Here is a 44198-nt window from a genome sequence, read left to right as displayed (position 1 = left end):
GAGGATTAAAAAACGTTGAAACGCAATTTTTATTAATTTCATTAGCACATAATATGATTAATTATATTAGCAAAAGAGATACAGGTAGATTAAAAAAGCACTTATTCTAACATTTTTTCATATTTATCCAAATGGGTATTTCTAATACCTTTATTTATCATGCATAAAAATTGATTAAAATAAAAGGAACCGTCTCACTCTTCCAAGTTGTGGTATTATGAGACAGCCCCATCTTTATAATATAAATTAAACTAATTCTTTAAATAACTCTTGAGCAAGCTCTACTTCTTCCATTTTTTCAGCAAAATCATCAATTATATTTTTAATTCTATCTAAAAGAGCATTATCCATATCTTCGACAAACATAAAACTTGTTAATAAAGTCTTTGCAAATGAATAATTATCACCATTTGTATCTAAAGCGTTAAATAAAAAGTCTTCAACTCTTTCAATATCCCTTACCTTACTTAGATATTCTCCAAGAAAAGCAAGATATTTCTTATCGTAGCTCTCAAGTTCTGCTAGATTTTTAAATGTAAGACTATTGGTCTCTATCATCTCAAATAAATATCTAGGTGCCTTTTCTGCAAACTGATATATTAAATCTTCTGTAATGTAATAATCTTTATCCTCTTTTTCAAGTATATATTCCCAAGCTTTAAAAGCCATTTCTGTATCTAAAATCAGTAATTCTTTTATTCCTTCATTTATTTGATCTGTATTTTTCTTTATATCCTCACTTAAAAGTTCTATACTTTGTAACACTAATCTTAATCTATTATCCACCAATATAAATCTTCTCCCCTTATTAATTTTTAATATATCCCCTAATAATTTTTCTTTAAATAATAAAGTTCTAGAAACCTTACCACATTTAAGAAAATATATTCCAAAACCTTATAATTTAATTATACTATTACTTTATATTTTTTTAAGTAACTTTGGGTAAACTCTTTGTAAATTTACAATCTTAATTTTTACTACTTATTAAATATTGATATATACTCTACAAATTCTATATAATATATTTATAATGTAATTTATTGTAAATATTTTTGAAAGGGTGATATTTATGCTTTTAATTATGGGTATTTTTTTCATTATCTGTGGACTACTTATTCATAAATTTAAACTTTACTGGCTTATAGCTGGATATAATACAATGAGTAAAGAAGAGAAAAGTAAAGTTGATATAACAGGACTTGCAAAAAGTATGGGGATTATGTTTTATTTGATAGCTGCTATTTTTATTATTTGCTCATTTTTCAAAAATCAATTCCCTAATATAGAAATTCTAGCTATGATATCAATGACTGCTGTCTTAATAATAGGAATATTCAGAGCTCAAAAATATAGTTATAATAAGCAAAAAGATAAATCAGAAAGTATTGCAACTCTATTTATTATAGGTATACCTGTATTAATTTCTATTTTTATAATTTTTAATACAATGAAACCTATAAAAATAGAATTTAAAAATGATAAAATGATTGTAGAGGGCTCCGCTATAAAATATTCTGATATAAAAGATATAAAAATTATTAATAAGTTCCCTCAAATGAGTAAATCAATGGGTTCTGGAATTGGTTCTTTTAGAAGAGGAACTTATAAAGTTAACGGGCTCGGTTCTTGCACTGTATACACTGATTCAGAAAAAGATCCTATTTTAAAAATAAAAACAAGTAATAAAACTATTCTAGTAAATTCTAAATCAAATAATATAAACGATATTTATACAAAACTTTCAAATAAAATAGATTAAAAAAGCTAAGTTATATTAAGAAATATCTTAATGTAACTTAGCCTTTTATTTTATTCATTATTTTTTTCTTCTTTTTGAGATAATTCATATTCCTTCATATATTCAGGACTAAGTGAAAATCCTAATGTGTTTCGTTCTGTATTTTCATCCTCATCCTTTTCTACATCTCTATGTTTAACATTTCCATCATCATCTACAAAAAATTCTGTTGAATCTAAATCAAATTCTTTTGTAAAGAAAAGCTTTGCCATAGCTGACATCTCCTTTCAATATCTTTTTTCTTAAAATCATACTATCATTTTTAAATAATAAAATCTACTTAAATTTTAAACTTTAGTCTCAAATAAGGTTATAGGCTATCTTAATCTCATTAAGATAGCCTACTTAATTCTAAAAATCTCTTTTTATAAGTTTTTCTGTTACTTCTAATAATATATTCTTATACTCATTATCTGGTAGTTTATTTATATTCTTAAATGCTCTTTCAGAATATTTTACTGCAAGCTTTTTAGCTTCATCAATTCCACCATTTTCTTTTACAAGATATATTATTTGTTTTATTTCTTCATCATTATAATTTTTCTTATTTAAAATGTCATTAAATGCTTTAGGATTCTTTTTATTAGCAATAATTAATGGAAGAGTATAAACTCCTTCTTTTAAATCACTTGCTGAATTTTTTCCTATTTGCTCATCTGTTCCTAAATAATCAAGAAGATCATCTATTATTTGGAATGCCATCCCTATATTATGACCTATTTCCCAAAATGTTCTACAAAGCTTTTTATCACAGCCACTTTCTGCTGCTCCTATATATAAACTTAAAGAGAATAACTCTGCTGTTTTTCCTGATATTCTTTTTAAATAATCTTTAACTGATACATTTCTATCATATCTTGAATTAAGCTGTTCTACTTCACCAAGACAAATTCTTGACATAACTTTTGTATCAACTTCGATTCCTCTTTCTATAGAAGAAGTTGTTGCAAGTATTCTAAAACATAAACAGAATAAATAGTCTCCTATATAAACCGCATAATTTTTTCCATATTTTGATTGTACAGTCTCTTTTCCCCTTCTAAGAGATGCATCATCAATAACATCATCATGTACAAGAGTTGCCATATGAAACATTTCTATAACCGCAGCAAGTGCTCTTGTTCTTTCTTCATTATAATCACCAAACTTAGAGGCTAAAACTACAAAAGCAGGTCGTAACATTTTTCCACCTGAATTTACAAGTTCTATTATACTACTTTCTATAACTTTATCCTTGCATTTAGCATTTTTCTCTATTTGTTTTTTTATTTTATCTAACTCCATGTTAATTACAGGATAATTTGTCCAAAATTTATTCATTTAATCTCCTCTATTCTCAATTTGTTTGATTTATATTTTTAATCTTATTAATATTTTAATACATTTTAGTATAAATTAATGTTAATTTTTTGATAACTTTAAACTTTATCACCAAAATTCGACTGTATTTCTTAAAAAAGGAGTTATCTCTTTCTGAGATAACTCCAAAATAATAATATTCTAAATACTTTTAATTAAGCATTAATTTTTTCTTTCTTAACACTTGATCCACCATGAATATCGTATATTGGTTCTCTTTTTCCCATCCAGAAGTTGCCGACCAATTTACTAATCCAAGGTATTACATAATAATCAAGTCCGAATGTTCTTCCTGCACCACTCATTAAAGCTACGCTACCAAAAGTAAACCATAAAATATCCCAACCAGCCATAGCTGAAAGAATAAAGTTAACTGTCATAAATGCTGAAGCTGCACTAGCAAGGAAAGTAAATAATCCTACTATTAAAGCAAGTCCAATAGCTATTTCAGTTATAACAACAATTCTTTGGAACCAAACAGCCACTTCTGGTGTTGGCATCATAAATTCCATAACATTTTCATAAATCTTTGGCATTTTTTCTAAAATTGGTGTTGGCATTGTAGCTGCTGCTCCATCAACTGCTGCTGAAGCACCTGAGACTGTATCTTGAAGCCATGTAAATGGCATTTTAATATTTCCCATCTTAGTCCAACTATCTGCTCCGATTGTTGTAAGATTACTAAATAAAGTTCCAATATAATCAAATATTCCACTTGATTTTTCAGCTGTTTCGAAAGCTTTTGTCCAAGTTTCTTCACCAATAAGCTTCTTAAGACCTTCAATCACCCATAATGAACCAATATAAATTCTTAAAGGAATAAGCCATAATCTATTTCCCTTAGATGCTAAATGTCCTCTTAAAATACTTCTTCTTTCTTTAATGCCGAAGAATTCATGTTGTAAATAATTATAAACAGCATGTACATCATTAACTTGAACTAGGTAAAACATATTTACAAAATGCTTCATAATCATTGCAAAGAATCCTGAAAGTTTTACTCCCATAAGATTTGCAACTGCATATCTTCCACCAATAGAAACCATAAATCCATGATAATTTGACTTAAATTCTACTTTTTCTTTTCCTTCAATAGAAGCTATTATATTTTTTACTGCTGTCATAGCTGTTTGTTCTGCCGCTTCTACTATTTGAGGATTTCCTTTTCCAGGTTCCTCTTCAACATATGCTATATCTCCTACAACATAAATATCTTCTTTTCCGATAGCTTGCATATATTTATTGGCAGCATATCTTCCAGCTCTAGCCTTTTCAATTTCTAAGTCTTCTAAATCTTTATTAGCTTGTACACCACAAGTCCATATTAAAGTTTCAGTATCTATACTTTTTCCATCTTTAAGCTTAATTGACTTATTTGTAACTTCAACTATTGGAGAGTCTTTAAGAACTTCAACTCCATGCTTTACCATATACTTTTCAGCCTTATCTGCTTGTTTTCTATCAAGCATATTTAAAATTGTTGACATAGCCTCAACAACTAAGATTCTGATTTCTTTTTCATCAACTCTATATTCTCTAGCAAGCTTTTCCTTCCATTCTAGAAGTTCTCCTGCCATTTCTATTCCTGTGAAGCCTGATCCTGCTACTACAAAAGTAAGCATTCTCTTTCTTCTTTTTTCATTTTTTTCATATGAAGCTTTCTTTACTCTATCTTTAATATGTTCCTTTATTCTTAAAGCATCCTCAAGTGACCATAAAGTAAATCCATTTTCTTTAACTCCAGGAACTCCAAAGAATGCTGGCTCACTACCAGTACCTATCATAAGATAATCATATTCATAACTACCATCTTTAGTTGTTACTATCTTCTTATCGCTATCTACATCTTCGATGTAATCAACTACAACATTAACTTTAGTTCTATGGAATATTCTTGAAAGTTCAATTTTAACTGATTCCTCTGGAACTCTTCCCCCAGCAACTTCATGTAGCTCAGTCATTAATGTATGATACGGATTCTTATCAATTAACGTAATTTCTACATCTTTATTTTTCTTATACTTTTTTGATAACTTCTTAGCTGCATGTACCCCTGCATAACCTGCACCTAAAATAACTATTTTAGTTGACATATAGTTTCCCTCATTTCTTAATTTTTCACCAAGTAACGTATAAATATATAATATATCCAAACAATATTTTATATGTTATAAAATTCTATGTCTACCTATTTATTTCTATGTTAAAATACATATTAAATATAAATTTTATTATATAAAATCATACTTAGATTAAGTTAAATAGCCACTTTATACAAAATAAATTTAATATTAAACCCTTCCTGTTATAAAATATCTTTATACACTATATATTTTTTAAATATCTAAATAATATTTCCAAGTAAAACGCTAATTATATAAACTGTAGAAATTATTATAAAATTCTTAATAGCAAGAACAAAAGTCTTTGATTTAATTTGCTCTTTATTGAAAAGATTTATATTTTTATTAACTAATATAAATGTTCCCAAAACTAAAATACATGTTATAGGTAATATTTTAAAAATCATTCCTAAAATTATTGCTATATATCCTAAATAATATAAAATACCATATATTCTCACTGCAGTTTGTTTTCCAATATAATATGGAAGTGTAAATCTATTAACTTCTACATCTCTTTCTAAATCACAAATATTATTAGCAAGCATTATATTTGCTATTCCAGTTATTAAAGGCAAAGCTACAATTCCAATTATTATAATAGTTAAAATATTAAAACTAGCTGTTATATTTTCTCCTTTTATATAAACACCAAAAGATTGCTCTCTAAAAATATTTATATATATAGTTATAAAAGTTATAAATCCTCCCATAAATAATCCTGAGAATATTTCACCAAGGGGCATTCTAGATATTGGTATAGGACCATAAGTATAAAAAATTCCTACAAAAAAACATAACACTCCTATTGCTAAAATAAGTAAATTAGTATTAAAAGCTAAAATTATTCCAAATACTGTTGCAATACTAAGTAAAGTAAATATAACTGTTAATGCAAGTTTTTCTGATATATTAAACACGAATAATGGATTTCCACTACCTGATTTATCTCCTAAGTGTTTTAATTCATTTTTATAATCACAATAATTATTAATAGCTGTAGTTGCCATATCAAAACATATCATTGATATAAACATAATTAATAAAAGTATTGGATTTATTTGTTTATATTTATATAAGCTATATGAGATACCAAATATGAAAGGTACAACACTAGCTATTTTTGTTGGTAATTCAACATAACTTATAAAAGCTTTTAAATTCATAAATTTAATCTCCTTTTAAAAACTCTTCTTTACATAAAATCTTCTCTAGTTCATTAGTAAGAAGAGAAATTTTTCTTTTTATTACTGCATCTATATCTTTTTTATAGCTTATAAATAAATCATATTTAAATTCATAATCACTATATTTTAAGTCTATAAATTCTCCATTTTTAAGTTCCTCTTCAACTATTATTTTAGGAACTATTGCCGCAGTATCATTGTTTTCTAAATAGTTTTTAATAGTTCTTAAAGAATTTGTTTTAAGACTTATATTTTTTATGTTATTAAGCTGAATATTTCCCCCCTCGTCTAATAAGGCGATATTTAATTTTTCTACTTTCTCTTTATCTATATTTTTTTTGCTAACTAAAATTAATCTATCAGTCCCAATATAATTTGATACAAGATCAATATCATATATCATTTCAGTTCCAATAATAATATCAGCACTATTATTTAAAAGTGAGACTTGTTGCTCTAAACTTAGATTATTACTTATATTCAAATTAAAATTCTTAAATATTTTTACTACATCCATAGTTATATTTGAAATTAAAAAGTTACCTGTAACTCCTGATGTAGCTATATTTAAATCTTTTTTCTTATCTCCTCTAAGACTTAGCTCCTCTATAAGATTTTTATGAGCTATTAATATCTGTCTTGCATATTTATATAAAATCTCTCCATCTTTAGTAAGTTCTACCCCTCTATTACTTCTTTCAAGTAGCTTTACACCAAGTTGCTGTTCAATCTTTAATAATTGATGACTAAGAGCAGGTTGAGAAATATGAGAATTATTCGCAACCTTTGATATACTCTTTAATTTTGCTACCTCAAAAAAATACTTTAAACTATCTATTTGCATATGTTTGTCCCCCTTAACTAGTAAGCTTAAAATCACTATTTATAATTTCAAAATTATCTTTTAGCCCACTTGTTTTATAAACCTTCTTATCATTAGTTATAAAAACAGCATCAACATTTTCTAATGAATCAATAAACTTTAATCCCTCCTTTATCCCCTTAGTAAATACTAAAGTTGAAAGAGCATCTGCATCTATAGATTTATCAGCTATTATAGTAACTCCTGCTATATCAGTCTCATAAGGATATCCTGTCTTAGGATTTAAGACATGATGATACTTTTCCCCATCTTTTTCTATAAATCTTTCATAAACTCCAGTAGTAACAACAGATTTATCAGCAATTTTTAAACTTGCAATTGCATCTCCTCTATCACTAAAAGGATTTTGTACACCTATTTTCCAATCATTTTCATCTGATTTTTTTCCAAGTGCATATATATTTCCACCAAGATCAATAATAGCTTTTTTTATCCCCTCTTCTTGAAGGATTTTTGTAATTTCATCAGCTGCATAACCTTTTGCTATACTACCAAGATCTAAAATCATACCTTTTTTAGTTAAATAAGCTTCTTTATTATCTAAATCAAGCTTTACATCCCTATAATTTATAAGATTCAAAGTAGAATCTATCTCACTTTTTTCAGGTACTCTAGCTTCTGGAAGCCCTATACTCCAAAGCTTCACTAATGGACCTACACTTATATCATAACCACCATCTGCTAATGCTGAATATTCTAGGCCTTTACTTATAATATTTAAACTATCTTCACTAAGTTTTACTGGTTTAATTCCTGCATTTTCATTTAATTTATCAAGTTCGGTTCCTTCTTTATTTATACTAACAAGGTTCTCTATTTCTCTAACCCTTGTAAAAGCTTTATCAAGAATTTCATCTGTTCCACCTTCATATAAACTTATTTTTATAGCAGTCCCCATAAAAAGCTCAGTCCTACTTAAAACTTCTTGTTTACTATCCTTATTACAAGATATAAACATAAAAATAGTAGATATTGAAATTAGAATAGCTATAAATCTTTTAAACATCTATTTATCCCCCTTACAATAACTTTTCCAACTTGAATTATATTACATTTAGTAAGGAGTTTGACATAAAAAGATATTATTTTACATTTTATTAACTATAAATTAAATACAAATTATAAAAAATAGATTCTTATTTCAAATTTTTTACTTATAGCTTAATATTTTAAATAATATTATTTAATAAAATAATATTATCTTATAAATTAAAACAAAATAAAAAGATGTTCTTAATCGAACATCTTTTTATATCAAAGTATAAAATTACTTAACTTCAACCATTACCTTTTCAGCTTTTCCTTCTTTAGCATTTTCTAATGCTGCTGCAAATAAACTCTTAGCCTTTGCTGATGATGATGTAGCACCTGATACTCCATCGATATCTGCTGATTGAGCTTCTTTAACTTGCTCTTCTATCTTAACTTCGTATTCTGATGGGCTTGTACCAGCTTGTTCTTTCATCATTTTGTTGTAACCTTCATCAGTTCTCTTATCACCTTTATCTGTGAATTCATTATAAGTAGCTGCTGCTATTTTTCCACCTTCTATTTTAACTGAAACTCTAGCTTTTCCACCATTTTCATCTGCATCTTTAGTTTCAGCTTCAAAAGTACCATCTTTATATTCTGCTGTTGCTTCTGTTTTTGGAGCTTCTGTAGTTGTATCTTCTTTTTCTCCTCCACATGATACCATTGCCATAGCAGCTAAAGGTAATACTAACATAGCTAATAATTTCTTTTTCATTCTTGTGTCCCCCTAAAATTTGATAAAAATTTCTTTTCACCTAAATTATATAATTCCCATTCTAATTTATACCAATAAAATATTTTTATGTTATATAATATTTTTCTATTACCAAGTTTTTTCCTTGTATTTTAAAATTAAATTATAAAAACTAAAATAAAAAAAATCGAAATTAGGAGAAAGTAATGAAAATTTTTAAAAAACTAGACATTATAATAATTCTATCTTTGATAGCTATTTCATTCATTCCATATTTAATCTTTGCAAAAAAACTTTCTCAAAACTACAATTCAACTTATGCAAATATAAAAGTAAATGGAAAGCTTTATGATAATATCCCCCTATCATCATTTAAAGGAGAAAAAACTATTGTTATTGGAGAAAAAGGTCATTCTAATACAATACTTATAAAAGATAATACTATACAAATAATTGATGCAGATTGTCCTGATAAACTTTGTATTAATCAAGGTACTATCTCAAAAGTGCATGATACATTAGTATGTCTTCCTCACAAACTTGTTATAGAAATTAAAGGAGAAGAAAGTACTGCTGATTCAAATGATGATCTGATACTTTCACATTAATATATGAGAAAAATGAAGAAAACTACAAAAATGGTTTATATGTCATTACTTATTGCAATGGCACTTATTTTATTTATTTTTGAAGCTATGATTCCTATTCCATTTATAACTCCAGGAGCAAAACTTGGACTAGCTAATCTAGTAATAATGATTGCTGTCTATACTCTTGATTCCTACAAAGAATCATTTACTGTACTTCTTATAAGAATTCTTTTATCTACATTTTTTGCAGGTAGTGCATCCACACTTATATATAGCATAAGTGGAGGTGTACTAAGTTTTATAGTTACAATAATAGTAAAAGAACTTGGCGGTAAATATGTATCTATAATAGGGGTTAGTGCTGCTGCTGCTGTTTTTCATAATATAGGACAACTTCTAGTAGCTTCATTAATACTTAATAACTTTGGTGTTATGCTATATCTTCCTATCCTATCTCTAGCTGGAATAGGTACAGGAATATTTGTTGGTATTTCTGCTAACTACCTTGTAGCTCACTTAAATAAAATTTTATACTTTAAATAAAAATAGAGCTATAATAAGCTCTATTTTTATTTATCATCTATTTTTTCTCTATACTCTTTTACTGTCATTAAATCTAAGCCATGATAAATATATGCCTCTGTTATATCTTTATCTACTAACACACTAAAATCTGCTAAAAACTCATTATCTCCAAGACCAGTTAATAAATCAAATATATAATAATCTTTACTTATCATTTCTTCATCTAAATAATTTTTCTCTTCATTAAATTTAAATTTCCTTTGTGAATAATATTCCTCTTCATCAAATTGACTATAAAGAAATTGTCTTGCTTCTTCTATCTTACTTTTTTCAAATATAATTTTGTTTTCTAATCTACTACTAACAATAGGTAATTCAGATAAATCAGTAAATTGTTTTTCATAATATACAAGCCTATCATTCTCTATCTTAATTTCTACTGTCCATTCCCTTTTAAAATTATTATTTCTTAAAACTCCAGCCCAAGTATCTTCTGAAACTTTACTAAGAGTTCCTACTCTCATATTTCCATTTTCTAAATTTGAAATAAGACCAAAGCTTGAATCAATCTTTTCTATTAATTTAAAATCTACTTCTAGCTTATTGTTTTCTAATTTTTTTATCTTTATTATATTTTTATATTCATCTTTAAACTCATAGACATAATAACCATCTATTTTTTCTAAATCACTATCTTCGTTCTTTTTAACTTTATTAAGCTTATCCTTAATATCACTTTTTTTATTAACAATTATTTCATCAGTATCTTTTATGTCAACTTCGCTATTTATAAATTCTTCATTTGCCTTTGTCCCACAAGAGCCTAGAAATATTATAGTACTTATACTTAATAATAAAATAGCTATTTTTCTCATAAAAATATCTCCTATATTAAATCCCTTATTTTAATATATTATATATTAAAACATTTGGTAATAAAAGGATATAATTAGAATAAAAAAGAGCTATTTAAAAGATAGCCCTCCTTTAATACTTATTTTAATTTTTCTAATTCTAAATTAATAATCTCTAAAGCCTTATCATAATCTTTTCTTATACTTACTTTAGCTTCAGAAATTCTAAACTCAACTATCATCTTAAGTCTTTTTAATCTATTGACTCTAGAGTTTTCACTAATTTCCTCAAATCCTTCTGGTATTCTTCCATTCATAAATGAAGATATCATAAGTTCATCTTTTTTATTAGCTAAATCATTATGTAACATTTTTAAAAGATTAATAAGATTTTCCTCTACTTTTGGATTTGTATCATCCTTTAAATTCTCCATCTTATACGTTATATAACCTATCATTCTCTTCTTTTCTGTATTTGTAGTATTCTTTGGCATTTCAGCCTTTGCACTTCTTGCGATTCTTCTTATATATGATAATGATTCTTCTTTTAATGTTGTTTCCATAAATTCTCTCCTGTATTTTTTAATTATCTTAATCTACTATACCATAAAACAAAAGGAATTATCTTTAAAGATAAACCCTTTTAATATTATTTATAAAGTTCTTTTAATAATTTTATTTCCTCTGCATGACCATCAAGTTCATTTGGTGTTTCAAGGAAGAAAGGTAAATCTCTTAGTTTTGGATGATTTATTATTCTAGCAATAGCTTCTATTCCTATATATCCTTCACCTATAGTTTCATGTCTATCCTTATGACTTTTAAATGGATTTTTACTATCATTTAAATGAATAGCTTTTAATCTATCAAGTCCAATAACTCTATCAAACTCTTCTAAAACTCCATCTAAATCATTTACTATATCATATCCTGCATCATATATATGACAAGTATCAAGACAAACTCCAAGATGATCTTTTAAATCAACTTTACTTATAATTTCAGCTATTTCTTCAAAAGTTCTTCCCACTTCTGTTCCTTTACCAGCCATTGTTTCAAGTAATACAGTTGTTGTTTGTTCTGACTTTAAAACTTTATTAAGCATTTCTACAATATAATTAATTCCTACTTCTACACCTTGTTTAACATGACTACCTGGATGGAAATTATATAAACTATTTGGTAGATACTCCATTCTTACTAAATCATCAGCCATCATCTCAATAGCGAAATTTCTTGTTTCCTCTGATGATGAACATCCATTAAGAGTATATGGAGCATGAGCTAAAATAGTAGCAAAATTATTTTCCTTTGCTATTTTTAAAAGTCCATCTATATCTTTTTGTTCTATAGCTTTTGCTTTCCCCCCCCTTGGATTACGAGTAAAAAATTGAAAGGTATTTGCTCCTATACTGACAGCTTCCTTCCCCATATTTTCAAACCCTTTAGTTGTTGATAAATGACACCCTATATTTAACATGTATTTCTCCTTCTTATCTATCTAATAACTTTAATTACACTTACATAAATTAACTTACTATTATATTACTATATTAGTCTTATTTACTCAATGAATAAAATATATTATTTACTAATAATTATTAATAATATATTTTAAGAAGATATTTAATTTACTTTAGCTTTTCCATATAAATAAAATATTATTTTAATTCCGCCCTCTATATTAAATCTTTAAAATATATTATTTGTATAATTGTTTACACAAACGTTTATAACAATGTTTGCATCTTTGTAATTATTTATGTTTTTATCTTAAAAGACTTTATATATCTTCAATCACCTTATTTCTACTTATATATTTTTTCTCTACTCTTATTAAAATTTTATTTATATATTACTTTGATACGAAAAAATAAATTTATAATTAAATATAAAAGACTATATGATAATTTAAAATATCATATAGCCTTGTTTATATTAATTAACTTTAAATTTATAATTTTAAACTCATCACTTTCTTATAATTATAAATAAAAATACTTACTAATATTATTGTAAATATTACAAATACTACTTCAAAAGTAAGCCATTTTATATAAAGTGGAGCAACATAAAATGGAGCAAATAAAATAGTAGTTAAGCTAAGTTGTTTAAAGAATGAAGCAAAGGAGTTATAATATAAATCATCCCCTGTAAGCCAATCAAATCTTATATTGTGTCCATCAAAATTCATTCCTAAAATTACACTTACTAAACTAGCTAAAAGCATATGCAGTAAAGTTAATATCTTATAGATTATCCCCATTTTAATTACTCCAAATAATATAAAAGAAAATACTATAATTATAGGAATAGTACATATATATGATGATATTATTCTAGATTTAATATACTCTTCTTTACTTACAGGAAACATTAAAATAAACTCTTGATCAATTCCTACTTTTGAGAAGGCTACATTAGGTATTACACTAGAAACTACATTAACTTGTATTAACATGATTATTAAAGCATACATTACTACACCGGGAAATTTATGCGAAACAAAAGAAGACATAACTACTGAAAATCCTAGCATGATTATAATATTTAAAATCCATGTCTTAAATAATACTTTATTTCTTAAAACCTTCTTAACATCCATTATAGCTAAAGTTCTAAGTTTACTATTCTTCTTATATCCTTTATTTTTATAAGTTTTATTTTTTCTATCTATATTTTCAATTAACTCTCTAAATTTAACATTCCATTTGCCTGTTATAATAAAATACTTAATTCTATAATAAAGCATAATAAAAAAACAACTTACTAATATAAAAAGAAAATTAACTATAAAATATCCTATAATAACTATAAGATAATACCATATGCTATATTTTTTAAGTATTCCTTCAAAGAAATAAGCTAAAACTAAAGCAAAACTGTTAATTCCTATATTTATATTTTGAATTAAAAACTTTGAAATAAATATCTCTTTTATATTAGTTGGAAAGCCTAAAAAAAACTCATATTCATCAAATATAAAAAGGCTTGTAACTATATTTTTTAGATAGATTACAAGAAGAATCCCAATATAAATTGAACTTATAAGTTTAAAGCCTATATTATAGTCCCTTACAATATAAAGCAAAATAAAAATAGGTAAACTAAGCAAAACTGCATTTATAATTAAAACTTTTTTATTTATCTTTCGCATATAATTTTTTATAAATATATCACTTACTACTCTTAAACTACTCATTTCTTATAATCTCCATAAACACACTTTCAACAGTTGCATCCTTACCATATTTTAAATTTATATACTCTAAATCTCCATTAAACTTAATCTTACCTTTATTTAAAAATATAAATCTAGAACAAACTTCCTGTGCCACTCCTAAAAGATGTGTTGAAAATATAATAGAGTTTCCTTTTTTACAATACTTATTCATTACATCTTTTAAAATATATATTGCTTCTGGATCAAGCCCTGTAAGTGGCTCATCTAAAATAATAAGTTTTGCACCACTTAAAAATGCACCAATAATCATAACTTTTTTTCTCATACCATGAGAGTAATTTTCCATCTTAGAATTTAAATCATCTTGTATCTTAAATTTACTAGCAAGGTCTTTAACAATAGCTTCTCTATCTTTTTTATCAACTTCATACATATTAGCTACAAAATCCAAGTACTCATTACCTGTAAGTTCAAGTAAAAACAATGGTTTATCAGGAATATATGATACATTTCTCTTAAACTGTATTGAATCTTTAATACTACTATCTAAAATAAAAATTCCCCCCACATTAGGAAGTAAAATCCCCATAATCATCTTAAGTATTGTAGTTTTCCCAGCACCATTGTGTCCTATAAGGGCACAAATTTCTCCAGATTTAATATTAAAACTGACATTATCAACAGCTTTTTTATCTAATCCATAAATTTTACTAATCCCCTCAACCTTAAGCAAAATTAATTCCCCCTTTTTATTATTCAAAATAATGTTACCATATTTTTACACTAAGAATATTAAGTTTAAATTAATTTACATCCTGTTACATAAAAATATTATTAAATTTAAATCATAGTATTATTTAAGCTTATATAAAATTATCAACTAATAACATTATAAAACTAGCTAATTAAATAAAAAAAAGTATTGATATATTATATACATCAATACTTTCTATAAAAACTAATAACTTTCTATTGAAATCTTATATTATCTTCTTTTCTTTGATTTTGACTACACATACTATACTTTAAATTTTCTAATTTTAAAGTATTAGAAAATTCATTATATATATCACTACTTGAACATAAAATATACTTCTTTACATTTTTCTCAGTAGATACATTTAAAAGATTCATAACATCCTCTTGTATCCTATCTGAAATATCTAAAATATATTCATAACTTTTATTTATTAATAGATTTTTTAAATTATTATTATCTTTTCTATCACATAATAGTAAATCCCTAGCTCCATTAAATGTTACTTCATTTTTATCTGAAACTAATAAATCTATTACATACCCTTGATTTATTAGCTGTTTTACCATAGAACTTCCTATAAAACTTGTTCCTCCAATAACTAATATACTCATAAAATTATCCCCTACTTTTCCTACCTATTTCAAAATTATTCCTACTTATATACTAATATAAAACTTATAATTCTTTATCAATATTTTGTAAATTTTCATTCAATAATTTATAAAATAATTATATTTTATAGAAAGAATATATTAAAATCACTTAATATATGGAAATTATCTTTTTATAACATGTAGAATGTATGAACTTTATATCATATTGATGAAAATATATAACTTTATATTTATCTATTTGTAAAACTCTTGAAGCTTATTTCCAAGATAATTCTTAGTATAATTATTTTAGAAAAATTTTTAAGATATACTAGAATAAATCAAGGAGGTTAATAATATGAGCAAAAAAATAATCCTAATATTATCTGGCCTATTCTTAGCAGGTATAGTAGGAAGTCTTGGATACTTAAAAATAATTCATGAGCCAAAACCAGCAGTAGTACATAAAATTGTAAAAGCAGATCAAGAGAAAAATGATGAGTCTAAAAATCCTACAAGTGGGGTTATAATTACTAATGCCGATAAGTTTCCTTATTTTAAGAAATATGAAGCTAGTGTTTTACCTTTTATACAATCACAATATAATAGTTCATATTTAGCTAAAATAACACTTACTGATGTAGTAATGGATAATTGGCATATGCAAATTTTCTATAATGCTCATGTTATAAGACCTAATGGAACTACATATAACCAAACAGATCTTAACTACTCAAATGTAGTAAGACAAAATGTACCTATTCCTAAGGTATCAAGTTATTCAAAAACTGATAGTGATATAACTGGTAGTCACTATACAATACCTGCTGGAACAATAGATTTAACAATAACAGCTAATGGTCAACAACATATACAATTTCTAGTTAATGGTACTGGAGTATGTAATACATATCCTGATGTAACTAAAGATTTAAAGTTTAATTCATTAACTTCAAATGATAATTATGATAGCTCAGATGATACTAGCAATGCACCTACAATTTATTCAATAATAGATAATGAGGGTGTTGGCCGTGATGGTTATTTCAATGCTGGTGCAGCAACAACTAAATATAATTTAAAAGCTACACCTATAGAAGCAATAAAGAAGAATGTAGTGGTTCCTGCTGGTTCAGTAATGTATACTTTACCATCTGAATTCTCATCTAAAATAGTAACAACTAATAAAACAACTTTAGCTGCTGCTACTTATAGTGTGGTAACATCAGGTCAATATACAATGTATCTTGTTAATATTCAAGGACAAGAAGGTTGGGTTAAAATAGCTTAAAAGGATATGTCTCCATAAAAGACATACCCTTTTTTTATTTATATTATTTTATTACAAAATTAACATCATATATATCAGCTAGGGAATCACTAGTTGCACAAGCTCCTCCTATTACAAGTTTTTCACCTTTTTTAATTAAACCATTCCATGATTTTGGTGTTAATTTATAAACTCCATTTTCACTAGTTAGATTTGCATCCCAGTTTGATTTAATTTGTATATCTGATTTAAAATTAAGTTCCCAATTATTAATATCAGCTCCTGTATTATTAGTGATTACTAGCTCATAATTTGATTCACTTCCCCAAGTAGATGTTATATTAAAAGCTACCTTAACTCCTGTTTCAGGTTTAGCATCATTTTTAACAACTACTTTTATTTCATCACTTGAAGTTATCCCATCTTTATTTATAAGCTCTAATTTATAAATATATTCTCCAGATTCTTTACTAGTTATCTTCTCTTCAAAACTTTGAGCATTATTATCTACCTTTCCAGTCTTTATAATCTTATTATTTTCTCTAAGATTATAAGATGTTGCATTTGAATTTTTAGGTATAGAGATACTTAAAGTATAATCTCCTGCATTTGTATTATTATCTACAGTAAGTTCTGGCTTTAATGGAACTTCTACAGGTGGAACTACAGTATTATTAACTTTAACAGTTATTATTTCACTTGAATTTGAAGCTTTTGAATTAAAAATTTCTGCTTTATACATATAAGTTCCAGTTGGCTTATTTATAACTTCATATTTTATCATTTCAGCCAAGCTAGTAATAGCTCCTTCTTTAACAAGCTTACCATTTTCAAATAGCTTATAACTTTCACCTTTTGAATTTTCTGGTATTTCTACTGTTATATCATAATTTCCATCACTTTCAATAGCTGATGCTTTTATACCTGGCTTTAATGGCTTGTCAGCATTATTTCCATTATTACTTCCATCAAGCATTACTACATCATCATAATAATGTTGAGCTTTAGTTATCCAGAAATAATCATCAGTTGGAGGAGAACCTACTGCATCTGTACTTGCTCCAACTCCTGCACCAAATAATATTGAAGTTATTCCAGCTTCCATAGCATCACTTATATGACTTTCCCAAGTAATAGTATCACCTTGAACTTTTATCTTAGGATCATTACTTTCATTTTTAGAAAAATATTTTAATCTATTATCATTACCTGCTTTAAATGTATCTCCAAAGAAATAGCTTGTTGCTGAATCTTCATAACTACCTGCCTCATTAGTAAGTTCTGCAAAAGGTTCATTATCATAAGGACTAATTTCTGTTGAACCATTAATATGACCTACTGGTATTTGCCATAAAATAGATGGAAGTTCTACTTCTTCACTAAGAGTTTGCACATACATAAGATAGTTATCCCAAATATCAGCATTCCAAAACCACTTTGATTTTTCTGGATCATTTGCCGCTCCTGTTTCAAAAGCTCCATCAAGTCCATATTTATCTACTGATATAAAATCTGCTCCATAAGATTTTATTCCAGCACTTTCATAATAATTTGCTGTTTCTACTGCAACTTGTTTTATAAATTCTCTACCTGCATCCCAGCCTAAGAACTCAGTTTTATGAAGTAATCCTTGGTTTGGAATTTCAGGACTTGAATATGACCATATATTAAATTGCCATCCAAAATAAGCTTCTTTATAATATTTATCTACTGTATAGTTTATTGATTCAACTAGACCTTTAACATTATTTTCGAATTCTGGATCTTTTCCTTTTTCTAAAACTCCTGAAGAATAAGCAGTATCAACAAGTGCTGTAATTTCATTTGGTGCTTTATCTGCTTGTTGCATCATGTACCCTAAGAAATCTGGTTCAAAAATCATTCCTATAGTTTCATCACCACCATATTGCTTACAAATATCTAAGAAGAATTTTAAATCCTTGAAATATCCTTCCATATATTCTTTATCATTTATATGCTTTAAATCAAGTTCATAGCTTTCACCATCATCTGGGATATTATAATAAACAAAGAAAGGAATCATCCCCATTTTTAAACTTTCATCAATAAAAGTTTTAGCTCTAGCTCCATCTTCAGTTGTCCAATGTCTCCAACCTGTAAATGGACCACCATTTATATAAATATATCTAACATCTGTTCTTTTATTTGTATAATCATTACTTGTACTTCTCCAAAATTCTAAGTCTCCTTCTCTATCTTCGGAAACTTGTCCAATTGAAAGATAATCAGGCATTCCAGGTAAATCTCCATTTGCCTTTTTAACTCTTACACCAATATGTCTTGTATCTCCAGTATTTTTATCAGTAATTTTAAGTCCACTTCTACCTTCCTTAAGACCTGTAACCTTTAAAACGTTTCCATTAACTACCTCAGCCTTTGCTACATCTCTAGTATTTGAAATTACTTCAAATGTACTATTATCACTTTTAGGATTAGTTAACTTATATTCAACACTTCCTTGCTCTATAGTAAATTGTGTCTTAACTCCATCATCATCAATTTTATCTATTACTATTGCCGCTTTACCATTAGTTCCTACAACTACTTCTATAATATCAGACTTACTACTTCCAAATTCATTTATAAATTCTGTGTAATAATAATAAATTCCTGATTTAGATCTATTCCTAACTTCTGTAACTATACTTTGTGCTGCTGGAGTTCCATCTTCAAGTTTTCCTTCATCAATTAATTCAAACTCCCCACTTGTCCCAAATCTCTCAAAAACTTTGTAACTAGTAGCATTATTTCCGTACCATATACTTGAGGTAATATCATAATTACCATCAACATCTGTCCCCCATTGATTATGCGTAACTGTTGGCTTTGCTGGTGCTGCACTTGCTGCTGCAAATGCATTATCTACAGGTAATAAAATTAGAGTTAAAGCAAAACTCAAACAAAAAGCAATAATCTTTTTGAACTTTTTCATTACTATTCCCCCCTTATCCTCTACCACTTTACATATTTTGGTAGATAACATAATTTTCTCACTATTAACTTTTAAATTCAATAGATAAGATTATTTTATCGATAAATATTTTTTATAGTTATTTTAAATCAAATAAAAAAGGATGATAAAAATCATCCTCTAACTTTTTATATTAAAATATAACTCTAAGTAAATCTGTTGCTTGACACATACCAGCATTTAATTGTGCTTTTAATGAACCATGATTATAATAATAACAACCTGCTATAGGTTCTTTTCCCATTTCATAAGACATTTTCTTTAGAGCTATTAATATACTAGTTGCAATTCCTCTAGCTCTATGTTTTTCAACAACATACATACCAATATTACTATGTTTACTCATAAGTATTCCCTCTGTTAAATGACCAAATCCAACGATTTCATTATCAATACTTGCTATATAAAATCTCTCTAATTTAACTTCATTTTCTAGATTTTTATAATATTTATTAGTAAGTTCATTTATATTATTAATATCGCTTATATTTGCTAAAGTAAGCTTTATTTTATTTTTATCTTCAATTTCTCTTTTTGAATCAACAGTATAATGTGAATCATTTTCTATACTTCTAAAATTACATAAAGCATATCTTACTAAAAATTCATCTGATGTTGGAACAAAAATAGAACAAACTTCCTCTATTCTTTTAGCTTCTTCAAAGATTTGTCTAGCCTTATGTCTATATTCTATATCTACATTAAATACAATAATAGTATTCTTATTATATATAGCAAGGTTTCCTACATGTTTATTATCTAATTCTATTTTATAAAAATTAGATAATAAAAGTCTTTCTTCCCAATATACATCTATTAAAATATTATTTTCTTTATAATAAATAGATAAATCTTCTCTTATATCCTCAAAAGTACATTTTTTAAATCTTATCATAATTGTTCCCCCTTAATATATTAACTTTTACTAATTTTTAGTTTTCTACTATTAATAAATATGCCATATAATATCCAATAAAACAATAAAAAGAAGTAAAACTTTTAAACTCTACTTCTTTTTAATTTAATATATTTATTTATTGAATCTATAACCAGTTCCCCAAATAGTTTCTATATACTCAGGACTTTGAGGATCTATTTCTATTTTCTTTCTTAATTTTTGAATATGAACAGCAACTGTTGCTGTATCTCCAATAAAATCATCTGCCCAAATTCTACTAAAAAGTTGCTCCTTTGTAAAAACTATATTACTGTTATTTGCTAGAAAAACTAATAATTCATATTCCTTTGTTGTTAGTTGAATTTCCTTTCCTCTTATAAACACCTTATGAGAATCAAGCTGTATTTCTAGTGATTTATTAGTTATTATATTATTAGTTTTCTTATCACCTCTTAATCTTTCAAATCTCATTATATGTGATTTTATTCTTGCTACAAGTTCTGCAGGACTAAAAGGTTTTGTAAGATAATCATCGGCTCCTAAGCCAAGTCCTCTTATTTTATCTATATCATCTGATTTTGCAGAAACTATAATTATAGGAATCTCAAAGTTTTCTCTTACTTCCTTAACTATTTCATATCCATTCTTTTTAGGAAGCATTAAATCTACAACTATAAGGTCATATATGCCTAATAAAGCCTCTTTAAGTCCTTCTTCTCCATCTTGAATTATATTAACTTCATATCCATTTAAATTTAAATAATCTTTTTCAAGCTCTGCAATATTTATATCATCTTCAATAACTAATATCTTTTTTTGTTCCATAAATTTAAGCTCCTTTTTCTTGCATTGGAATTTTTATTATAAATGTACTACCAAGACCTAATTCACTTTCTACAGATATCTCACCATTATGAGCATCAACTATCTCTTTAGCTATTGCAAGTCCTAAACCTGTACTCATTAAATCCTTAGTTCTTTCCTTATCTATTCTATAAAATCTCTCAAATATATGACATAATTTATCTTTTTCTATTCCAGGTCCATTATCCTTTATAGAAATATAAACATATTCTTCTTTATTATATAAATTAATCTCTATTTCTAGATTTTCTTGTACTCCCCCATATTTTACTGCATTTCCTAAGATATTTCTTATACATCTATGAATCATCTTACCATCTATATTAACGTATATATCATCCTTAATAGTATTAAAATAATTAAATTTAATATTTTCTTCTTCTAATATAAATGAAAACTCCTCAACTATATCCTGCATATACATCTTTATATTGATATCTTCAAAATTAAGTTCAAATTTATCCATATCAAGCTTAGTAAATAAAAACAAATCATCTATTAATTTATTCATATAATCTGCATTACTTTGAACTGTCTTTAGATATTTTCTCATCTTATCTTTATCTAAATCTCCATCTAACATAAACTGAGTATAACCATTAATAGATGTTATAGGAGTCTTTAAATCATGAGATATATTAGCTATAAGTGCTTTTCTATTTTTCTCATAATCTCTCTTAATTTTTTCACCCTCTTCTAACTTTTCTGCCATACTATTAAACTCTCTAATAAGCATTCCTATCTCATTTCTATACTCCTCTGATATTCTAAAAGAATAATTTCCATTAGCTATATTATCAACACCTTCTTTAAGTTCTTGTATAGGATTTACTATTTTTCTTTTAAACTTCCAAAAAACATATATATTCATTAATTCATGAACTATAAAAATACATGCTAAAAATAAAGTAATAGCATCAATCCCTCTATATTTAAACATAACAAGACTTAATATAATAATCATTAAAAAAGCAAATATTCTTACTCTAATAGCAGCTCTTTTAAAATTTCTTAAATCCCTTTTATAATGCTTCATTCTTTTATCATATCTATTATGATACTCCCAATGTCTTTCTCTATCATGCAACAAGAAATCACTCCTAACTTACTTTTTTCAAGCATTCTTTATCTCTAATCTTAAAATACAATAAAATAAAATTCAAATATTATATCATATAAATTATTCTTTAAAAATAACCTACCGTTACTTTTTTGTTAATTTTCCATATGATTTACATGATATAATATTTACCAACAAAAAATAATAATAAAATAATCTAAAATTCAAAAACTTAGAGTATAAGTTTTTAAAGTTTAATTTCTATATCAAATCAAACCTCATCAAATCAAATCATAAAAATTAATCAAAAATAATAAGAAGTAATATATTAAAATGAGGAAAATAATAATTAAACACATCAAAAATTTTCCTTAATATTTATAAGGATTAAAATCCTTAACTTAAAAACTTTTCTAAAATAACTCTAAGTTATTAAATTTCAAATTGAAATTTAATTTGTCTTTATAGATGTATTAATATTACATAAAAATTATTAAGTAATATTAAAAAAGATAGGAGGATTTTTCATGATAGGAATAATCGCTGCTATACTTACAACTATTTCTTTTTTACCACAAGTAATACAAATAATTAAAACAAAAGATACTAGTGGTATATCTTTAGGTATGTACTCTTTATATGTTATCGGATCTGCTCTTTGGGCAGTACATGGTTTAATAAGTAAAGATATGTCCGTCTTATTTGCTAATATAGTGACATTTACTCTTTCACTTATTATTTTAGGTTTTAAAATTACAAATGAAAGAAATAAAAATAACTTTATATTTAAATAAATTTAAAACACACAAATTATAAACAAAAGAAATTAAAAAGTATAGTAAAAAAATGCATCGCATTAAATAAAACTACTTTAATTTGATTTGTAGATATTTAATGTGATGCTTTTATTATTAAATGCTTTTATCTCTATCTTTTAATTATCTAAAATTAACTTCTATATTTACAGTCTTTTGTCCCTTACCTTCAATAAATGCCTTTTCTATATTAAATTCTTTATTAATATATAGATTTAAAGTCATTTCATCATAATCAGCGAATAAGATTTCTTTTCTCATTTTATGTTTTATTGCCATTAATTTAAATATTCCTTCAAGTTCATCAATTGACTTGTAATCATGTCTATGTTCACAGTGGCAGTGCTTTCCTTTATGATCTCCTTTTAATTCTTTTATTTCTTTTTTAACTTCATTTAAATCAAGCTTAATTATCTTGAAATCTTCCTCTTCTGAAAGTTCCATTTCATTTAATACTTTTAACATAAATGCTGCTTTTCCAAACTTCTTCATAGGGTTTTTGGCCATTCTTCCCATACCATGACATCTCATATGATTCTTTTTCATCTTCTTAAAGAATCCTTCTTTATCTTTTTCATCCATATTCATAAATTCTTCTCTATCAAATCCCATCATATGATGTTTACCCATTTTTTCAAAGAATTCATTTCTTTCATTCTCATCCATATTCATAAGCTTTTCTCTCATTTTTTCATGCATTTTCTTATGCATTTCTTCTCTATTTAAATCAAAGCTTTCTTTAATTTCTCCCTTAAATTCTGGAAGATTAACTCTTCCATTAACTATTAACTTACATTCTCCGTTTTTAATATCCTTTGAAAATTCATTTCTCATATTAACTATTTCTTCTGATCCGTTAAAAGCTTGTGCATTCATAACTCCTTCAAAGCTTTCTCTTTCTTTCATATTGTTAAATACCTTATATAATACTTCTAATTTATTCATTTCTTATTCCTCCACTTATCTCATATTTGTTATTTACTGTTTGCTATGACTTTATTATAAGTGGCACTTTTAAAAATCCCTTAAAGCAATTATAAAAATTTCATAAAATATTTTAAATATATTTATTTAAATTGTTATATAAAAAAAGATGCCGATATTATCGACATCTAAAAAAATTATAATGATTTTTTTAATATTTCTCTACTTACTTCTAATGTTAAATCTCCTGTTTCTGATAACTTAGTCATACCATGTTCTTCAAGAGCTTTAACTATATCTTCAAGTTCTTCTTCTTTTACTCCATAATCACTTAAGTAAGTCTTAATTCCAAGACTTTCAAAGAATTCTCTTGTTTTCTTTATAGCAAGATCAACTTTTTCATCTTCTGAACCTTCTGTTATATGCCATACTCTTTCAGCATATTGAACTAATTTATCATGTTTCTTATCTTTTCTAACTTCCCAGATAGTTGGTTGGAGAATAGCAAGTGTTTTACCATGATCTATTCCATATTTTGCTGTTAATTCATGCCCTATCATATGGCAGCTCCAGTCTTGAGGAACTCCAGCTCCTATTAAGCCATTAAGGCCCATAGTTGCACACCAAACAAGATTAGCTCTAGCATCATAATCTTCTTTATTTTCTATAGTAGTCTTTCCAACTTCTATTAAAGTTTGAAGTATTCCTTCTGCTGCTCTGTCTTGGAATCTTCCTTCTGCTGGATAAGTAACATATTGCTCACATACATGAATAAATGTATCAACTATTCCATTAGCAACTTGATTATCTGGAAGAGTATATGTTAATGTTGGATCAAGTATTGAGAAATTAGGGAATACTAATGGATTTCTAAATCCAAGCTTTGCCCCTTCAATACAAATAACTCCTCCACAGTTCATTTCTGAACCTGTTGCTGGTAATGTAACAACATTTCCTATAGTTATTGCTTCTTTACAAAGTTCTACAGAAGCTAATCTATTTTTTAATAAATCTGCTGCATTTTCACCTTCATATTTACTTGCAAGTGATACAAACTTAGTTCCATCCATAACAGAACCACCACCAACAGCAAGTAAGAAGTTTATACCTTCTTTTTTAACTATTTCAACAGCTTTCATTAAAGTTTCAAATTGAGGATTTGGTTCAATTCCACCAAATTCAAATACTTCTCTATTTCCAAGTGCTTTAAGTACCATATCAAGTGTACCAAATTTTTTAACACTTCCTCCACCATATAATACAAGAACTTTAGTATCCTTAGGAACTAAATTATCTAATTCATTTAAACGATCCTTACCAAATACTATTTTTGTTGGATTATAAAAATCAAAGTTAAACATAAAAATTACTCCTTTAAATTAAGTTTCCTATTTCTAATATTTTCTTTAAAAATTATCTAATATTAGTATAACACTTGGAGTTAACTCCAAGCCAAGATATTTCTTAACATATTTTTAACATCAAATTAAAATTTTATATATATTTTTTGCAAATATAGACATTAATAATAAAAAAACTTTAAAAATACTATCCAAACCCTCCTATTATTAAATACATTTAATAAGCTATCATTAGAAAAAATATAAAATTTGGAGTATAATCCCAAATGTAAATTAAATATATTTGTATAGGAATCGTAATTTATTTACGTTAAGGAAACTTAAAATGAACAATCTAACAAAAGGAATATTACTAATAATTATAAGTTCATTTGGTTATGCTTGTATGAGCTTATTTATAAAATTATCTGGAAATAACATACCTGTAATTCAAAAAATGTTTTTTAGAAACTTACTGACCTTTATAATTGCTTTTTATATGCTTATAAAAAGTAAAGGCTCTTTCTTTGGACACAATGGTGATAGGAAAGTTCTTCTTTTTAGAGGAATAGTCGGAACACTTGGAGCTTTAGCAAACTTTTATGGTGTAGAACATCTAATTCTTCCAAATGCCACAATCTTAAATCAACTTGGACCATTTTTTATAATAATATTTAGCTTTATATTCTTAAAAGAAAAAATCAAAGGATTCCAAGTAATATCACTTATAATAGCTTTTATAGGTATAGGATTTATAGTTGGCCCTGGATCTAATATGCCACTTATTCCAAGTATCATAGAAATTCTAGCTGCTGTATCTCTTGGTATAGTATTTACCTGTATAAGATATTTAAGTGATAAAGAAAAACCTGAAACTATAGTATTCTGGTTTTCTACAACTTCAATACTAGTAAGTCTACCAGTAATTATCTTTAACTTTGTACCTATGACATTTACACAAATTATATATCTTTTACTTGCAGGATTCTTTACAGTCTTTGGACAATTTGGAGCAACAATAGCTTATAAATTTGCACCAGCTAAGGATATTTCAATATTTAGCTATACTCAAGTTATTTTTGCTACAATCTTTTCAAGTTTTATATTTAATGCTATTCCAAGTATAAATAGCTTTATAGGTTATTTTATAGTAATAGGGGCAGCAGTTATAAGCTTCTTACTAACTAGAAAGGATTTAAATAAAACTGCAAAAACAATTTAAAATTTATATAAAAAAGAGACTATACTTTATAGTCCCTTTTTAATTAATTATATATTTAAAGTAGCTTTAACTCTATCTTCTTGTGACATTTCTGCAAGTTCTTTAACTCTATTAACATCTAAGCCAAGACCTTCTGCTACTCTTGTACCATATTCAACATCTGCTTTATAGAATAAAGCTGTTTGTCTATATTGAATTGTTTGTAAAGCTCCACCTAAATGTCCAACAATATTTGAAATTAAGTTGGCTCTTTCTTGATCTGTTAATGTTTTTCTGTAGAATACACCAGCTTGTATGAAATCTGCATCTTCTATTTGAACTTTGTGTCTAGCAAGAACACCGTTTACTTCTACTGCTGGTGGTGTAAAGCTTTCATCTGCTTCTACTTTTTCAAAGCTATTAGGATAGTAATTTAATGCTGATCCACCATTATTAAATGCAGCATGTCCATCTCTTTGTTTTGTGTGGAATGGGCATTTAGGAGCATTTATTGGTATTTGCTCATGATTAACTCCAAGTCTATATCTATGAGCATCTTCATAAGCAAATAATCTACCTTGTAATAATTTATCTGGTGAAGCGCCTATTCCTGGTACAAAGCTACTTGGTGAGAATCCAGCTTGTTCAACTTCTGCAAAGTAATTTTCAGGATTTCTATTTAATACAAGCTTACCAACTGGTATTAATGGGAAATCTTTTGTATACCAAACCTTTGTAATATCAAATGGATCAAATTCATATTCTTTAGCTTGTTCATTTGTCATAATTTGAACATATAATGTCCAGCTTGGGAAATCTCCATTTTCTATACTGTTATATAAATCTTCTATTGCATGGTCTGGATTTTTAGCAGCCATTTCTTCAGCTTCTTTGGCTGTGAAGTTTTGTCTTCCTAAATCTGACTTAAAGTGATATTTAACCCATACATATTCATTCTTTTCATTGTACCACATATAAGTATGGCTTGAGTATCCATGCATATGTCTTACTGTTTTTGGTGTACCTGAATCACTAAATAACCATGTTACTTGGTGTGTTGATTCTGGTGTTAATGATAAGAAGTCCCAGAACATATTAGCATCTTTTAAATGTGTTTGTGGATTTCTCTTTTGTGTGTGAACAAAGTCTGGGAACTTTATAGCATCTCTTATGAAGAATACTGGTGTATTATTACCAACCATATCATAATTACCATCTTCTGTGTAGAACTTTAATGCAAATCCTCTTGGGTCTCTTGCTGAATCAGCTGAACCTGCTTCTCCACCAACAGTTGATAATCTAGCAAATACCTCTGTTCTCTTTCCAACTTCACTTAAAAATTTAGCTCTTGTATATTTTGATACATCATTTGTAACTTCAAAATATCCATGTGCCCCTGCTGCTTTAGCATGAACAACTCTTTCTGGAATTCTTTCTCTTGTAAAGTGCGCAAGTTTTTCAAATAAATGATTATCTTGAATTAATCCATATCCTTCTGGTGTACTCATTGATTGATTATCATTTGAAACAGGCATTCCTGTAGCTGTTGTTAGTCTATCTTTTGTCATTTATATTTCTCCTTTTATATTAAAATTTTTTACATCTCTCTTTATAATCTCATATTTTCTCCAAATATTATTAATTAATAATTATTATTTGTAAATAAATGATATCTTACAATAATTTATTTTGCAAATAGTTAAAATTGAATAACTTAATCTCTAAAACAATATATATTTCATTATTTTTTACTTCCAAAACAATTTATTAAAACGTTTAATAAATTATTCCTGCTTTATATAATAATTTATTATTAAATATTGTTTAGATAAAAAATACTAGTTAGATACTAAGTAAAATAAAAAACTTAAAATAAAAATATTATCTTACTTGATAAATTAATAGTTAAACAATAGTTAAATACTAATATCGCTAGCCTATTTCATACTATATTAAATCTACTCAATAAATTAAATTTTAAAAATCACTTCTTTTTTCAACAAATTACAAAAGTCCAGCAATTTGTATATTGCTGGACTTAATTACTTAGTTTTTAATTTATTTATATACTTTTAATTAATAGATACTCTATTCTTATTAATCTAAATTATCTATAACCTTATTTAATAATCTAATTAATTCTGCTTTTTCCTCTTCACTTAAATTTGAAGTAATATCCTCTTCACTTTCTACAAATAATCCTTCAACTTTTTTTATTGCCTCACTAGCTTTTTCTGTTGAATATATTTTTTTTCTTCTTTCATCTTCTGGATCTACTTTTCTAATTATAAAACCTTTTTTCTCAAGTGATTTAAGCATACTAGTTATAGAAGCTCCTCTTCTATCAAAAGGCTTTTCAAGATCTGTCTGAGTTAAACCATCTTTTTCATGTTCAACTATATATCCAAGCATTCTAGCTTGAGGACCTGTTAATCCTACTTTTTCTATTTTCCCATTAACACCATTATGCATTTTATGAGTTATAGTCATAAATAAATATTGAAATGTACCTAATTTAGTATCTTTATTCATTTGTAACACTCCTATCTAACTAAGTAAAATTTTAATTTAAAAGTTATACTGTGTCAAATCTTAAAACTTTTCTTTTCATTGATATAAAAAGAATTCCTGTAAGAATAAAGTTTAAAATTTCTGCTACTGGTAAAACCCAAATAACTCCATGTAATCTATATAAATATTTAAATATAAATAATATAGGTATAAATAAGAATCCTTGTGATATTGATACTACCATAGCTTCTTTTTCTCTTCCTATAGCTTGGAAAGAACCTACCATTAAAGTAGTTAATCCTGAGAAGAAAGTAGAAATTAATAAAACTCTTAGCATATATGTTCCTATATTAATAACATCTATATCATTAGTAAATAAAGCAATTACATTATTGTTTAATAAATATATTGTTCCTGAAATTACAACTACTATCCCTATTATTAACATAGCACTAAATCTCATTGCCTTATTAAGTCTAGATATATTTTTTGCAGTATAGTTAAATGCAATTAAAGGAACTATACCTTGTGCTATTCCCATAACTATAAATTCTGGAACCTGACAAATTCTTGACTCTATTCCATAGCCAGCTAAAACATTATCTCCATATACTGCAAATGCATTATTTAATATAAGACTTGATATACCTAGGAAAATTACAAATATAAATTCAGGTATACCTATCTTTAATGTATTAACTAAAATATCTTTATCTATTTTAAAATCACTTAATTTAACACTTAAATATTTACTATTCTTTACTATATAATATCCATAATATAATGCAGATATAGCATTTGAAAGTACAGTAGCAATTGCTGCTCCTCTTACATCTAAATGCATATAAAGAATTAGTATAGGATCTAGAATTACATTAACTACACTACTTACTATTATCCCAATCATACTAATCTTGGCTGCTCCTTCTGAACGAACTAACTGTTCTAATAAGAAGTTAAGAATCATAAATGGACATCCAATTAATAATACAACAACATAATTTTTTGTATAACCATATATAGCAGGATTAGCTCCTAAAATTTCAACAATATATTTAATAAAAGGTAAAGCTATAAGAATAAGTACTAGCCCAACAAAAATACCAGCATAAACAGCAAATGAAGATGCATTTTTTGCTTTAGTATAATTTTTCTCTCCAAGTAAACGTGATATATATGTACCAGCTCCAGCTCCAAATAAATTTCCAATAGCCATTATTATTGTAAATATAGGTAAAGTTATTGCTATTGCACCTAACATATCTGGATTATTTAGCTTTCCTATAAAAAATGCATTTATTATATTATAAATAGCTCCTACAAGCATTCCTACCATCATTGGTATTGAAAGATTTGCAATAGCCTTTGGTATAGGTGCTTTTTCTAAATAGTAACTTGTCTCCATATAAAAAACCTTCTTTCGTATATAAATTTTATCTTATGTAAATATTAAATTAATATAATCTAAATAGTTAGAATTATATTAATTAGTATTCTAAGTAATTTTATAAAAAAATAATCTCCTATCAAACTTTATTTAACATGGAGTTATTTCTTTATACTAAATAGTTTGATTTAAAATTATTAGATATATATTAATTAGAATACTAACTAATAATAAAATATTTTTTCTTTATTGTCAACATACTTTTTTAGTAAAATTAAAAATAATAAAAAATAAAGAGTTAGACTTTTTATCTAACTCCCTTTATATAAATAATTATTTACTAAGTTTTATATTTATATCTTCCATTACTTTTACTTCTGCTTTTAAGATCTCTATATTATTATTTATAAATTCTAATATATCATCTATATCTAAGTCCTCACCCATAAATATATTTATATTATTAAGTGCAACTTCCTTGAAATCTTTTGATATAAAGCCCTTACTTTCACAAAATTCTATCGCATCATCAACTGTAATATTTTCAGGTGCATTATTTATATCTAATGCTAAATTTATATAATCAATTAAAACTACAAATAAACTTTCAGCATCTACTTTTATATCTTCTCTGATTAAATTATCATATTTATAATTTTTTATGTTTTCTAAATCCTTAGTAATAAACTTTAATCTTTCTTTATATTCATTTGTTAATTCTTTTAATTCTTGCATTATCTCTTCCTCCATATAAATAAATATTACATGAGATTTTCTTTATCAAAACTAAATTTAACAAAGAGAATCTCATGCATATTATGTAAAATTAACCAAATTAATTTTACCATTATTTATAAAGAGGCTTCTACTTATATATACTTTCAAAATATTAACAAATTAATTTCAATTATAAATTTCTTTTATTTCATTTATATCATTTTTCCACTCAGCTAAAGAACTTGAAAAATCTTTCCCCTTATTATTTTCATGTAAATAAATTAAATAATTTAAATCTTCTATAACCTTTTTAACTCCAAGTGCTGGGATAATAACTTCTTTAAGAAGTGCTACTCTATCTCTTCTTGGAACTCCAACATTATATCCAAATAAATTTAATGAAGTACTTTGATTTTTTAAATCTACATTTAAGAATTTTAATCTATAATTATGATCTAGTCTTTTATATATTTTTCTTATTATATCTGCATTAACAGATTTCTTCTTGCATTTAGGACAGTATAATATATATTCATTTACTTCACCAAGTTTAGTTTTACCTGTTGAATCATAATAATTTAAGTTTTCTAATCTAGTTCTTAAAATAGTACTATCATCATCACAAATCTTTGTATTTCTATTTATATAAATAGATTTTAAAGCTACTTTAGGAGTCTTTACATTAGTTTCCTTTTTAGTTACTTCTATTTCTTTTTTAGGCTGTTTAATATCTAAAGAAGGTTTATATATAATTTCTTCTCCCCTCTCCAAAATTAAACTATAAATATACTGAACTAAATTACTATTTAAAACTCTAATCTTTTGAGCATTCTTTTTAAAGTAATCCTCTGTAAGATTTGTATTCCCCATAAGAAAATTAATAAAGTGATTATCAAATTCACTATCCATAGCTTTTATATAAATTGGTTCTATAAAACTTAATTTTCTAACCCTTTCAATACCTATATGCAGACCTATTAGCATTATATTTTCTCTATTAGAATACTTCTCTATAGCTCTATTATTTTCTATAATATATCTAATTATCTTTTTTGCTATTTCTTTATTACCACTGAAGGCATTTTGTCTAGCAAACTTTATTAAAAAGTCTTCATCTATATAAGCTAATATCTCATATCTACTTAAAATATTATTAAAAACTTCTGATTCTATCTTAGATAATTTTTCTGGATTTAACTTTTCTAAAGATTTAACTAAAAACTCTCTTTTAGAATCATCATTATCTAAACTATATAATCTATAAATATTTAAAGCTTCTATAAAATCCTTACATACCTTTTCTCCAAGCTTTTTACTTTCATTAATATCTAAAAGATTAAAAAGCTTCTTTATATTATCTATCTTTTTAGACTCCATAGCTTTTAATATTAAATAATATATAGACTTTATATCAAAAATATCTTTATCTAAACTAATAGATTTTTCGTCATTAATCTGAGAATTATTTGCAAGACCTCTATTTTCCTTAATAATATCTGTAAGCTCTTTTATTCTATTATTTCTAAATTTAATTTCTTTATCTTTTTCTAATAAACTATTTTCTAAATTATCTATGTAACTCTTAAGTTCATTAAATAAATTTTTAGCCTCTTCTCTCATGTATATCCCTCTCTTCTTCTCTCCTATTTTGTATCTTTCTATTTTAATAAAAAAATAAGGTATTTACAAATTATAAGATTTATATATTATTCCCAAATAAAAAATAGAGCTAAAATTTTTAACTCTATTTTTTATTAATATTAAATTATATCTTTAGCAAAATCATTTATTAAAGTATAAGAATCCTTTAACTTTTTATAATCGCTATTTATACTTTCTTCTAAATTATAATCTTCTATAGAAAGCTCATATTTCTTATCAAAAGGTTTTATTATTTTATAAATATTTATACAAACCATAGCATTTAATCTATTATATTCACCAAGAATACTTTCCATAGATTCTAAAGCTTGTTTTAAATCTGAATCTTCTATATCTGCTACCATATCTTTTAACTTAAATATATATTTATTTAATTTCATATCATAAGCAAATAATTCTTTTATATAATCTTCCTTATTTAAAATATTATCTTCATTTATATTATTTTGTATATTAATTTCTTTTATTATCTCTGCTAAATTTTCCTTAAATATAGTATTTTCTTTTAAATTAAGCTCATTTAGCTTTTCAATTTCCTTCTTGATATTAGAATTTTTATCATCTAAATAATTATTATACTCAGCAATATATTGATCAAATTCTTTTTTATTTCTAGGAAGTAAATCTTGCTTTGCCTTTGCATAACCTCTTGTAACTTCTAAAAGATTTTCTGCTATTTTTATATTTTTCTCTAATATTTCATTTGCTCTATTTAAAATATCTTCTAAAGCTTCTGTTTTTAATATTTCTTTATTTCTATCTAAAAATTCTAATTGAAATCTTTTCTTATCTATACCATACTCTGAAACAATATAAGTTCTTAAAAGTCTTCCAAAAAGATAATTACTTACACCCATATTATCATTTTTACTTAAATCAATACTTATAATTCCTTTTATAAGCTCTAAAACTTCTTTAACATCAGCATTTTCTTCTATAAAACTTTTATCTTCAAAAACATTATCTATCTTCTCTAAGATTTCTGTTATTAGCTTTTCTACTTCTTGTAATTCCTTAACACCTTTAGCTACATTCTTTTTGCCTTTTCTATTAGCCTTATAAGTTGCAATTAAACTCATCCTTAGTTCTCCTACTTTCTCTAATTATATTAAATTTTTCTTATGTATTATTTTTTATTATATCATAATAAATTGTATTATAATTTAGAAGCTTAAATATAATATAAACTATCTTTTAAAGCTTCATACATATAAAATCAAATAAAAAAGAAATTATATAATTAAATATAATTTCTTAAATATACTACTTATTTTAAAATTATGAAATCTTCTATAACTTCTTTATTAGAAGATAAAGTTGTTAATAAAATTTCCTTATTTCTTCCTTGAACTTCAGGAAGGAATCTAACTATTAATGTATTATAAATCTTTAAAGCTTCTAACTCTGATTTCTTTATATCCTCTACATTACCTAAAGATTTCTTTGCCTTTAAAGTTTCTAATATACCTTTAAATCTAGTAATATAATATGACATCATACTGCTAAGACCACCAGTTATAATAGATGTTTGAACTGCATCCATTGATAAAAGATATTCTCCACCATCCTTTGGCTTAATTACTGTAAATCCTTGTACCTCTTCATTTACAAAACTATTTTTATGAGGTAATGCTTCTATTACATGTTCACTTGATGTTTCATCTACATTTTTATTTTCTTCTACAAAGACAGCATTATTATTAAATTCAAGCTCTATTACAGAATTATCTTCTGTTGTAATAATAATTTTATCTCCTTTATAATCTATTAATGAACCTTCTGTTAATCTACCTCTTAATTTGATTCCATTTTTATTTATATTTATAGTATTCATAATGCCTCTCCCAACTTAATCTACATATTAAATTCTCATCTTAATTTATTATATCATTGTATGTATTCTTATAAAATATATTATATTAATTACTTTTTATAATATTAAATCTTCTGATTTACTTTCCTTATTTCCCAGCACTTCTTCCCCAAAAACTTTACCATTTATAAGCTTTACTATACATATAAAATCTTCTTTTTTATCTATTATCTTATTTAATTCTTTCCTAAAATTTATAATATCTGAGGGAGTTATACTCCCCCTAAAAACTGACTTTTGATAATGATTTAAATATTTTTTACATATCTTAAAGACCTTATTACATCTTTTAATATTAACATCATAAAAAACAAATGCATAATTATAATTTATATTCTTTTTAGACATTATACTTTCTCCTTTATAGAAAATGCCTTAAATTCTTTATCCTCTAGGATATATTTTATTAATTTATAACACTCTAATTTTAAAGCTGTTCTATAAGTAATTTTTCTTTTTAATTTGCTATGTTCAAAGACACTATCCATTCTCTTTTCAAATTCTTCTATAAATATCTTTCTTCCTTCTTCATTTAAAATACAATAATTCACACTTTTTTCAAAATGCTTATCCACCTTCAATCTCTTATTATTAACTAAATCAAAAATAGCTTTATATACTATAATAGGCTTAAATACTTCACTTATATCTAAACTTAGAGAAAATCTTCCTTCTGATGGTTCATGCAAATAACTAATTCTCTGATCTAGATGAGTATTATATATAGCTGTTACAGTTCTTGTGTATAATAAGGAATTCCCAAATGAAATTAATGCATTTATAGGATTATCTGGTGGTCTTTTTACTCTTTTATTCATTACAAAATCTTCTGGTAATATATTTCTAAACTCACTATAAAATCTTTGCCAAAGCTCACCCTCAAGTTGTAATAATTGATTTATACTATCTATTTTTTTTATTTTTAAATTAAAATATTTTTTAATCCAATCTATAGTATCCTTTACATCCTTCTTATGTTTATAATAATGATATAAAACTTCGTAAATATTATTAGCTATACCTTGTACAAAAATTTTTGCTATATTTATTCTATCATTATTATATCTACTTACTTGTTTAACAAGTAATCTTCCACTACTTAATTTTTCTTTTGGATAAAATGTACCACTATAATTTCCATAATAATTAAACATATGAAGTACAATTTCATTTCTTGATAAGAAATCTAGAAGTTTAGTATTTAAAGATATTTCATTTAAACAATAAATTTCAGAAGTATTTTCAACTGGTATATATTTATTTCTTCCATTAACTCTAAAACATAAAGAATTATCTTTTCTACTTAATTCACCCATAGACATTAAATATTTTGTACGTCCCATATATTTCCCCCTTTATATATAACAATATTCATAGTAAGAACATTTCTTACACTTATTTTCAAAACTAACTATTGGAGGCTCTTCTTTACTTAATAGATACTTTATATTCTCTATTATCTCCTCAAGTTTTTTATTTTCTAACTCAGTTAATTCTTCATAATAAACTTTTTTGTCCTTTTTGTTTTTTTCTATAAATTCTATTTTCCCTTTTCTTTCAATTCCTTTTTCCCTTAATTTTTTAAGATAAAATAAAACTTGCCACTTAACAGCGTCATAATCAGAATCAGATTTTTTTACTTCAACTAAATATTTACTAGTAAGCTTATCTACTCTTATATTATCAATCTTTAATTCAGTATTTTTATATTTTTCCTTATTAACTTCATGTAAAGCTTTACCTATCTTAACATCTTCACTATTACTTTCTAAATTAACTCTATTTCCATGTAACCAACATTGTTTCTTACAATGAAAAAAATAATTAATTAATGTACCATTTACCTCCATAATCCCTCCTAAATATACATATATCTAAATTTTAACTAAGTTAATTATTTTTATACATAAAAAAAGAAATTATATAAATATAATTTCTAAAATATTAAATATTAACTATTAACTGTAACAATAAACTTTGATTCCATTTTATAAAATATTATATATTAATTATTATTCTTAAGTCTTAACATATAATAATATATTTATACTTATTAAAATCTTATATTCTAATTTAAGTTAATTTTAAAAGATAGCTTATATTCTTATAAAAATTTTTAATCAATATATAAAATATTTCATATTAATGATTAACAAAAGGTGGGATGAACAAGATAAGCTTGTAGAAGACTTATAAAATATCTCATATTAATGATTAACTATGCTGCCTAATAAAACTAATTTAAATATTGTTGACTTATAAAATATCTCATATTAATGATTAACCACAGGGAAATAATTTTAACAGACGAAGAGGTAAACTTATAAAATATCTCATATTAATGATTAACATTTTATTATACTATTAAACCTAGATATATAATCATCTTATAAAATATCTCATATTAATGATTAACACGGTAAAACACAAGCTAATTTTTGTTATAGTTTAGCTTATAAAATATCTCATATTAATGATTAACAATAAAAATGGATAGAAAAAGAATGTATTTAAAATTCTTATAAAATATCTCATATTAATGATTAACTCAAATTCAATATTAGCCTCTATAGGATTTAATCCCTTATAAAATATCTCATATTAATGATTAACACTCCAGCTGAAACAAGCGATTGGAATATATCTTTCTTATAAAATATCTCATATTAATGATTAACTTTATTTTTCATTTTTATTCCTCCACCTTAAAAATTCTTATAAAATATCTCATATTAATGATTAACCTTTATATCTAAGTTTTAAAAATTCGTTGAAAGCCTGCTTATAAAATATCTCATATTAATGATTAACTCTCTTTTCTCAATTATTACATATAATTCTTCTAATCTTATAAAATATCTCATATTAATGATTAACTTTAAATCGGCTATTCTATACTTGTAACTCTCTATTCTTATAAAATATCTCATATTAATGATTAACTCTAGTAAGTCCAGTAGATAAACAGAAATAAATACTTCTTATAAAATATCTCATATTAATGATTAACCCTAACATTCTCACTCCATATCCTTTTGCAAAGCTCCTTATAAAATATCTCATATTAATGATTAACCTCAAAACCTTATCAACACGCATAAAGACTTGACTCTTATAAAATATCTCATATTAATGATTAACAAAGATAATAAGAAGTGTTTAGAAACTGACTTTTGCTTATAAAATATCTCATATTAATGATTAACAAAGTAAATGGAGGTCATTCAATATGTATTTAAAAGGCTTATAAAATATCTCATATTAATGATTAACATTACAAAATTAGACAGAAGGCATTCCTTTGAAAACTTATAAAATATCTCATATTAATGATTAACGAAAGAATTCACCAAGATAGACCCTATTTTAGCCTACTTATAAAATATCTCATATTAATGATTAACTAAACTCTTTCCTGTTCTTGCTAAAATCAAACTATACTTATAAAATATCTCATATTAATGATTAACTAATACAGATCTATCTCCAAAAGAAATTAAAGTAGACTTATAAAATATCTCATATTAATGATTAACTCCAGTTTATCGCTGCTTATATAACCATTTTTTAAACTTATAAAATATCTCATATTAATGATTAACATATATTAACTGGTAGATTAAACTATTGGTATAAAACTTATAAAATATCTCATATTAATGATTAACCGCAATCACCATCATCATCCCAATCCATAGGAGTACTTATAAAATATCTCATATTAATGATTAACTCAAGAGTGCTTAAAGCAAGGAAGGATAACTATAGCCTTATAAAATATCTCATATTAATGATTAACGGTTTTAGAGATGGAACAACTATATTATATACAGACTTATAAAATATCTCATATTAATGATTAACGCATCTATCTCGTAGCATAAATTATTGTTATTACCACTTATAAAATATCTCATATTAATGATTAACAAATTTTATAAGATATCATAAGAATTTATTAAGAGACTTATAAAATATCTCATATTAATGATTAACTTTATATTACGATACAATTTTAAAAACAAAAAATGTCTTATAAAATATCTCATATTAATGATTAACACACATAGCTTTATGGGGCTATGTGCATAAAAAATATCTTATAAAATATCTCATATTAATGATTAACCCTATTGGGCTTTTATATTCTGCTAGGAGAAATAACTTATAAAATATCTCATATTAATGATTAACCCTGCTTATACCTTTACTACTCCTAATATATTATTCTTATAAAATATCTCATATTAATGATTAACATTTATAATTGAAGTGCCAGTCCTATATGTTGGAAACTTATAAAATATCTCATATTAATGATTAACAGTCCTTGGACTTGAGTTTATAATAATATTAGGAGGCTTATAAAATATCTCATATTAATGATTAACCCAAGTTTTTTATCTTTATAAAATCCAACTTGTCCACTTATAAAATATCTCATATTAATGATTAACAAAGGTACTTTAGAATTTATTCGTTACTCACTTCTCTTATAAAATATCTCATATTAATGATTAACCCTCGGGATTTTCTTCTTTATCAAGAATTAATTCCCTTATAAAATATCTCATATTAATGATTAACTACATTATGTACCATCATCTGTGCTGTTGGAGACATCTTATAAAATATCTCATATTAATGATTAACGAACAGCTAATAAAAAAACTAAAAGAAGCACGATTCTTATAAAATATCTCATATTAATGATTAACAAGATGGAGTAGAAAGAAGAAGATTTAAAATAGACTTATAAAATATCTCATATTAATGATTAACTTAGATATTATTTTAGTTCCTTTAATATGGATATTCTTATAAAATATCTCATATTAATGATTAACGACTTTAAAGATTTTGGTTCATTCTATGCATTTGCCTTATAAAATATCTCATATTAATGATTAACAATAATTCAAAGATTATATTCATTTTTCAATACAAACTTATAAAATATCTCATATTAATGATTAACAGAAGAATCAAGTTATTTAACTTCTTTAGTTCCTAACTTATAAAATATCTCATATTAATGATTAACAAAGAAAACTGGAAGAGTAGTAACAGATATAATTTTCTTATAAAATATCTCATATTAATGATTAACATTAAATCATTTTCATCTGTCCCACCTTGTTCTTTGCTTATAAAATATCTCATATTAATGATTAACCAGAAGCTTGAAGAAGTCCTTGACATAGCTGATTACTTATAAAATATCTCATATTAATGATTAACATTTTATATGTTTCTTCCTCACCTTGAACTATAATGCTTATAAAATATCTCATATTAATGATTAACCTATCACTTATTTCAATACATTTACCCATTTCAGGCTTATAAAATATCTCATATTAATGATTAACAGACATCTTACAAAATCTTTTTTATTTACAATTTTTCTTATAAAATATCTCATATTAATGATTAACTTTGAAATTGATGGAAATAAAAAGTATAATGCAATCTTATAAAATATCTCATATTAATGATTAACATATGAGTTAGGGGATATTATTACTATAATTGATTCCTTATAAAATATCTCATATTAATGATTAACGGGGTATAGTTGTGTTAATAACAAATTTTAATAGCTTATAAAATATCTCATATTAATGATTAACCCAATTAAAATTAAAATCATTACCTTGTGATATAAGCTTATAAAATATCTCATATTAATGATTAACGACTTGTCTTTTTTACATATAGTCCTACTAATGCACTTATAAAATATCTCATATTAATGATTAACGTTGTCTTAGCATAGAAAAAAGGTATTTTAAGTCGTCTTATAAAATATCTCATATTAATGATTAACTCTGGTTTATTATCATTATTAAGTTCAAATAAATCCTTATAAAATATCTCATATTAATGATTAACTAATGCAATACCAAATCAATGGCAAAGATTTAGTGGCTTATAAAATATCTCATATTAATGATTAACGAAGTATTTTTGGACAAGTTGGAACTTGGAATCCTAACTTATAAAATATCTCATATTAATGATTAACTTCTCCTTGTACTCCTGTAAGAATTGCATCATAACCCTTATAAAATATCTCATATTAATGATTAACAGTCCTTGGACTTGAGTTTATAATAATATTAGGAGGCTTATAAAATATCTCATATTAATGATTAACATAGATACTCCTAACTTTTCAATTTATTTATTATAGCTTATAAAATATCTCATATTAATGATTAACGTATTACTTAATACCTCTTCTATTATTTTAAATATCTTATAAAATATCTCATATTAATGATTAACAAAGCAAAATTATGAAAACTTTAAAACTGGTAACTTATAAAATATCTCATATTAATGATTAACTATGATTAAAGTTAATAGAAGAAAGAGCAAAGAGTTCTTATAAAATATCTCATATTAATGATTAACATATAAAGAGAAGTAGGTATGTAAAACATAAATATAACTTATAAAATATCTCATATTAATGATTAACTAAAGAAAAATTAATAAGAGGATCTGTTTGGTTCGCCTTATAAAATATCTCATATTAATGATTAACTTAAATTAAAAACAAATTATTTTTTAAAAAAGTGTCTTATAAAATATCTCATATTAATGATTAACTTCAATCACCCCTATTAATTTACTTTATAATATTATCTTATAAAATATCTCATATTAATGATTAACTCTAAAAACATCAGAATTAAGAAAAATGTTACTTAACTTATAAAATATCTCATATTAATGATTAACTGTTTATTCTTTCTTATATTAAGAGAACCATCAATCTTATAAAATATCTCATATTAATGATTAACTTAATTTTAGCTTCTATAACATTGTTTTCTATAGTCTTATAAAATATCTCATATTAATGATTAACGCAGCTAGTTATATTGCAGCAGGTCTTTCTAAATGCTTATAAAATATCTCATATTAATGATTAACGACAAAAAGAACTTGTAAAAAAAATAAAAAAGTTAACTTATAAAATATCTCATATTAATGATTAACAATAGTAAAATAGCCATCTGTGAAAATTAATATATACTCTAAACAGCTTATTTACTTAACTTCTCAAATTTTTTACCAGCGATACATCATTTTAAAGAACCTAGTATTTTCAATACTTTTTAGAAATCACCTGGTAAATTTAAAATATATCACTATTTGAAAAAAGTGCTTCTAAATTTAATTCACTATCCTCTGTTACACACCCATTTTCATCTAAATCAAAATAGCCATAAGCATTTTCAACTATGTTCCAATTAGATATTCTATCTATCACATCTACTTTATCAATATCATATAAATTTATTGAATATATAAATGGATCAAAAGCTTTTCTAAATTTACTTAATTTTATTTGTTTTTCTGCATATGATATTTTTTTATCTTCTTTTATTTTTATATATTCTTCTATAAGCTCAGCAGAGTCGACAACCTCTCCACTTTCTTTATATTTATATCTACATTTAATTAATAAATCTTTTTTAAGCTCTTGTGTTATAAGTTTCATATTATTATAAACCTTAATAAAATTTAATTCTCTTAATAACTTTTTTAATTCATTATAATTTTTTATTTCCTTCTTTTTTAAACTTATATAAATTTCTTCGTACAGTTTATCAAATTCTTTAGTTTCAAATCTTTCTCTACACTCTTTATCCTCTAAAGTTCTTATAATTCTATAGTCTTCATCATATACTTTTTCTTGCTCATCAACTTTATAAAAGTATACCTTTCCCTTATTTCTAAAGTTTCTTTCTATTCTTCCACAAAATTGTTCATCAGCATCAAATATAGCTATATTTTTAAATCCAATATTCATATCTATATCAACCCCAGCTTCAACACACTGAGTTGCTACTAATATTACTTTTTTTAATATATAATCTGATTTATCATTACCATTAAACTTTTTTAATTTAGAAATTATACTTTGCTTCTTTACATTAGATGTATTTCCCTTTATCTGATAAACTTCAAATCCTTTATCTCTATATCTCTTCATATAATTATATATTTCATCACAAGTTTTAGTTTTTATAGTTCCTATAAGAATTCTTCCTTTTCCTTCAACACCTGAAATCTCCTCTACCTTTTCATATAAAGTATCAAGAGTATTTTCCTTATCAAGCAAGGAGAAATCTGAATCTACTCTAGTTTTAAAAAATTCGTAATAATAGTCTCTTCTATCTATAAGATTTTTTATTTCATACTTTTCTTCTAAAAGTACATCTAATTTAGGAAGAGTTGCACTCATCATAATAACTTTTATATTAAGAATATCTGAATACTTTTTTAAAAAATTAATTATTGGTATCCATAATTTATTCCTATAGCTTTGAAGTTCATCTATTATAATTACACTATTAGATAATAAACTCATCATTAATGAATGTCTTCTTTTAGGAGAAAATAATATATCAAATAACTTAACATGACTAAGAACTGAAAAAGGATAATTAATAAAAAGGTTGTCCATATAATCTTTTTCATATAACTCTTCTAAATCATCTATTTTATCATCTTCATCTTTAAACTCTTTAATTATATCACTAACTATAATTTCTTCCTTAGAGCTTATTAGTGCCACATCTTTAATATCATTACTTATAAATGATTTAACATCCTTATAAGTTTGTTCTATAATATTTATAAATGGAGCTATATAGTAAATTTTATTATATTTATCATTTATAAGATTTAAAGAAAGATTTAAACTTGTAATACTTTTTCCTGAACCAGTCGGAGCTTCTAAATAAAATAAATTTTCATCTAAATTCTTAATTAAGTTTTTTTCACTTTCTAAAAACATCTCAGATCTATATTTATTTAAAGTATTTAAATTAATATTTCCCTTCGAAAATTCCCTAATTCCCTTAACTATATTATTATTTTCAAATCTATTTACGAACTCACTCTTTTTTATATCATCTATAAGATTTAATTTAAATTCTCTTCCATTACTAAATTCATATACTGCCATATAATCACATGTAACCAAAACTGAGAACATATACTTTATAAAAATACTTAAATTAAATTCATCTTTAAATTCATATATTATATCTTCATAGAAGTCTAAAATTTGTTTAT

37 protein-coding genes and 1 CRISPR repeat array (1 of these 38 cut by a window edge) are annotated in these 44198 nt (G+C 25.0%); of the genes, 6 read left to right on the top strand and 31 right to left on the bottom strand.

Annotated elements, in window-relative coordinates:
- Window positions 1–246: 246 nt before the first annotated feature.
- Window positions 247–786 (bottom strand): hypothetical protein, encoded by a 540-nt coding sequence (locus tag BN8917_RS01290; RefSeq protein WP_207644754.1) that lies wholly within the window; start codon window positions 784–786, stop codon window positions 247–249.
- A 286-nt stretch (window positions 787–1072) separates the two neighbouring features.
- Between BN8917_RS01290 and BN8917_RS01285 the strand changes: the two genes are divergently transcribed.
- Entirely contained in the window at window positions 1073–1762 is a 690-nt protein-coding gene (locus BN8917_RS01285; protein ID WP_066869501.1) for a DUF3784 domain-containing protein, read from the top strand.
- A gap of 50 nt (window positions 1763–1812) precedes the next feature.
- Here the strand turns inward: BN8917_RS01285 and BN8917_RS01280 are convergent, their stop codons facing one another.
- The 7 genes from BN8917_RS01280 to BN8917_RS01250 all read right to left on the bottom strand — a co-directional run bounded on the left by BN8917_RS01280 (window position 1813) and on the right by BN8917_RS01250 (window position 9100).
- Window positions 1813–2013: a hypothetical protein gene (locus tag BN8917_RS01280; protein ID WP_066869498.1), complete on the bottom strand. Its 201-nt coding sequence runs from the start codon at window positions 2011–2013 to the stop codon at window positions 1813–1815.
- Between the two features lie 139 nt (window positions 2014–2152).
- Complete coding sequence (locus BN8917_RS01275; protein ID WP_066869495.1) at window positions 2153–3121, bottom strand: polyprenyl synthetase family protein; 969 nt, start codon at window positions 3119–3121, stop codon at window positions 2153–2155.
- Window positions 3122–3315: 194 nt separating this feature from the next.
- Entirely contained in the window at window positions 3316–5253 is a 1938-nt protein-coding gene (locus tag BN8917_RS01270) for an FAD-dependent oxidoreductase (RefSeq protein WP_066869492.1), read from the bottom strand.
- 251 nt (window positions 5254–5504) lie between these two features.
- Complete coding sequence (locus tag BN8917_RS01265) at window positions 5505–6449, bottom strand: 1,4-dihydroxy-2-naphthoate polyprenyltransferase (protein ID WP_066869489.1); 945 nt, start codon at window positions 6447–6449, stop codon at window positions 5505–5507.
- A gap of 4 nt (window positions 6450–6453) precedes the next feature.
- Window positions 6454–7314 (bottom strand): LysR family transcriptional regulator, encoded by an 861-nt coding sequence (locus BN8917_RS01260; RefSeq protein WP_066869486.1) that lies wholly within the window; start codon window positions 7312–7314, stop codon window positions 6454–6456.
- A gap of 13 nt (window positions 7315–7327) precedes the next feature.
- Complete coding sequence (locus BN8917_RS01255; RefSeq protein ID WP_066869483.1) at window positions 7328–8359, bottom strand: FAD:protein FMN transferase; 1032 nt, start codon at window positions 8357–8359, stop codon at window positions 7328–7330.
- Between the two features lie 261 nt (window positions 8360–8620).
- Window positions 8621–9100, bottom strand: coding sequence for an FMN-binding protein (locus BN8917_RS01250; protein WP_066869480.1), 480 nt, complete (start codon window positions 9098–9100; stop codon window positions 8621–8623).
- A gap of 185 nt (window positions 9101–9285) precedes the next feature.
- On the opposite strand from BN8917_RS01250, the gene BN8917_RS01245 reads away from it, so the two are divergent.
- The gene (locus BN8917_RS01245) at window positions 9286–9687 is read left to right on the top strand and encodes a NusG domain II-containing protein (RefSeq protein WP_235829959.1); all 402 of its coding nucleotides are present in this window, start codon (window positions 9286–9288) and stop codon (window positions 9685–9687) included.
- Window positions 9688–9699: 12 nt separating this feature from the next.
- Window positions 9700–10212 (top strand): Gx transporter family protein, encoded by a 513-nt coding sequence (locus BN8917_RS01240; RefSeq protein ID WP_066869477.1) that lies wholly within the window; start codon window positions 9700–9702, stop codon window positions 10210–10212.
- Between the two features lie 26 nt (window positions 10213–10238).
- Here BN8917_RS01240 and BN8917_RS01235 read toward each other — a convergent pair whose 3' ends face one another.
- The 6 genes from BN8917_RS01235 to BN8917_RS01210 all read right to left on the bottom strand — a co-directional run bounded on the left by BN8917_RS01235 (window position 10239) and on the right by BN8917_RS01210 (window position 15603).
- Window positions 10239–11069: a hypothetical protein gene (locus BN8917_RS01235; protein ID WP_066869474.1), complete on the bottom strand. Its 831-nt coding sequence runs from the start codon at window positions 11067–11069 to the stop codon at window positions 10239–10241.
- Window positions 11070–11188: 119 nt separating this feature from the next.
- Window positions 11189–11611, bottom strand: a complete 423-nt coding sequence (locus BN8917_RS01230) for a hypothetical protein (protein ID WP_066869471.1) — start codon at window positions 11609–11611, stop codon at window positions 11189–11191.
- Window positions 11612–11697: 86 nt separating this feature from the next.
- On the bottom strand, window positions 11698–12528 hold the full coding sequence (locus BN8917_RS01225; RefSeq protein ID WP_066869468.1) for a deoxyribonuclease IV: 831 nt from the start codon (window positions 12526–12528) through the stop codon (window positions 11698–11700).
- A 474-nt stretch (window positions 12529–13002) separates the two neighbouring features.
- Complete coding sequence (locus BN8917_RS01220) at window positions 13003–14250, bottom strand: hypothetical protein (protein ID WP_066869465.1); 1248 nt, start codon at window positions 14248–14250, stop codon at window positions 13003–13005.
- Window positions 14243–14965, bottom strand: coding sequence for an ABC transporter ATP-binding protein (locus tag BN8917_RS01215; RefSeq protein ID WP_066869462.1), 723 nt, complete (start codon window positions 14963–14965; stop codon window positions 14243–14245). The genes BN8917_RS01220 and BN8917_RS01215 overlap by 8 nt, the downstream gene beginning before the upstream one ends.
- 236 nt (window positions 14966–15201) lie before the next feature.
- On the bottom strand, window positions 15202–15603 hold the full coding sequence (locus tag BN8917_RS01210; protein WP_066869459.1) for an NAD-dependent epimerase/dehydratase family protein: 402 nt from the start codon (window positions 15601–15603) through the stop codon (window positions 15202–15204).
- Window positions 15604–15943: 340 nt separating this feature from the next.
- On the opposite strand from BN8917_RS01210, the gene BN8917_RS01205 reads away from it, so the two are divergent.
- Entirely contained in the window at window positions 15944–16876 is a 933-nt protein-coding gene (locus tag BN8917_RS01205) for a hypothetical protein (protein WP_066869456.1), read from the top strand.
- Window positions 16877–16919: 43 nt separating this feature from the next.
- Here the strand turns inward: BN8917_RS01205 and BN8917_RS01200 are convergent, their stop codons facing one another.
- The 4 genes from BN8917_RS01200 to BN8917_RS01185 all read right to left on the bottom strand — a co-directional run bounded on the left by BN8917_RS01200 (window position 16920) and on the right by BN8917_RS01185 (window position 22699).
- On the bottom strand, window positions 16920–19808 hold the full coding sequence (locus tag BN8917_RS01200) for a cellulose binding domain-containing protein (RefSeq protein ID WP_066869453.1): 2889 nt from the start codon (window positions 19806–19808) through the stop codon (window positions 16920–16922).
- 172 nt (window positions 19809–19980) lie between these two features.
- Window positions 19981–20742: a GNAT family N-acetyltransferase gene (locus BN8917_RS01195; RefSeq protein ID WP_066869450.1), complete on the bottom strand. Its 762-nt coding sequence runs from the start codon at window positions 20740–20742 to the stop codon at window positions 19981–19983.
- A gap of 135 nt (window positions 20743–20877) precedes the next feature.
- A complete protein-coding gene (locus BN8917_RS01190; RefSeq protein WP_066869448.1) occupies window positions 20878–21570 on the bottom strand; it encodes a response regulator transcription factor in 693 nt (230 codons plus the stop codon).
- 4 nt (window positions 21571–21574) lie between these two features.
- On the bottom strand, window positions 21575–22699 hold the full coding sequence (locus BN8917_RS01185; protein ID WP_066869446.1) for a sensor histidine kinase: 1125 nt from the start codon (window positions 22697–22699) through the stop codon (window positions 21575–21577).
- A 497-nt stretch (window positions 22700–23196) separates the two neighbouring features.
- Between BN8917_RS01185 and BN8917_RS01180 the strand changes: the two genes are divergently transcribed.
- Window positions 23197–23463 (top strand): SemiSWEET transporter, encoded by a 267-nt coding sequence (locus BN8917_RS01180; protein ID WP_066869443.1) that lies wholly within the window; start codon window positions 23197–23199, stop codon window positions 23461–23463.
- Window positions 23464–23607: 144 nt separating this feature from the next.
- Here BN8917_RS01180 and BN8917_RS01175 read toward each other — a convergent pair whose 3' ends face one another.
- Both BN8917_RS01175 and BN8917_RS01170 read right to left on the bottom strand, forming a co-directional pair.
- Window positions 23608–24429: a hypothetical protein gene (locus BN8917_RS01175; RefSeq protein WP_066869440.1), complete on the bottom strand. Its 822-nt coding sequence runs from the start codon at window positions 24427–24429 to the stop codon at window positions 23608–23610.
- A gap of 176 nt (window positions 24430–24605) precedes the next feature.
- A complete protein-coding gene (locus BN8917_RS01170; RefSeq protein WP_066869437.1) occupies window positions 24606–25769 on the bottom strand; it encodes an iron-containing alcohol dehydrogenase in 1164 nt (387 codons plus the stop codon).
- Between the two features lie 325 nt (window positions 25770–26094).
- Between BN8917_RS01170 and BN8917_RS01165 the strand changes: the two genes are divergently transcribed.
- The gene (locus tag BN8917_RS01165) at window positions 26095–26970 is read left to right on the top strand and encodes a DMT family transporter (protein WP_066869434.1); all 876 of its coding nucleotides are present in this window, start codon (window positions 26095–26097) and stop codon (window positions 26968–26970) included.
- Between the two features lie 47 nt (window positions 26971–27017).
- On the opposite strand, the gene BN8917_RS01160 is transcribed toward BN8917_RS01165, so the two are convergent.
- The 11 genes from BN8917_RS01160 to BN8917_RS01110 all read right to left on the bottom strand — a co-directional run.
- Complete coding sequence (locus BN8917_RS01160; protein ID WP_066869431.1) at window positions 27018–28517, bottom strand: catalase; 1500 nt, start codon at window positions 28515–28517, stop codon at window positions 27018–27020.
- A gap of 529 nt (window positions 28518–29046) precedes the next feature.
- Window positions 29047–29481, bottom strand: coding sequence for a MarR family winged helix-turn-helix transcriptional regulator (locus tag BN8917_RS01155; protein ID WP_066869428.1), 435 nt, complete (start codon window positions 29479–29481; stop codon window positions 29047–29049).
- 43 nt (window positions 29482–29524) lie between these two features.
- A complete protein-coding gene (locus tag BN8917_RS01150; RefSeq protein WP_066869425.1) occupies window positions 29525–30865 on the bottom strand; it encodes an MATE family efflux transporter in 1341 nt (446 codons plus the stop codon).
- A 315-nt stretch (window positions 30866–31180) separates the two neighbouring features.
- Entirely contained in the window at window positions 31181–31582 is a 402-nt protein-coding gene (locus tag BN8917_RS01145) for a hypothetical protein (RefSeq protein ID WP_066869423.1), read from the bottom strand.
- Window positions 31583–31750: 168 nt separating this feature from the next.
- Window positions 31751–33184, bottom strand: coding sequence for a hypothetical protein (locus tag BN8917_RS01140; protein WP_066869420.1), 1434 nt, complete (start codon window positions 33182–33184; stop codon window positions 31751–31753).
- 140 nt (window positions 33185–33324) lie between these two features.
- Window positions 33325–34305 carry a hypothetical protein gene (locus BN8917_RS01135; protein WP_066869417.1) on the bottom strand — a complete coding sequence of 327 codons (981 nt, stop codon included), beginning with the start codon at window positions 34303–34305 and terminating at the stop codon, window positions 33325–33327.
- A gap of 188 nt (window positions 34306–34493) precedes the next feature.
- Complete coding sequence (locus BN8917_RS01130) at window positions 34494–35060, bottom strand: hypothetical protein (protein ID WP_066869414.1); 567 nt, start codon at window positions 35058–35060, stop codon at window positions 34494–34496.
- Between the two features lie 96 nt (window positions 35061–35156).
- Window positions 35157–35447: a CRISPR-associated endonuclease Cas2 gene (gene cas2 / locus BN8917_RS01125; protein ID WP_066869411.1), complete on the bottom strand. Its 291-nt coding sequence runs from the start codon at window positions 35445–35447 to the stop codon at window positions 35157–35159.
- Window positions 35447–36442: a type I-B CRISPR-associated endonuclease Cas1b gene (gene cas1b, locus BN8917_RS01120; RefSeq protein WP_066869408.1), complete on the bottom strand. Its 996-nt coding sequence runs from the start codon at window positions 36440–36442 to the stop codon at window positions 35447–35449. The genes cas2 and cas1b overlap by 1 nt, the downstream gene beginning before the upstream one ends.
- Window positions 36443–36454: 12 nt before the next feature.
- Window positions 36455–36949, bottom strand: coding sequence for a CRISPR-associated protein Cas4 (locus BN8917_RS01115; protein ID WP_066869406.1), 495 nt, complete (start codon window positions 36947–36949; stop codon window positions 36455–36457).
- Between the two features lie 274 nt (window positions 36950–37223).
- Window positions 37224–42110: a CRISPR direct-repeat array (repeat unit 30 nt; unit sequence CTTATAAAATATCTCATATTAATGATTAAC).
- 139 nt (window positions 42111–42249) lie between these two features.
- Window positions 42250–44198, bottom strand: partial view of a CRISPR-associated helicase/endonuclease Cas3 gene (locus BN8917_RS01110; RefSeq protein ID WP_066869403.1) — the 3' portion only. The gene runs 526 nt beyond the window's last position; 1949 of the gene's 2475 nt are visible here — the last part of the coding sequence; the start codon falls outside the window, past its right edge — the gene reads right to left on this strand; it ends in the stop codon at window positions 42250–42252.

Origin of the sequence: Clostridium mediterraneense (assembly GCF_900091705.1) — a bacterium.
GTDB classification, from domain to species: Bacteria; Bacillota; Clostridia; order Clostridiales; family Clostridiaceae; genus Sarcina; species Sarcina mediterraneense.
The sequence above is the reverse complement of the archived record's forward strand: the minus strand, read 5'-3'. Positions and strand labels throughout refer to the sequence as shown.

Bases quoted from the DNA above. Each gene is read 5' to 3' on its own strand.
- BN8917_RS01285 (WP_066869501.1), top strand. From the start codon at position 1,073: ATGCTTTTAATTATGGGTATTTTTTTCATTATCTGTGGACTACTTATT.
- BN8917_RS01280 (WP_066869498.1), bottom strand. From the start codon at position 2,013: ATGGCAAAGCTTTTCTTTACAAAAGAATTTGATTTAGATTCAACAGAA.
- BN8917_RS01275 (WP_066869495.1), bottom strand. From the start codon at position 3,121: ATGAATAAATTTTGGACAAATTATCCTGTAATTAACATGGAGTTAGAT.
- BN8917_RS01270 (WP_066869492.1), bottom strand. From the start codon at position 5,253: ATGTCAACTAAAATAGTTATTTTAGGTGCAGGTTATGCAGGGGTACAT.
- BN8917_RS01265 (WP_066869489.1), bottom strand. From the start codon at position 6,449: ATGAATTTAAAAGCTTTTATAAGTTATGTTGAATTACCAACAAAAATA.
- BN8917_RS01260 (WP_066869486.1), bottom strand. From the start codon at position 7,314: ATGCAAATAGATAGTTTAAAGTATTTTTTTGAGGTAGCAAAATTAAAG.
- BN8917_RS01255 (WP_066869483.1), bottom strand. From the start codon at position 8,359: ATGTTTAAAAGATTTATAGCTATTCTAATTTCAATATCTACTATTTTT.
- BN8917_RS01250 (WP_066869480.1), bottom strand. From the start codon at position 9,100: ATGAAAAAGAAATTATTAGCTATGTTAGTATTACCTTTAGCTGCTATG.
- BN8917_RS01245 (WP_235829959.1), top strand. From the start codon at position 9,286: ATGAAAATTTTTAAAAAACTAGACATTATAATAATTCTATCTTTGATA.
- BN8917_RS01240 (WP_066869477.1), top strand. From the start codon at position 9,700: ATGAAGAAAACTACAAAAATGGTTTATATGTCATTACTTATTGCAATG.
- BN8917_RS01235 (WP_066869474.1), bottom strand. From the start codon at position 11,069: ATGAGAAAAATAGCTATTTTATTATTAAGTATAAGTACTATAATATTT.
- BN8917_RS01230 (WP_066869471.1), bottom strand. From the start codon at position 11,611: ATGGAAACAACATTAAAAGAAGAATCATTATCATATATAAGAAGAATC.
- BN8917_RS01225 (WP_066869468.1), bottom strand. From the start codon at position 12,528: ATGTTAAATATAGGGTGTCATTTATCAACAACTAAAGGGTTTGAAAAT.
- BN8917_RS01220 (WP_066869465.1), bottom strand. From the start codon at position 14,250: ATGAGTAGTTTAAGAGTAGTAAGTGATATATTTATAAAAAATTATATG.
- BN8917_RS01210 (WP_066869459.1), bottom strand. From the start codon at position 15,603: ATGAGTATATTAGTTATTGGAGGAACAAGTTTTATAGGAAGTTCTATG.
- BN8917_RS01205 (WP_066869456.1), top strand. From the start codon at position 15,944: ATGAGCAAAAAAATAATCCTAATATTATCTGGCCTATTCTTAGCAGGT.
- BN8917_RS01200 (WP_066869453.1), bottom strand. From the start codon at position 19,808: ATGAAAAAGTTCAAAAAGATTATTGCTTTTTGTTTGAGTTTTGCTTTA.
- BN8917_RS01195 (WP_066869450.1), bottom strand. From the start codon at position 20,742: ATGATAAGATTTAAAAAATGTACTTTTGAGGATATAAGAGAAGATTTA.
- BN8917_RS01190 (WP_066869448.1), bottom strand. From the start codon at position 21,570: ATGGAACAAAAAAAGATATTAGTTATTGAAGATGATATAAATATTGCA.
- BN8917_RS01180 (WP_066869443.1), top strand. From the start codon at position 23,197: ATGATAGGAATAATCGCTGCTATACTTACAACTATTTCTTTTTTACCA.
- BN8917_RS01175 (WP_066869440.1), bottom strand. From the start codon at position 24,429: ATGAATAAATTAGAAGTATTATATAAGGTATTTAACAATATGAAAGAA.
- BN8917_RS01170 (WP_066869437.1), bottom strand. From the start codon at position 25,769: ATGTTTAACTTTGATTTTTATAATCCAACAAAAATAGTATTTGGTAAG.
- BN8917_RS01165 (WP_066869434.1), top strand. From the start codon at position 26,095: ATGAACAATCTAACAAAAGGAATATTACTAATAATTATAAGTTCATTT.
- BN8917_RS01160 (WP_066869431.1), bottom strand. From the start codon at position 28,517: ATGACAAAAGATAGACTAACAACAGCTACAGGAATGCCTGTTTCAAAT.
- BN8917_RS01155 (WP_066869428.1), bottom strand. From the start codon at position 29,481: ATGAATAAAGATACTAAATTAGGTACATTTCAATATTTATTTATGACT.
- BN8917_RS01150 (WP_066869425.1), bottom strand. From the start codon at position 30,865: ATGGAGACAAGTTACTATTTAGAAAAAGCACCTATACCAAAGGCTATT.
- BN8917_RS01145 (WP_066869423.1), bottom strand. From the start codon at position 31,582: ATGCAAGAATTAAAAGAATTAACAAATGAATATAAAGAAAGATTAAAG.
- BN8917_RS01140 (WP_066869420.1), bottom strand. From the start codon at position 33,184: ATGAGAGAAGAGGCTAAAAATTTATTTAATGAACTTAAGAGTTACATA.
- BN8917_RS01135 (WP_066869417.1), bottom strand. From the start codon at position 34,305: ATGAGTTTAATTGCAACTTATAAGGCTAATAGAAAAGGCAAAAAGAAT.
- BN8917_RS01130 (WP_066869414.1), bottom strand. From the start codon at position 35,060: ATGAATACTATAAATATAAATAAAAATGGAATCAAATTAAGAGGTAGA.
- cas2 (WP_066869411.1), bottom strand. From the start codon at position 35,447: ATGTCTAAAAAGAATATAAATTATAATTATGCATTTGTTTTTTATGAT.
- cas1b (WP_066869408.1), bottom strand. From the start codon at position 36,442: ATGGGACGTACAAAATATTTAATGTCTATGGGTGAATTAAGTAGAAAA.
- BN8917_RS01115 (WP_066869406.1), bottom strand. From the start codon at position 36,949: ATGGAGGTAAATGGTACATTAATTAATTATTTTTTTCATTGTAAGAAA.